This window comes from Halorubrum miltondacostae, assembly GCF_041379815.1.
GTDB lineage: Archaea > Halobacteriota > Halobacteria > Halobacteriales > Haloferacaceae > Halorubrum > Halorubrum miltondacostae.
Genome location: NZ_JBEDNY010000003.1, coordinates 168025 through 223556 on the forward strand (window position 1 = coordinate 168025; position 55532 = coordinate 223556).

55 protein-coding genes and 2 pseudogenes (2 of these 57 only partly in view) are annotated in these 55532 nt (G+C 69.9%); 28 read left to right on the forward strand and 29 right to left on the reverse strand.

Features of this window, described 5'->3' with window-relative positions; all coding sequences use genetic code 11:
- Positions 1 to 962, reverse strand: partial view of a heavy metal translocating P-type ATPase gene (locus ABNG04_RS09865; protein WP_371162242.1) — the start only. It extends 1705 nt beyond the left edge of the window; 962 of the gene's 2667 nt are visible here — the first part of the coding sequence; it begins with the start codon at positions 960 to 962; its stop codon lies off the left edge, out of view.
- Positions 963 to 1141: 179 nt separating this feature from the next.
- Here ABNG04_RS09865 and ABNG04_RS09870 point away from each other — a divergent pair, with 179 nt between their 5' ends.
- Both ABNG04_RS09870 and ABNG04_RS09875 read left to right on the forward strand, forming a co-directional pair.
- Entirely contained in the window at positions 1142 to 1336 is a 195-nt protein-coding gene (locus ABNG04_RS09870; protein ID WP_004045866.1) for a cold-shock protein, read from the forward strand.
- Positions 1337 to 1507: 171 nt separating this feature from the next.
- The gene (locus tag ABNG04_RS09875) at positions 1508 to 2068 is read left to right on the forward strand and encodes a hypothetical protein (RefSeq protein ID WP_371162244.1); all 561 of its coding nucleotides are present in this window, start codon (positions 1508 to 1510) and stop codon (positions 2066 to 2068) included.
- A 25-nt stretch (positions 2069 to 2093) separates the two neighbouring features.
- Here the strand turns inward: ABNG04_RS09875 and ABNG04_RS09880 are convergent, their stop codons facing one another.
- Positions 2094 to 3053, reverse strand: a complete 960-nt coding sequence (locus ABNG04_RS09880) for an oxidoreductase (protein ID WP_371162246.1) — start codon at positions 3051 to 3053, stop codon at positions 2094 to 2096.
- A gap of 143 nt (positions 3054 to 3196) precedes the next feature.
- Complete coding sequence (locus ABNG04_RS09885; protein WP_371162248.1) at positions 3197 to 3424, reverse strand: hypothetical protein; 228 nt, start codon at positions 3422 to 3424, stop codon at positions 3197 to 3199.
- A gap of 211 nt (positions 3425 to 3635) precedes the next feature.
- On the opposite strand from ABNG04_RS09885, the gene ABNG04_RS09890 reads away from it, so the two are divergent.
- A complete protein-coding gene (locus ABNG04_RS09890; RefSeq protein WP_371162250.1) occupies positions 3636 to 6098 on the forward strand; it encodes a DNA topoisomerase VI subunit B in 2463 nt (820 codons plus the stop codon).
- Complete coding sequence (locus ABNG04_RS09895) at positions 6099 to 7184, forward strand: DNA topoisomerase IV subunit A (RefSeq protein ID WP_371162252.1); 1086 nt, start codon at positions 6099 to 6101, stop codon at positions 7182 to 7184.
- Between the two features lie 29 nt (positions 7185 to 7213).
- Here ABNG04_RS09895 and ABNG04_RS09900 read toward each other — a convergent pair whose 3' ends face one another.
- On the reverse strand, positions 7214 to 7450 hold the full coding sequence (locus ABNG04_RS09900) for a CDGSH iron-sulfur domain-containing protein (RefSeq protein WP_371162254.1): 237 nt from the start codon (positions 7448 to 7450) through the stop codon (positions 7214 to 7216).
- A gap of 106 nt (positions 7451 to 7556) precedes the next feature.
- Here ABNG04_RS09900 and msrB point away from each other — a divergent pair, with 106 nt between their 5' ends.
- Positions 7557 to 7967, forward strand: coding sequence for a peptide-methionine (R)-S-oxide reductase MsrB (gene msrB / locus ABNG04_RS09905; RefSeq protein WP_371162255.1), 411 nt, complete (start codon positions 7557 to 7559; stop codon positions 7965 to 7967).
- 27 nt (positions 7968 to 7994) lie between these two features.
- On the opposite strand, the gene ABNG04_RS09910 is transcribed toward msrB, so the two are convergent.
- The 5 genes from ABNG04_RS09910 to ABNG04_RS09930 all read right to left on the reverse strand — a co-directional run bounded on the left by ABNG04_RS09910 (position 7995) and on the right by ABNG04_RS09930 (position 12011).
- Positions 7995 to 8747 (reverse strand): sensor histidine kinase, encoded by a 753-nt coding sequence (locus ABNG04_RS09910; protein WP_371162257.1) that lies wholly within the window; start codon positions 8745 to 8747, stop codon positions 7995 to 7997.
- 68 nt (positions 8748 to 8815) lie between these two features.
- Positions 8816 to 9970, reverse strand: coding sequence for an acyl-CoA dehydrogenase family protein (locus ABNG04_RS09915; protein WP_371162258.1), 1155 nt, complete (start codon positions 9968 to 9970; stop codon positions 8816 to 8818).
- A gap of 79 nt (positions 9971 to 10049) precedes the next feature.
- A complete protein-coding gene (locus ABNG04_RS09920; RefSeq protein WP_371162260.1) occupies positions 10050 to 10367 on the reverse strand; it encodes an antibiotic biosynthesis monooxygenase family protein in 318 nt (105 codons plus the stop codon).
- A gap of 19 nt (positions 10368 to 10386) precedes the next feature.
- Complete coding sequence (locus ABNG04_RS09925) at positions 10387 to 11526, reverse strand: pyridoxal phosphate-dependent aminotransferase (protein ID WP_371162262.1); 1140 nt, start codon at positions 11524 to 11526, stop codon at positions 10387 to 10389.
- Positions 11523 to 12011 (reverse strand): Lrp/AsnC family transcriptional regulator, encoded by a 489-nt coding sequence (locus tag ABNG04_RS09930; RefSeq protein ID WP_371162264.1) that lies wholly within the window; start codon positions 12009 to 12011, stop codon positions 11523 to 11525. The genes ABNG04_RS09925 and ABNG04_RS09930 overlap by 4 nt, the downstream gene beginning before the upstream one ends.
- A gap of 141 nt (positions 12012 to 12152) precedes the next feature.
- Here ABNG04_RS09930 and ABNG04_RS09935 point away from each other — a divergent pair, with 141 nt between their 5' ends.
- Positions 12153 to 13016, forward strand: a complete 864-nt coding sequence (locus ABNG04_RS09935) for an aldo/keto reductase (protein WP_371162266.1) — start codon at positions 12153 to 12155, stop codon at positions 13014 to 13016.
- A 29-nt stretch (positions 13017 to 13045) separates the two neighbouring features.
- Here ABNG04_RS09935 and ABNG04_RS09940 read toward each other — a convergent pair whose 3' ends face one another.
- Both ABNG04_RS09940 and ABNG04_RS09945 read right to left on the reverse strand, forming a co-directional pair.
- Complete coding sequence (locus tag ABNG04_RS09940; protein ID WP_371162268.1) at positions 13046 to 13861, reverse strand: hypothetical protein; 816 nt, start codon at positions 13859 to 13861, stop codon at positions 13046 to 13048.
- A 78-nt stretch (positions 13862 to 13939) separates the two neighbouring features.
- Positions 13940 to 15292 carry an adenylosuccinate synthase gene (locus tag ABNG04_RS09945; protein WP_371162270.1) on the reverse strand — a complete coding sequence of 451 codons (1353 nt, stop codon included), beginning with the start codon at positions 15290 to 15292 and terminating at the stop codon, positions 13940 to 13942.
- A gap of 294 nt (positions 15293 to 15586) precedes the next feature.
- Here ABNG04_RS09945 and ABNG04_RS09950 point away from each other — a divergent pair, with 294 nt between their 5' ends.
- On the forward strand, positions 15587 to 15892 hold the full coding sequence (locus ABNG04_RS09950) for a hypothetical protein (RefSeq protein WP_004045854.1): 306 nt from the start codon (positions 15587 to 15589) through the stop codon (positions 15890 to 15892).
- Positions 15893 to 15963: 71 nt separating this feature from the next.
- Here the strand turns inward: ABNG04_RS09950 and ABNG04_RS09955 are convergent, their stop codons facing one another.
- The 5 genes from ABNG04_RS09955 to ABNG04_RS09975 all read right to left on the reverse strand — a co-directional run bounded on the left by ABNG04_RS09955 (position 15964) and on the right by ABNG04_RS09975 (position 20758).
- Positions 15964 to 18228, reverse strand: coding sequence for a DUF7527 domain-containing protein (locus ABNG04_RS09955; RefSeq protein ID WP_371162271.1), 2265 nt, complete (start codon positions 18226 to 18228; stop codon positions 15964 to 15966).
- 127 nt (positions 18229 to 18355) lie between these two features.
- Positions 18356 to 18829, reverse strand: coding sequence for an NUDIX hydrolase (locus ABNG04_RS09960; RefSeq protein ID WP_371162272.1), 474 nt, complete (start codon positions 18827 to 18829; stop codon positions 18356 to 18358).
- 83 nt (positions 18830 to 18912) lie between these two features.
- Complete coding sequence (locus tag ABNG04_RS09965) at positions 18913 to 19890, reverse strand: transcription initiation factor IIB (RefSeq protein WP_371162273.1); 978 nt, start codon at positions 19888 to 19890, stop codon at positions 18913 to 18915.
- Positions 19891 to 20159: 269 nt separating this feature from the next.
- Positions 20160 to 20405 (reverse strand): hypothetical protein, encoded by a 246-nt coding sequence (locus tag ABNG04_RS09970; protein WP_371162274.1) that lies wholly within the window; start codon positions 20403 to 20405, stop codon positions 20160 to 20162.
- Between the two features lie 5 nt (positions 20406 to 20410).
- The gene (locus tag ABNG04_RS09975; RefSeq protein ID WP_371162275.1) at positions 20411 to 20758 is read right to left on the reverse strand and encodes a hypothetical protein; all 348 of its coding nucleotides are present in this window, start codon (positions 20756 to 20758) and stop codon (positions 20411 to 20413) included.
- Between the two features lie 176 nt (positions 20759 to 20934).
- Here ABNG04_RS09975 and ABNG04_RS09980 point away from each other — a divergent pair, with 176 nt between their 5' ends.
- Both ABNG04_RS09980 and ABNG04_RS09985 read left to right on the forward strand, forming a co-directional pair.
- A complete protein-coding gene (locus tag ABNG04_RS09980) occupies positions 20935 to 22110 on the forward strand; it encodes a M24 family metallopeptidase (RefSeq protein WP_371162276.1) in 1176 nt (391 codons plus the stop codon).
- Positions 22111 to 22170: 60 nt separating this feature from the next.
- Positions 22171 to 23355, forward strand: coding sequence for an MFS transporter (locus tag ABNG04_RS09985; protein ID WP_371162678.1), 1185 nt, complete (start codon positions 22171 to 22173; stop codon positions 23353 to 23355).
- Here the strand turns inward: ABNG04_RS09985 and ABNG04_RS09990 are convergent.
- Both ABNG04_RS09990 and ABNG04_RS09995 read right to left on the reverse strand, forming a co-directional pair.
- Positions 23349 to 23897 carry a GrpB family protein gene (locus ABNG04_RS09990; protein WP_371162277.1) on the reverse strand — a complete coding sequence of 183 codons (549 nt, stop codon included), beginning with the start codon at positions 23895 to 23897 and terminating at the stop codon, positions 23349 to 23351. The two genes, ABNG04_RS09985 and ABNG04_RS09990, sit on opposite strands and share 7 nt — an antisense overlap.
- 219 nt (positions 23898 to 24116) lie before the next feature.
- Positions 24117 to 24353, reverse strand: a complete 237-nt coding sequence (locus ABNG04_RS09995; RefSeq protein ID WP_006113632.1) for a DUF7120 family protein — start codon at positions 24351 to 24353, stop codon at positions 24117 to 24119.
- 271 nt (positions 24354 to 24624) lie between these two features.
- Between ABNG04_RS09995 and ABNG04_RS10000 the strand changes: the two genes are divergently transcribed.
- Both ABNG04_RS10000 and ABNG04_RS10005 read left to right on the forward strand, forming a co-directional pair.
- The gene (locus tag ABNG04_RS10000; RefSeq protein ID WP_371162278.1) at positions 24625 to 25272 is read left to right on the forward strand and encodes a hypothetical protein; all 648 of its coding nucleotides are present in this window, start codon (positions 24625 to 24627) and stop codon (positions 25270 to 25272) included.
- Between the two features lie 52 nt (positions 25273 to 25324).
- The gene (locus ABNG04_RS10005; RefSeq protein WP_371162279.1) at positions 25325 to 25747 is read left to right on the forward strand and encodes a universal stress protein; all 423 of its coding nucleotides are present in this window, start codon (positions 25325 to 25327) and stop codon (positions 25745 to 25747) included.
- Positions 25748 to 25773: 26 nt separating this feature from the next.
- Here the strand turns inward: ABNG04_RS10005 and ABNG04_RS10010 are convergent, their stop codons facing one another.
- The 6 genes from ABNG04_RS10010 to ABNG04_RS10035 all read right to left on the reverse strand — a co-directional run bounded on the left by ABNG04_RS10010 (position 25774) and on the right by ABNG04_RS10035 (position 31740).
- Positions 25774 to 26376, reverse strand: a complete 603-nt coding sequence (locus ABNG04_RS10010) for a CDP-alcohol phosphatidyltransferase family protein (protein ID WP_371162280.1) — start codon at positions 26374 to 26376, stop codon at positions 25774 to 25776.
- A gap of 26 nt (positions 26377 to 26402) precedes the next feature.
- Positions 26403 to 26960, reverse strand: coding sequence for an adenylate kinase family protein (locus ABNG04_RS10015; RefSeq protein WP_371162281.1), 558 nt, complete (start codon positions 26958 to 26960; stop codon positions 26403 to 26405).
- Complete coding sequence (hisC, locus tag ABNG04_RS10020) at positions 26957 to 28051, reverse strand: histidinol-phosphate transaminase (RefSeq protein ID WP_371162282.1); 1095 nt, start codon at positions 28049 to 28051, stop codon at positions 26957 to 26959. Before hisC ends, ABNG04_RS10015 begins: the two co-directional genes overlap by 4 nt.
- An 83-nt stretch (positions 28052 to 28134) precedes the next feature.
- Positions 28135 to 29580, reverse strand: a complete 1446-nt coding sequence (locus ABNG04_RS10025) for an HflX-like GTP-binding protein (protein ID WP_371162283.1) — start codon at positions 29578 to 29580, stop codon at positions 28135 to 28137.
- A 238-nt stretch (positions 29581 to 29818) separates the two neighbouring features.
- Entirely contained in the window at positions 29819 to 30562 is a 744-nt protein-coding gene (locus ABNG04_RS10030) for a fumarylacetoacetate hydrolase family protein (RefSeq protein ID WP_371162284.1), read from the reverse strand.
- Between the two features lie 77 nt (positions 30563 to 30639).
- Positions 30640 to 31740, reverse strand: a complete 1101-nt coding sequence (locus tag ABNG04_RS10035) for a DUF8108 domain-containing protein (RefSeq protein WP_371162285.1) — start codon at positions 31738 to 31740, stop codon at positions 30640 to 30642.
- Between the two features lie 105 nt (positions 31741 to 31845).
- Here ABNG04_RS10035 and ABNG04_RS10040 point away from each other — a divergent pair, with 105 nt between their 5' ends.
- The 3 genes from ABNG04_RS10040 to ABNG04_RS10050 all read left to right on the forward strand — a co-directional run bounded on the left by ABNG04_RS10040 (position 31846) and on the right by ABNG04_RS10050 (position 34772).
- Positions 31846 to 32568 carry a metal-dependent hydrolase gene (locus ABNG04_RS10040; protein WP_371162286.1) on the forward strand — a complete coding sequence of 241 codons (723 nt, stop codon included), beginning with the start codon at positions 31846 to 31848 and terminating at the stop codon, positions 32566 to 32568.
- Positions 32569 to 32881: 313 nt separating this feature from the next.
- Positions 32882 to 34279: a sugar porter family MFS transporter gene (locus tag ABNG04_RS10045; protein WP_371162287.1), complete on the forward strand. Its 1398-nt coding sequence runs from the start codon at positions 32882 to 32884 to the stop codon at positions 34277 to 34279.
- Positions 34280 to 34373: 94 nt separating this feature from the next.
- Positions 34374 to 34772 (forward strand): OsmC family protein, encoded by a 399-nt coding sequence (locus tag ABNG04_RS10050; protein WP_371162288.1) that lies wholly within the window; start codon positions 34374 to 34376, stop codon positions 34770 to 34772.
- Positions 34773 to 34814: 42 nt separating this feature from the next.
- Here the strand turns inward: ABNG04_RS10050 and ABNG04_RS10055 are convergent, their stop codons facing one another.
- Both ABNG04_RS10055 and ABNG04_RS10060 read right to left on the reverse strand, forming a co-directional pair.
- The gene (locus tag ABNG04_RS10055; RefSeq protein ID WP_371162289.1) at positions 34815 to 37403 is read right to left on the reverse strand and encodes a PAS domain S-box protein; all 2589 of its coding nucleotides are present in this window, start codon (positions 37401 to 37403) and stop codon (positions 34815 to 34817) included.
- 47 nt (positions 37404 to 37450) lie between these two features.
- Positions 37451 to 38116, reverse strand: coding sequence for an O-methyltransferase (locus ABNG04_RS10060; protein ID WP_371162290.1), 666 nt, complete (start codon positions 38114 to 38116; stop codon positions 37451 to 37453).
- 129 nt (positions 38117 to 38245) lie between these two features.
- Between ABNG04_RS10060 and ABNG04_RS10065 the strand changes: the two genes are divergently transcribed.
- Positions 38246 to 39919 (forward strand): acyl-CoA mutase large subunit family protein, encoded by a 1674-nt coding sequence (locus ABNG04_RS10065; RefSeq protein WP_371162291.1) that lies wholly within the window; start codon positions 38246 to 38248, stop codon positions 39917 to 39919.
- A 43-nt stretch (positions 39920 to 39962) separates the two neighbouring features.
- On the opposite strand, the gene ABNG04_RS10070 is transcribed toward ABNG04_RS10065, so the two are convergent.
- Positions 39963 to 40766: a formate/nitrite transporter family protein gene (locus tag ABNG04_RS10070; RefSeq protein ID WP_371162292.1), complete on the reverse strand. Its 804-nt coding sequence runs from the start codon at positions 40764 to 40766 to the stop codon at positions 39963 to 39965.
- A 112-nt stretch (positions 40767 to 40878) separates the two neighbouring features.
- On the opposite strand from ABNG04_RS10070, the gene mce reads away from it, so the two are divergent.
- Both mce and ABNG04_RS10080 read left to right on the forward strand, forming a co-directional pair.
- Entirely contained in the window at positions 40879 to 41265 is a 387-nt protein-coding gene (gene mce / locus ABNG04_RS10075) for a methylmalonyl-CoA epimerase (protein ID WP_371162293.1), read from the forward strand.
- 42 nt (positions 41266 to 41307) lie between these two features.
- Positions 41308 to 41865, forward strand: coding sequence for an archaellin/type IV pilin N-terminal domain-containing protein (locus ABNG04_RS10080; RefSeq protein WP_371162294.1), 558 nt, complete (start codon positions 41308 to 41310; stop codon positions 41863 to 41865).
- A 4-nt stretch (positions 41866 to 41869) separates the two neighbouring features.
- On the opposite strand, the gene ABNG04_RS10085 is transcribed toward ABNG04_RS10080, so the two are convergent.
- Entirely contained in the window at positions 41870 to 44032 is a 2163-nt protein-coding gene (locus ABNG04_RS10085; RefSeq protein ID WP_371162295.1) for an alpha/beta hydrolase family protein, read from the reverse strand.
- 132 nt (positions 44033 to 44164) lie between these two features.
- On the opposite strand from ABNG04_RS10085, the gene ABNG04_RS10090 reads away from it, so the two are divergent.
- From ABNG04_RS10090 to ABNG04_RS10130, 9 genes are all read left to right on the forward strand, one after another.
- On the forward strand, positions 44165 to 44851 hold the full coding sequence (locus ABNG04_RS10090) for a cyclase family protein (protein WP_371162296.1): 687 nt from the start codon (positions 44165 to 44167) through the stop codon (positions 44849 to 44851).
- A 112-nt stretch (positions 44852 to 44963) separates the two neighbouring features.
- On the forward strand, positions 44964 to 45245 hold the full coding sequence (locus ABNG04_RS10095; protein ID WP_004595867.1) for a 50S ribosomal protein L44e: 282 nt from the start codon (positions 44964 to 44966) through the stop codon (positions 45243 to 45245).
- A 2-nt stretch (positions 45246 to 45247) separates the two neighbouring features.
- A complete protein-coding gene (locus ABNG04_RS10100) occupies positions 45248 to 45421 on the forward strand; it encodes a 30S ribosomal protein S27e (RefSeq protein WP_371162297.1) in 174 nt (57 codons plus the stop codon).
- An 18-nt stretch (positions 45422 to 45439) separates the two neighbouring features.
- Positions 45440 to 46240 carry a translation initiation factor IF-2 subunit alpha gene (locus ABNG04_RS10105; protein ID WP_371162298.1) on the forward strand — a complete coding sequence of 267 codons (801 nt, stop codon included), beginning with the start codon at positions 45440 to 45442 and terminating at the stop codon, positions 46238 to 46240.
- Positions 46241 to 46278: 38 nt separating this feature from the next.
- Entirely contained in the window at positions 46279 to 46458 is a 180-nt protein-coding gene (locus ABNG04_RS10110) for an RNA-protein complex protein Nop10 (RefSeq protein WP_297888148.1), read from the forward strand.
- 76 nt (positions 46459 to 46534) lie between these two features.
- Positions 46535 to 47287, forward strand: coding sequence for a proteasome assembly chaperone family protein (locus tag ABNG04_RS10115; protein ID WP_371162299.1), 753 nt, complete (start codon positions 46535 to 46537; stop codon positions 47285 to 47287).
- Positions 47288 to 47413: 126 nt separating this feature from the next.
- A complete protein-coding gene (locus tag ABNG04_RS10120; protein ID WP_371162300.1) occupies positions 47414 to 48580 on the forward strand; it encodes a thiolase domain-containing protein in 1167 nt (388 codons plus the stop codon).
- Positions 48577 to 49002 (forward strand): Zn-ribbon domain-containing OB-fold protein, encoded by a 426-nt coding sequence (locus tag ABNG04_RS10125; protein ID WP_371162301.1) that lies wholly within the window; start codon positions 48577 to 48579, stop codon positions 49000 to 49002. Before ABNG04_RS10120 ends, ABNG04_RS10125 begins: the two co-directional genes overlap by 4 nt.
- 102 nt (positions 49003 to 49104) lie before the next feature.
- Positions 49105 to 51816, forward strand: coding sequence for a hybrid sensor histidine kinase/response regulator (locus ABNG04_RS10130; RefSeq protein ID WP_371162302.1), 2712 nt, complete (start codon positions 49105 to 49107; stop codon positions 51814 to 51816).
- Positions 51817 to 51874: 58 nt separating this feature from the next.
- Here ABNG04_RS10130 and ABNG04_RS10135 read toward each other — a convergent pair whose 3' ends face one another.
- Complete coding sequence (locus ABNG04_RS10135; protein WP_371162303.1) at positions 51875 to 52645, reverse strand: VOC family protein; 771 nt, start codon at positions 52643 to 52645, stop codon at positions 51875 to 51877.
- A gap of 179 nt (positions 52646 to 52824) precedes the next feature.
- Between ABNG04_RS10135 and ABNG04_RS10140 the strand changes: the two are divergent.
- Positions 52825 to 53810, forward strand: a pseudogene (locus tag ABNG04_RS10140) (UbiA family prenyltransferase).
- A gap of 100 nt (positions 53811 to 53910) precedes the next feature.
- A pseudogene (locus ABNG04_RS10145) lies at positions 53911 to 55532 on the forward strand (sensor histidine kinase); it runs 79 nt beyond the window's last position.

Genomic DNA, 55532 nt, shown 5'->3' on the forward strand with positions numbered 1-55532 from the left:
GTCCCGTCGTCGTCGATGAGAGTGGCGGTGTCGGCCTCCATCTCCAGCAGCTTCCGGAGCGCGTCACCGGCCTGCCCCTTGGAGCGTGCCTCGAGGTAGTTCCCGAGTGTGATGAAGACGAGGATGAGCGCGGCCGTGTCGAAGTAGACGCTCCCGGCGACCAGATCGAGGAGGACGGCGACGGAGTAGACGTACGCGGTCGTCGAGCCGAGGGCGATCAGCACGTCCATGTTGGCCCGCCCGTTCGTGGCGAGGGCATTGTAGGAGTTCATGTAGAACGGCCGGCCGAGCACGACTTGGACCGGCGTCGCGAACGCGAACGCGACCCAGTGGATCCCGACGCCGAAGAGCCGGTCTGGCACGACCGCGCCCCCGAGCAGGAAGTTGTCGACGAGCATGAAGAGGAGCGGGGCGGACAGCGCCGCGCCGAACAGGGTCAGGCGGAGCTGTTTGCGGATCTCCGCGTTCCGGGCCGCGTCGCGCGCGCTCTCCCCGGCGTCTCCGCCTTCCCTGTCCGCGTCGCCAGCGTCGCCGCCCTCGCTCTCACGGACCGGCGAGTAGCCGGCGTCCTCGACGGCGTCGTACAGCGCCGACCGCGAGGTCTCCGCGGGGTTGTACCGCACCTGCGCCTCGTCGGTCGCGTAGTTCACGTCGGCCTCGACGACGCCGGGCACGGACTCGAGCGCGTCGCGGTTGGCGTCCGCGCAGTTCGCGCAGGACATGTCAGTGATCGCGACGGTCGCCGTCTCCGAGACCGCCCCGTAGCCGGCGCCCTCGATCGCGTCGTAGATCTCGGCGAGCGAGGTCGCCGCCGGGTCGTACTCGACGGTCGCCTCGTCGGTGGCGTAGTTCGCGTCCGCCTGCGCGACGCCGTCGAGCGACGCCACGGCGTCCCCGACGCTCGCCGAGCAGTTGGCGCAGCTCATCCCCGTGATGTCGAGGCGAGTGGATCTGGTACTCATCTTATCTTGTACTACGGGATACTCCCTTAGTGCGTTTTCCCATTCGAAACCAAAGCCAGAGCGCCACCAAATTTTGGGATCGAAACCTATCCGCCGAGGAGAGCTAATTCAGGACGGTCACACCGCCGCGAATGCGGCACACAACACTTATATCCACGTCGGGAGACGCACTAGATGCGATGGCGACAGGCAAGGTCGACTTCTTCAACGACACCGGCGGCTACGGATTCATCGAGACTGACGACGCTGACGAGGACGTGTTCTTCCACATGGAAGACGTCGGCGGCCCGGACCTCGAAGAGGGACAGGAGGTAGAGTTCGAGATCGAGGAGGCGGACAAGGGTCCGCGCGCGACGAACCTCACTCGGCTGTAACTCGTCCGGCGGCATCCGCTACCGGCGAACTCGGACAGCTCTCGAAACGCGTTCCGCGTATATTATACCCGCGAGCGACGACTTCGTCTCGATCCCCGCCCGACGGCCTCCTCGGTCCTTGCTCCCGCCGACGGCGTCGCCGTTTTACTCGCCGAGCGACGAGCCCCCCGCATGGAGGCCGACGACTCTCGAAGCCGCCCCGACGACCTCGACGCGTTCGTCGCCGAGAATCTCGACCGCTACGCCGACACGCAGGGCGTCCTCCCCGCCCGGCTCGACGAGTTCGGCGAGCGGTACCGGTCGCAGGGGCACCTGACGCGCGAGCAGCTGTACGAGATCGCCTACGAGTCGTCCACCCGGAGCGCGTACCACGTCGAGAAGAACCCCGAGGCGCGCTGCCGAGAGGTGACGCGCAACGCCCGCGCGGTCGACGGCGACTTCTCGCCGATCCACCTCCTCACCGGGCTCGCCGGGTTCAAAGCGGCGACCGCGTCGTGCGTGTTAGCCGCCCTCGACGGCGACCGGCACGCCGTCGTCGACACGCGGGTCTGGGCGTCGTTGGAGCGGCTGGGCTACCTCGAGGGGCGCAAGGAGTCGTTCGACGCCGCCGACTACGTGACGATGATCGAGCCGATCCGCACCGTCGCCGACCAGACCGACTACCGACCGGTCGACGTGGGGTACGCGCTGTTCGCCCACGACGCGCACGTCCGGGAGGGAACCCTCCACTGACGCCGCGGGTCGGGGCGAGTTCGCCTTACAGGGGGTACTCGACGCCCGTCGCCTCCGTCGAGTACTCCCAGAGCTTCCGAGCGTCCTCGCGGTCGTAGGAGGCGTCGTTCGACCGCCCGACGGTCGGGTGGCCGCGCATGTTCATCAGGCCGCCCGGCTCGACGTACGCGCCGCCGTCGACGTCGACGGTGGCCGCGTACAGCATCGGCTCGACGCCGATCTCCGGCTCCTGACCGAGGACGGCGTTGGCGGCCTTCATCCCCACCTTCATCAGGGGGTTGCCGCTCTCGGCCGCGGTCCGCATCTGGAGGTTCGTGTCGGTGTAGCCGGGGTGGCAGGCGACGCTGCGGATCCCCGGGTTACCGTCCCCGTCGCCGGCCGCGTCGAGGCGGCGCTGGAGCTCGTAGGCGAACAGCAGGTTGGAGAGCTTGCTGCGCCCGTACGCCTTCCACTTGCCGTAGGACTGCTCCCAGTTGAGGTCGGCGAAGTCCATCTCGCCCTGCTCGTGGGCCCCGGACGACTGGGTGACGACGCGCGCGTCGCCGCCGATCCCCTCGGCGGCGTCGAGGAGGTCGAACAGCCGCCCGGTGAGCGCGAAGTGGCCGAGGTGGTTGACGCCGAACTGCGTCTCGAAGCCGTCCTCCGTCTCGCTGCGCGGGATCGCCATCACGCCGGCGTTGTTACACAGGACGTCGACCGCGTCGTAGTCGGCGGCGAGGCCGTCGGCGAACGACGCCACCGAGTCGAGCGACGCGAGGTCGCACTCCCGGACGTCGAGCTCGTCGTCGACCGCGCCGCCCGCGTCGGCGCGGATCTCGTCGGCCGCCGCCTCGGCGCGCTCGACGCTCCGGCACGCCATCACGACCGTCGCGCCCTTCGCGGCGAACTCCCGGGTCCCCTCGAAGCCGAGCCCGCTGTTCGCCCCGGTGACGACCACCGTCTTCCCGTCCAGCCGCGACATCTCGTCGGCCGTCCATCCTGACATGCTCGGACGGAGGGGCGGCACGGGCAGAAACCTGTCGGCAGGGGAACCCCCGCCCGAGAGGGCCGCTCCGGGGCAGGCCGAAGGGGGCCCCGCGGCCGGGAAGGGGACGAAGAGCCGGAGCGACTGCTCGAAATGGACCCTCCTCACCTGTCCGCCCGGTACTTGTCTGTCTCGGCCCGGTTGTCGGCCGCCGCGAGCTCGCCGGCGCTCGGCAATCTCTCCAGCGCCGCCCGGTCGAACTCCACCCCGTGGAACTTCGATCGCCCCGACGGCGTCTCGCCGGTGAACGGCCTGACCGAGCCGTCTCCGAGGTCGACGCTCCGGCCGTAGGTCGCGATCCCTTTCGGCGGGAACCCGTTCGCGGGAGACACGCCGCCTCGTTCCCCCGCTCCGGTCGGCCGACCACGGTCGACGTTCCCACCTCCGACGATCCGTCGTGATATCGAGGTTCGCGTGCGCGCCGGGGTCTGACGCGCGAGAGAGCCACACGCGCACCGCGCAGACGGCTTCTTCGGCGGGGATACACTTTCACCGCGCCGCCGGTGCGTTTTTAAGTGCCTCGGCGGAAGGAGTGAGTACCGAATGACGTCCTTCCAGTCGACGATCGGCGACGAGGAGGGGATCGCGGAGGAGCTGGCCGAGGGCCAGCGCGAGATCTCCATCGCCGAGTTCTTCGAGAAGAACAAACACATGCTCGGGTTCGACTCGGGCGCCCGGGGCCTCGTCACCGCCGTCAAGGAGGCGGTCGACAACGCCCTTGACGCGACCGAGGAGGCCGGCGTCCTCCCCGACATCTACATTGAGATCGAGGAGGTGGGCGACTACTACCGGCTCGTCATCGAGGACAACGGGCCAGGGATCACGAAAGAACAGCTCCCGAAAGTGTTCGGGAAACTCCTGTACGGCAGCCGGTTCCACGCCCGCGAGCAGTCCCGCGGGCAGCAGGGGATCGGCATCTCGGCGGCCGTGCTGTACTCGCAGCTCACCTCCGGTCAGCCGGCGAAGATCACCTCGCGGCCGAAGGGGCAGTCGCGGGCGCAGTACTTCGAGCTTATCATCGACACGGACACGAACGAGCCGGAGATCAGCGCGGACGAGGAGACGACGTGGGACCGCCCCCACGGCACCCGGATCGAGCTGGAGATGGAGGCGAACATGCGCGCCCGCCAGCAGCTCCACGACTATGTGAAACACACCGCGGTCGTCAACCCCCACGCGCGGCTCGAACTGCGCGAGCCGGGGCTCGACGAGCCGCTGAAGTTCGAGCGCGCCACCGACGAGCTCCCGGCGGAGACCGAGGAGATCCGCCCGCACCCGCACGGCGTCGAGCTCGGCACGCTGATCAAGATGCTGGAGGCGACGGAGTCGTACTCCGTCTCCGGGTTCCTCCAGGAGGAGTTCACGCGGGTCGGCAAGAAGACCGCCGACGGCGTGATCGACAACTTCCGCGACGTGTACTACGGCCGCGAGCTATCGTGGTCGCCGCCGCGCGCACACGACGACGGCGACGTCGCGAGCGCGGTCTCCGAGGCCGTCGCCAACAAGGGCGCGGAAGCGACGACGGCCTTCGCGGAGGGCGTCGCCGAGACGGTCGGGAACAACGACCGAGTCACCCGCTCCGAGCTCGCAGCGATCGTCGACAACGTCGCCGAGACGGTCGAGGGCGACACCGGCAAGACGTTCGGCGGGACCGTCCGCGAGAACGCGGTCGACGCCGGCTGGCGGGCGATTACCGGCCGCGGCGACGCGGACGACGAGGCCGCGGCGTCCGGCGACGACGGCGAGAGTGACGAGCCGGACGAGTCGCCGCTCGTTCCCGACGTCTACGCGCTGGTCGACGAGGCGACGTCGACGCGGAAGGACGACGCCGTGGTCCAGGCGATGGCCGAGGCGCTCGCGCGCCGGTTCGAGAACCTCGACGGCGACGCGTTCAGGGTGACCCGCGACGACTTCGAGCGCCTCGTCGCGGACGCGGCCTCGTTCGTCGCCGAGCAGCGCGACGCGACCTTCGGCGAGACCGCCCGCGAGAACGTCGTCGAGGCGTTCTGGTCGCGGGCGCGAACCGTGCCCGACGACCCGCCGAAGGTGAAGTCGATCGCGGGCGACCGCGACGCCGCCGCCGACCTACTCGAGGCGATGCGGACGACGGATATCCTCGCACCGCCGACCGACTGCCTCGCGCCGATCACGGCGGAGTTGGTGGAGGCCGGCCTGCGGAAAGAGTACGACGCCGATTTCTACGCGGCCGCGACCCGCGACGCCGAGGTCCACGGCGGCGACCCGTTCATCGTCGAGGCCGGCATCGCGTACGGCGGCGAGATCCCCGCCGAGGGGTCGGTCGAACTGCTCCGGTTCGCGAACCGCGTCCCGCTCGTCTACCAGCGCGGCGCCTGCGCGACGACGGACGTCATAAAGCAGATCGGCTGGCGCAACTACGGGCTCGACCAGCCCGGCGGCTCGGGGATGCCGAACGGGCCGGCCGTCATCAGCATCCACGTGGCCTCCACGAACGTCCCGTTCACCAGCGAGTCGAAGGACGCGCTCGCGAACGTCCCCGAGATCGAAGACGAGATCGAGCTCGCGGTCCGGGAGGCCGCCCGCGAGCTGAAGTCGTACCTCAACAAGCGGCGCTCGATGCAGCAGCGCCGGGAGAAGCAGGACGTGCTCGGCCGGATCCTCCCGGAGATGGCCGACAAGGTCTCGGAGGTGACGGGCCGCCCGCGACCGGACATCGACGGGGCCTTGGCGCGGATCATGAACAACGTGAGCGTCGAGCGCGAGGTGAACGGCGAGACGGTGTCGCTCGTCGTCGAGAACCACTCGGACGTGAACGAGCAGTTGGACATCACCGACATCGTCTCGACGGAGCCGACTGACCTCTCCGACGGAACGGTGGTGGACATGGACGGCGAGTGGTTCGTCCAGTGGAAGCCCGAGGTCCCCTCGGGCGACGAGCGGGAACTGACGTACGCGGTCGACGGCGACCCCGAGTTCGAGGTCAGCGTCGGCGGCGTCGAGACCGAGAAACTCACGGTGAACGACTAAATGACGACCGAAAGCGACGCACGAGACGAGCTGATCGACCTGGCCGCCGACTTCTACGACCAGTTCGCGGCGGGGTCGATCCCGGAGATGACGCTCCCCACGCGGACGAAGAGCAACATCGAGTACGACGAGGAGAGCGGCGTCTGGACGTACGGCGACCGCACCTCCACGCGCAACGCGAACTCGGTGCGGGGCGCGCGCAAGCTGCTGAAGGCCGCCTACACGATCGAGTTCCTCGCGAACCAGCTCGACGACGACCGCTCGTCGACGCTGCGTGAGCTGTACTACCTCTCCGAGTCGTGGAACAACGACGAGGCCCAGTTCAACTCCCAGGACGAGTCGAACGACCTCGTGGAGGACTTGGAGATCGTCACGGGCGTCACCCGCGAGGACTTCCACATGCGCCCGGAGGAATCGGGCGCGAAGGTGATGGGGCCCCTGGAGCTCCGCGAGCAGACCAACCGCGGCGACCGCGAGATCCACTGCCAGCTCGACGTCGGGCAGGGCGGCTACCAGATCCCGAACAACCCGGACACCATCGAGTTCCTCGACAACGACGCGGAGTTCGTCCTCTGCGTCGAGACCGGCGGGATGCGCGACCGGCTCGTCGAGAACGGGTTCGACGAGGAGCACGACGCGCTCGTGGTCCACCTCGGCGGCCAGCCCGCCCGCGCCACCCGCCGCCTGACGAAGCGCTTCCGCGACGAACTCGACCTCCCGGTCGTGGTGTTCACCGACGGCGACCCGTGGTCCTACCGGATCTACGGCTCCGTCGCGTACGGCTCGATCAAGTCCGCGCACCTCTCGAAGTACCTCGCGACGCCCGAGGCCCGGTTCATCGGGATCCAGCCCGAGGACATCGTCGAGTACGACCTCCCCTCGGACCCGCTCTCCGACTCGGACGTGAACGCCTTAGAGTCCGAGCTAGAGGACCCGCGGTTCCAGACCGACTACTGGGAAGAGCAGATCGAGCTCCAGCTCGACATCGGCAAGAAGTCCGAGCAGCAGTCGCTCGCGAGCCGCGGGCTCGACTTCGTCACCGACACCTACCTCCCCGAGCGGCTCGGGGAGATGGGCGTGATCTGAGCGGTCGCCGTCGCGTCGGCGGCCCGCGGCTACTCTCCTTCTGCGGCGAGCTCGCCGACCTCGCGGCGCTCGCCGTCTGGGTCGTCGTCCGCGTACTTGTACACGACGCCGTCTTCCTCGTCGGCCGTCGCCTTGTGCGACCCGTCACAGAGCGGCTTCGTGTCCGACAGGCCGCATTGACAGACGAATATCAGGCCGTCGTCGCCCTTGTCGTCGTCATCGAGCACCGCCGGTCCCCGCTCCTCGTGCGTGACTTCGCGCGCCATGGACGCGAGTCGGACCGCCGGCCGAATACCGTTTGGGGCGCGAACCGCGCCAGCGAGGCAGCTCGCTCGCCGCAACCCCCTTGCCCGTGGGGCGCGTATCGGTAGTATGAGCGAAACAGACGAGCGCGACCCGGCGGAGCTGACCGACGAGGAGTGGCGGGAGCGACTCTCCGACGAGGAGTACCGCGTGCTGCGCGAGAGCGGCACGGAGGCGAAGTTCTCCGGCGAGTACGTCGACCACCACCCCGAGGACGGGAAGTACGAGTGTCGCGCCTGCGGCACCGTCCTGTTCGAGGCCGAGACGAAGTTCGAGTCCGGCTGCGGCTGGCCCGCGTTCTACGCCGCCGAGGAGGAGTCGGTGACGACCACGGTGGACACCAGCCACGGGATGCGCCGCACCGAGGTCCGCTGCGCGAACTGCGACTCGCACCTCGGGCACGTGTTCGACGACGGCCCGGAGCCCACGGGGAAGCGGTTCTGTATCAACTCGGTCGCGATGGAGTACGACGACGAGTGAGCCGCCGCGACACGGCGCGTCGCGGGGTCACCCCTCGCAGAGCGGAAGACTGACCACGAAGACCGCACCCTTCGGCTCGTTGTCCTCGACCCACACGTCCCCCCCGTAGATCTCGACGAGCGACCGGACGAGGTACAGCCCGATCCCCGCGCCCGGGCTGTCGAGGCCCTTCTCCCCCTTCCCGAACACCTCGTCGCGCTGGTCTTCGGGGATCCCGGGCCCGTTGTCGGCGACGCGGACCTCGGCGACGCCCGCGTCCTCGTCGACGGTCGCCGACACCGTCACCTTCGGCGGGGCCTCGTCGTTGTGCTGGACCGCGTTCCGCAGGAGGTTGCGGAACACCGAGCTCAGCATCTCGTCGCCGACGACCTCGGCCTCGGGATACGAGCCCTCGACGGTGAAAACGGCCTCAGAGTACGCGGAACGTACCTCCTCGACCTGCTGTGAGAGGACTCGGTCGAGGGCGACGCGACTGGGTTCGGCGTCCTCGCGGAGCATCACCTCCGCGAGGTCGCGGACCGTCGTGGTGAGCGAGACGGCGCTCTGCGTGTTCCGCTTGATCACGTCGAGGTACTCTTTCCCCTCCTCGTCGACGTGTTCGTCGAGCAACTCGGCGTACGCGCCGACCAGCTGGAGGTCGTTGCGGATGTCATGTCGCATCACCTGGTTCAGTAGCTGGAGGTCGTCGCGCTGGCGCTTGAGACGCCCCTCCGGGTCCGCGTCGTCGCCGCCTCCGAACCTCGCTTGGTCCAGCTCCTCGAGAGCCTCCTCCTCGTCCATACCGACGATGTAGGCGCGCCGGGGGTTTTACATGTCGGTTGGGGACGCGCGGCGGTCCGGCCCGGAGTTTACATCCCCTCGTCGAGCAGCTCGCGGGCGACGATGTTCTTCTGGATCTCCGTGGTCCCCTCGTAGATCTGGGTGATCTTCGCGTCGCGGTAGAGCCGCTCGACGTCGTGGTCGTTGACGAAGCCGGCGCCGCCGTGGACCTGGACCGCCTCGTCGGCGACCTCGACCGCGGTCCGCGAGGCGAACTCCTTGGCCATCGACGCGAGCGCGGTCAGGTCGCCGGCCTCGTTGTCGACCGCCCAGGCGGAGCGGTAGGTGAGCCAGCGGGCGGCCTCGGTGTTCGTGTACATCTCCGCGAGCTTGTGCTTGATCGCTTGGAAGTCGGAGATGGAGCGGCCGAACTGCTCGCGCTCCTCGGCGTACTCCAGCGCGCGCTCGGCCGCGCCGCGGGCGATGCCGACGCCCTGTGCGGCGACCGCGGTGCGGGTCTCGTCGAAGAACTGCATCAGCTGGAGGAACCCCATCCCGCGCTGCCCGATGAGGTTCTCCTCCGGCACCCGCACGTCGTCGAAGCGCAGCTCCGCGGTGTCGCTCGCGCGGATGCCGAGCTTCCCGGTGATCTTGTCGCGGGTGAGTCCGTCGCGGTCCCCCTCGACGAGGATCTGCGAGTAGCCCGAATAGCGGTCGTCAACATCGGGATCGGTCTCGCAGACGACGACGAAGTAGTCGGCGACGGTGCCGTTCGTGATCCACATCTTCGAGCCGTTGATCACCCACTCGTCGCCGTCCTTCTCGGCGCGCGTCGCGACCGAGGTCACGTCCGAGCCGGCCTGCGGCTCCGAGATGGCCGATCCCATCACCGCGTCGCCCGCGGTCACCTCGGGCAGGACGTGCTCCTTCTGTGCCTCCGTGCCGAACTCCATCAGCGCCTCCGCGCCGAAGCCGGCACTGGAGATACAGAGGCCGATCCCCGGGTCGGCCGCGAACAGCTCCTCCGTGAGGATCGCGTTCTCCAGCGACGAGTAGCCGATACCGCCGTACTCGACCGGGACGTGCGGCGCGAGCAGCCCCATGTCGGCGGCCTCGTCCATCACCTCGTGCGGGTACGCCTCGTCGACGTCGTACTCCGTGGCGACCGGCCGGACCTCCTCGTCGGCGAACTTCCGCACCTCCTCGCGCAGCTGTCGTTGCTCGTCGGTCAGTTGGAACTCCATACGCGGACGATCAGGATAATACGTGATAGTTGTTAGCGAACGCCGGTGAATTCGCGAGGAGTTGTCCGTTTATCCGCCGCTAGCACTCACGCTCCTCGCGCACCTCGTAGTGGGCGGCACGGTCGTCGTACCGCGAGAGTACCTCGCGGGCGGTCGGCGGCACATGCGCTTCCCGGTACGCCTCGCCCACGAACGCCCGCACCGCGTCTAGGTCGTCGAACCGAAGGACGGTGACGAACTCGACCTCGTCGCCGTCGGAGCGGCGGAGCAGTCGCGCGCCGCGGTAGCCCTCGTTATCCGTGTCGGCGAACGCGGGGAGGATTTCCTCCCGGAGGAGCCGCTCGTACTCGTCCGCATCCTCGGGCGCCGTCCACCCGTGCCAGATCCGCTCGATCATCGCGCGTTTGTGGACTCGGTCATCGGCCCTCAACGAACGCAGCAATCCGGTCGGTCGCCTCCTTCAGCTCGCGCATCGAGGTGGCGTACGAGACGCGGAGGTGGCCCTCGCCGCCCTCGCCGAAGACGGAGCCGGGGACGACCGCGACGCCCTGCGCCTCCAGCAGTTCCTCCGCGAACGCCTCGTCGTCGCCGCCGCACTCGGGGAAGGCGTAGAACGCGCCGCCGGGCTCGAACGTGTCGAGGCCCATCTCGTTGAACCGGGAGACGACCAGCCGCCGCCGCCGGTTGTACTCCTCGACCATCTCTGCGACCTCATCGTCGCACCGGTCGAGGGCCTCGATGGCGGCGTACTGCGGCGTCGTCGGGGCCGATAGCATCGTGTACTGATGGATCCGGTTCATCGCGTCGATGGCCTCGGTCGGCCCCAGCGCGTACCCGAGCCGGAGCCCGGTCATGGCGTACGCCTTCGAGAAGCCGTTGACGACGACCGTGCGCTCGCGCATCCCCGGCTGGGTCGCCACCGACGCGTGGTCTTCGCCGTAGGTGAGCGCGGCGTATATCTCGTCGGCGACCACCCGGAGCTCGTTGTCGCGGCAGAACGCCGCGACCTTGGCGAGCTGGTCGTCGGTCATCGTCGCGCCCGTGGGATTGTTGGGGTAACAGAGGACGAGGAGGTCCGCCTCGGCCGCGCCCGCCGCTTCCAGCGACTCCCGCGTGAGCGCGAAGTCGTCCGCGGCACGCGTGGGGACGGTCAGCCGCTCGCCGCCCGTCAGCTCAATCCCCGGTCCGTAGGAGATGTACGTCGGCTCGTGGACCGCCACGGTGTCACCGGGGTCGACGAGCGCGCGGAACGCGAGGTCGACGGCCTCGCTCGCGCCGGTGGTGACGAGGACCTCCTCGGCCGGGTCGTACGACTGGTCGTAGCGCTCGTGGTGGTCCGCGATCCGTTCGCGGAGTGCCGCCATGCCGCGGTTCGCGGTGTAGGAGGTCTTCCCGCGTTCGAGCGAGTCGATCGCGGCGGTGCGGGCGCTCCACGGCGCGGAGAAGTCGGGCTCGCCGACCCCGAGCGAGATGACGTCGTCGCGCGCCTCCGCGAGCTCGAAGAACTTCCGGATCCCCGACTCGGGGAGAGTGCGCGCGCGGTCCGAGAGCCTCATGGCGACACGGAGAGGCGGTCGTCGTCGTCCCCGTCCTCGAACCGGATTCCGCCGTCCTTGTACGTCTCCATGATGTAGTGGGTCACCGTCTGGGTGACCGCCGGCATCGGCGCGACCTGCTCGGAGATGAACTCGGAGACATCCTGCATGTTCTCGCCGAGCACCTCGACGGCGAAGTCGTAGTCGCCCGAGACGAGGTGTAAGGCGTCGACCGCGGGGAACTTCGCGATGCGGTCGGCCACTTGCTCGTACCCCGTCTCGCGGTCGAGTTCGACGTTGATCTCGACGACGGCGCGGATCTTCCCCTCGTCGGCGCGGCCCCAGTCGACGACCGCCTGGTAGCCGTGGACGACGCCGTCCGCCTCCAGCGCGTCGATCGCGTCCGCTACCGCCCCCGCGTCGAGGCCCGTCTGGGCCGCGATGTCGTCGATGTCCTCGCGGGCGTTCCGCGCCAACACGTCGAGTACCTCGCGCTCGGCGTCCATACCGTACGATCGCCCGGGGGCGGTTTATGAGTAGCGACGGGCGCAAGACGAGCGAGCGGCGGACGACCGCGCGGTCCGCCGCCGACCGCCTCTCCTTCCGCCATCCCCACGGCTTTTGTCGTGGCGCGAGACGGAGCGACCATGGCTTCCGACACCAGCGGCGGACGCGACACGTTCGACATCGGCGGCGAGCTCACCGTCGACCGGCTCGGCTTCGGCGCGATGCGGGTGACCGGCGAGGACATCATCGGTCGCCCGGACGACGAGGCGGCGGCGAAGGCGGTCCTCCGGCGGGCGGTCGACCGCGGCGTCGACTTCGTCGACACCGCCGACTCCTACGGGCCGGGCGTCTCGGAGCGGCTCATCCGGGAGGCGCTCGGCGACCCCGACGACGTGGTGATCGCCTCGAAGGCCGGGCTGCTCCGCAACCGCGAGGGCGAGTGGCTCCCCCACGGCGACCCGGACTTCCTGAAGAACCAGGTGCTGTGTAGCCTCGACCGCCTCGGCACCGACACGATCGATCTCTACCAGTTCCACCGGCCAGACCCGGACACCGACTTCGAGGAGTCCGTCCACGCGTTCGCGGAGATGAAAGACGCCGGCCAGGTCGCCCACGTCGGCCTCTCGAACGTCACCGTCGAGCAGCTAGAGACCGCGATGGAGATCGTCGACATCGCGACGGTCCAGAACCGGTACGACGTCGGCCACCGCGACGACGAGGACGTACTACGTGCCTGTGAGGACTACGACGTGGGCTTCATCCCGTGGGGGCCGATGTACGCGGTCGAGGCGGAGGAGTCCGCCGCGGTCCTCGAGGAGGTCGCCGGGCGACGCGACGCGACGCCACAGCAGGTCGCGCTCGCGTGGCTCCTCGACCACTCGGACGTGACGCTGCCGATCCCGGGAACGTCGAGCGTCGACCACCTCGAGTCCAACCTCGCGGCCGCTGACCTGTCGCTGACCGACGAGGACCGCGCGGCGCTCGACGCCGTCGACCCGCAGTAGAAAGTGCGGGCACCGGTCCGCCCGGGCCGTCACTCGACCGTCTCGACCCCGGCCATCTCGGCGACCTTCAGCGCGGTCGCGGCGTTGAACGCGAGCCCCAGCGGCGCGGCGACGACCGTCGCGAGCAGGGCGCCGACCGGGCTGGTGCGAGCGACGAGACTCAGTGGGACGGAACAGAGCGCCGTGACGACCGCGACGGAGAGGAAGAACCCGATCGGCCGATGCTGATCGACGAGGTCGCGGGCGCGACCGAGGGCAGACTTGATGTCGCGGTCCTCTAAGACAAGAACGTACACCGTCGGGAAGTAGAGGTACGAGAGCACCAGCGCGGCGAGTATCGCCGCCACGAACAGCGGCGGGACGATCACGAGTGGGAGGAAGGCGGCCGCCAGCGCGAGGACGACGAGCGCCTCCAGCATCACCGTTCGGGCGCCGAACCGGCGGATGTTCGCGACGAAGTCGAACTGACCGGTCGTGACGCCGTCGGCGATGCACCCGAAGTACCCGGCGCTCAGGACTCCCGAGACGAGGACGTACGCGCCGATCAGTGGGACGAGGAGCGGGAGCGGCTCCGGTGTCCCGAACGGGAGCGATACGGACAGCCCGCCCTCGCGCGGCGCCTCGAGGAAGTTCCAGACGTCGTATCGGTAGACTGGAAACGACGCGCGGACCGAGAGGCCGTCCGCCCGCGACACCGCGAGGAGGTCACGGACCCGCAGGAGCGCCGTCGCGAGCGGGACTAACGCGAGCGGAAGTAGCCGACCGACGTGGTTTGCCGTCCGTGCGACGAGCGGTTCGGTCCGGGTGCGGTCGCGGTCGGGCGGGTCGCGGGAGGGCTCAGCCATGGCTCCGTATCTCGTGCGGGAGAAAAAAGTGTCCGTGAAGACGGGGCGGTTCGAAGAACCGCCCTCGGCTCTCGCGAGCTACTCCTCGAACGGGTTCGTCAGCTCGACCGTCTCCTCGCGGTCGGGGCCGACACCGACGGCGTAGATCGCGGTGTCGATCTCGTCGGCGAGGAACGCCAGGTAGTCGCGGGCGGCCTCGGGGAGCGCGTCGTAGCCCGCCTCGGCGACCGCCGAGGAGTCGAACGGCTCCCACGTGTCGAGCGTCTCGTACACCGGCTCGCAGCGCTCCCACCGGTCGGTGGTGGTGGGCACGGTGTCCAGTTCCTCCCCGTCGAGTTCGTATCCGGTACACACCTTCAGCTCGTCCAATCCGGCCAGCACGTCGACGTGATTGACCGCGACGCCGGTGAACCCGGAGACGCGGGCGGCGTGGCGGAGCATCGGCAGGTCGAGCCACCCGATTCTCCGTGGCCGGCCGGTGACCGTGCCGAACTCGCCGCCCTTCTCGCGGATCTCGTCGGCGAGCGCCTCCTCGTCGGCGTCCCTGTCGAGTTCGGTCGGGAGCGGTCCCTCGCCGACTCGCGAGAGGTACGCCTTCACGATGCCGACGACCTCGCCGTCGCCGACCCGCGTGACGCCGAGCCCGGAGCCGACGGCCGCGCCGCCCGCGGTCGGGTTCGACGAGGTGACGAACGGGTAGTTCCCGTGATCGACGTCGATGTGCGTCCCCTGTGCGCCCTCGAAGAGTATCTCGTCGCCCGCCTCGAATCGGCGGTGGAGGTAGTCGGAGGAGTTGACGGTCATTCCCTCGTCGGCGAGGCGCTCGCCGATCGCGGCGAACTCCTCGTGGAGCGCGTCGACGTCGAAGGCGGCCGCGCGGTCGTCGTCGTCGAGCTTGAGCCCGTACACGTCCTCGACGAGCGCGCGCTTCTGCGGGACCGCGTACTCTAGCTTCTCGCGGAGCGTGTCGGGGGCGAGCAGGTCAGCGATCCGGATCCCGCGCCGCCCCGCCTTGTCCTCGTAGGTGGGGCCGATACCGCGGCCGGTCGTGCCGACCGCGTCGCCGGCGTCGTCGTCGGCCTTGACCTCCTCTTCAATCCCGTCTAACACGCGGTGGTACGGCATGATGACGTGCGCCCGGCGGGCGACGCGCACGTCGGGGTCGAGCCCGCGCTCGCGCAGGTCGTCGATCTCGGTGAACAGCGTCTTCGGGTTGACGACGCAGCCGTTGCCGAGGATGCCCACGGTCCCCCGGACCGCGCCGCTGGGAACCAGCGAGAGTTTGTACTCCGCGCCGCCTTCGACGACGGTGTGGCCGGCGTTGTCGCCGCCCTGATAACGGACTACGACGTCCGCGTCCCCTCCCCACCGGTCGACGAGCGCGCCCTTGCCCTCGTCGCCGAGCTGGGAGCCGACGATGGTGAGTGTCATACGACCTGCCGATTCCCGGCGGGGGGTAAAACCGATTACGGTCTGCGACGGCGAGACCACCACAGACGTGGATCGGAAAACGCTCCGGAAACTGCGAATACGCTCGTTCGTGTATTCTGCGGCGCGCTCCCCTCGGCCGGTCGCACGCTGCCGGCTCCGTTCTGCTCTGGGCGCGGCCGGACGGCTTGCGATCGAACACGTTAACTACTGCCACGTCAAAGCGAGCGTTCGAGCGATTTTCGGCGGCCGTCGACAGCAACTTTTAAACGGGGGCATGACGAGTTAACATGTGGCATGATAGACCGACTAGAGAAAGAGGTAGACATGCTCGAACGTCACCTCCAAGTCCTGCGGATGGTCATCGAGAACGAGCCGATCGGCATCGTGAAGATGTCGAACGAGACCGGTTACCCCCATCACAAGGTGCGGTACTCCCTGCGCGTCCTCGAGGAGGAGAACCTTATCGAGCCCTCCAGTCAGGGCGCCATCACCACCGAGCGCACCCACGAGTTCGTCGACGAGCTCGACGAGAAGCTCGACGAGACGGTCGACAAGCTCGGTTCCATGCGTATCGACGACGCAGCGGAACTCGAGAACTGACTGGGATTCCGATTTCGCCCGCCGACGTACCTGCCGCGTTTTCCCTCGCCGCCTAGCACTCGTCGTCTCGTTTAGAGGTCGGGGACCGTCATGTGGAACCCGCCGTCGCGCGCCTCGACGAGGCACAGGTGGAACCCTCGCTTGCGCGAGAGCTTCACGAAGCTCGCCCGCTTCGAGCGGCTGAACAGGCCGCCGCCGACCGCGTCGCTCGCGGTCTCTAACGCGCCCGGCTCGAAGAAGCTCTCCGTCACCGCGAACGCTCCGGCGAACGTCTCGTTCGAGCCCGCGATGTCGCGCCCGTTCTCCACGAGCGACTCCAGCGTCCCCTCTGCCGTCGGGTCCCGGCTGTCGTTCAGGTCGGCAACGAACAGAGGGTGGCCCATCCGGTCGCGTAACACGAGGTCGAACGCGCGCTGCTCGCGAACCTCCTCGCCGCCCTCGCGGAGTTCGACGGACACCGTGCCGCCGATCTCAGCGCGGTCGACCTCGGGGAGCACGTCGTAGAGGTCGCGGAGGATCCCCTCGTTGCCGGTGCCGCGGACCTCGAACGGGAGGTCCTCGACGAGCCAGCGCGTGAAGCCGTACTCGATGGTCTCTTCGAGGAACTCATCGAACGACCGGCCCTCCACCGCGAGGCCGTCGGTCTCGAAGCTCGTGTGGTGCTCGACGCAGAGGTTCTCCCGCAGCGCCTCCCGGTCGGTGCTCCCCTCGTGCGCGTCCTCAAGGGTCGCGCCCTCCTTCGAGTCGTACCTGATGAACAGGTTCGTGCCGTTCCGCGCCTCCGCGGGCGTGAGGGTCCGCTCGGCGTCCGGAAGTCGCTCCTTCGCCTCCGAGAGTTCCTGGTGGAGCCGGTCGCGCTCGTCTCTGAGCTCGTCGACCTCCGACTCGAGCCGGTCGACCGCGTCGGCCAGCTCGTCGCGCTCCGTGGCGACCTCGTCGCGCTCGTCCGCCAGACGGTCGCGCTCGTCCGCGAGCGACTGGCGCTCCGTCTCGGCCTCCTCAAGCGCCGCCTCCAGCTTCCGGAGCCGCTCGGGGTCGGCGTCGGTCTCCTGCTCGCGCGTGTCGCGCTTCGAGACCGCCGACGGGTTCGAGGCGGACTGCGCGGTCAAGCGCGGCGACGGCGACCCGCCGTTCGGGGCCGACTCGCCGCCCTCACCACGGCCGCGATCGCTCCCCGGCCGAGACCGCTGCGAGGCTCCGGCTCGTCGATCGTCGCCGCGGGGCTCACCACCCGATTCGGACGGGTCGAGCGCCGGGATCGACTTCTGTTCCCGCCACTCGGCCTCCTCGGAGAAGACGTCCTCCGAGTCCGGTGCGTCGGCGGCCTCGCCCTTCGCGCTCGGCGCGTCCGCGGAGTCCGTCTCCGCGGCGTCCGCGCCGGGCGCTCCGCGGGGTCCGCTCGCAGACCGCTCTCGCCGGTCGGGACTGGTCGGTTCCGCGGTCTCGCCCTCCGCGGCGTCGGCGTCTCCGATCCGAACCGCGTCGGGCGTCGACCCGTTCTCCGGCTCGGCGGCCTCTCCGCTCCGGTCGGCGTCGGCGTGATCGTCCGCGGCCGCCCCGGAACCCACCGCCTGCGGCTCGTCCCGGCCCACCGACCCAGGGGAGCCGTCGTCGCGACCGACGCCTGGCGCGGGGTCGACGGCGTCCGGCGCACCGTCGGCGTCGTCTCCGGCCGGCTCGTCGAGACCGTCCGTCTCGTCACCCGACGCTTCATCACTGGTCGGGTCGTCGTCCGCGTCGGCGACGGCGACCGAGTCGGCCCCTCCGGCCCGGTCTGCGGCGTCGCTCGGACCGTCGCCGTCGGGAAACGGGCGGACGTCGAGGTCGACCTCGTACACCGTGTAGATACCGACCTCGTCGGCCGCGAGCTCAAAGGCGTCGTCGCCGGTCTCCAAGCGGCGCGCGTTGCCCACGTACGCCGCCGCCATCGACTCGCCGCCCGTGTAGGCCACGTAGTAGTCGCCGGAGAGGACGTTCTCCGACAGCTCGATGTAGCCGGTGAACCCGCCCTGCGAGAGCTTCCTGTCGGCCTCGTTCAGCGGCGTGTCGTTGGTGTAGTACTTCGCCCGCGGCTCGCCGCCGAGCTCCTGCATGGCGAACAGCACCGGGAGCGTCTCGTCGGGGGCGCGGTAGACGGTCCCCGAGGCGTCCGCGAAGGCGTCGAGCGTCCCGTCGACGACCCCGACGACGCGTCCGTCGGCGAAGAACAGCCACCCCGTCCCGTCGGTCGCCGCGCCGGAGAACCCGTCGCCGACGACCTGCCGGAGGCCCGCGAACCCGTCGGAGAACGAGCGGTCGTCCCACTCGGCGATCGCTTCCCTTCGCTGTGCGTCCATATTTGGGTGTACTTCGCCAACACCGACTCAAATACCTTCCGGACCGTGAGACAGCCGTCTGACGCTGCGACTCGCGGTTCGGCTCTGCGCTCGCCAGTGCGGTCGGGCGCTCCGGACGGCTTCTCGTTCAGCGGTCGTCGACGGCAGCGATCGCCTCTCGACCGAGGTCGACGACGTCATCCGGGAGGTCGCTCGCCGCGAGCTCGGCCGGGGTGTACCAGCGCCAGCGCGCCGGATCGACCTCGTCGTCGCCGTCGGGGGCAATCTCCCGGGAGTCCACCCGGGCGTAGTAGAGGTGGTCGATATGCTGGTGGCCCACCGACCCGTCCTCGTGGACGTTGATGTCGTGGAGCATGAGGTGGGCGGGCTCGGGGAGCCCGCGGGTGTTCGGGCCCGTGATCGCGGACTCCGCGGCGACGAGGTCGGGGGCGAGCCCCGTCTCCTCGCGGACCTCGCGGCGCGCGGCCTCGTGCGGCAGTTCATCGCGGTCGACGTGTCCGCCGGGCGGCAGCCGGATCCCGAGCCGCTCGTGTTCGTGAAGTGCCGTCGCCCCGTCGTTGACGATGTACGTCGTCGCCGTGAAGTGGCGAGTCGTCTCCATGTCAGCGGGTGGCGACGCGTCGCCTTCGCGGTTTCGGCTCGGGCTGGTACCGAGACGGCACCGGACCGATCAGGAAAAGTGGGTCAGTTCAGCGCGACCGAGTCCTCGGCCTCGAGGAGCTCGTGGTACCGGTTCCGGATGGTGACCTCGCTGATGTTCGCGACCTCGCTGACCTCGCTCTGGGTCACCTTCTCGTTGACCAGCAGCGAGGCGGCGTAGACGGCGGCGGCGGCGAGCCCGACCGGTGACTTGCCGGAGTGGATCCCCTGTTCCTTCGCCGTGTCGAGCAGGCTGCGGGCGCGGCGTTCGGCCTCGTCGGAGAGGCCGAGATCGGAGGCGAACCGCGGGACGTAGCTCTCGGGGTCGGCCGGCTGGATCTCCAGTTTCAGCTCGCGGACGACGTAGCGGTACGTCCGGGCGATCTCGTCCTTCTCGACGCGGGAGACGCCCGCGATCTCGTCGAGGCTGCGCGGCGTGCCGGCCTGCCGGGCGGCGGCGTACAGCGAGGCCGTCGAGACGCCCTCGATGGAGCGACCGGGGAGCAGGTCCTCGTCGAGCGCGCGGCGGTAGATGACGGAGGCGGTCTCGCGGACGTTGTCCGGGAGGCCGAGCGCGCTGGCCATGCGGTCGATCTCGCCGAGGGCTTGCTTCAGGTTGCGCTCCTTGGAGTCGCGGGTGCGGAACCGCTCGTTCCAGGTGCGTAGCCGCTGCATCTTCTCTCGCTGGCGGCTGGACAGCGACTTGCCGTAGGCGTCTTTGTCCTGCCAGCCGATGTTCGTCGAGAGCCCCTTATCGTGCATCATGTTCGTCGTTGGGGCCCCGACCCGCGACTTGTTGTCCTTCTCTTTGGAGTCGAACGCGCGCCACTCCGGCCCGCGGTCGATCTCGTCCTCCTCGACGACGAGCCCGCAGTCGACACAAACGGTCTCGCCGTGTTCCGTGTCGGTCGCGAGCTGGCCGTCGCACTCTGGACACCGCAGCTCTTCCTCTTCGCTCTCCGACTCGGTCTCGCGCTCGTCGTCGACGTTCTCGGTCGTGTACGTTCGAAGGTTCTCGCTCATTGGTTGTGTGCTGGAGTGAAAGACGAAACCGAGGGACGAATCTCGGTGTTCTCCTCACCATCAGGTAAGCGGCCCAAATACTTAAATGTTTGCGTGTTTGGCGTCGCGTTGACACGGCCGATAACGGCGTTTAGAACCCTGTAAGACTCAATATTTCTGAGCGGCAGAGAGAGCCCGCCGTCAGGGCGAGTGTGACGACGGCTGCGCGGCATATGGTATATAGGCGTTTCGCGAAACTCGGGCGGCGTTCGGGACGACCGGTGCCCACGTCAGTCTCCGGCTGCGAAGGTCGCGCCCACACCGGCGAGAAAGCCGACGACAACGCCCAGTTCGGTAATCAAGAACAGGGTCGCGGCGAAGTCGGGACGGGCGGTGACGCCGGCGACCTCCGACACCGGGAGCCCGTCGCCGTCGGAGACCGGAGCCGTCCCGTCGGCCGCGTGGCGCGTCAGCGGCACGCGAGAGACCGCCCGCAACGCGAGCATCGCCGGGAGGTAGCTGAGCGTCGCGCTCACGCCGGTCACGGACCGGCGAGCGGGTCGTCGATACCGAGGTATCGGACGGCGCCCGCGGCGCCGAGACCGAAGGTCAGGGGAACCGCGCGGAGCGGCCACAGCGCGGCATCGGCCTGTATCAGCGGATGCCCGGTGACGACGAGGTTCGACAGCCCGGGGCCCGTCCGGAGCCGGACCCAGTGGGCGTCGGAGAGGAACCAGATCGCCCCTTCGACCGCGGATATCGGTCCGCCGACTATCCACCGGGCGATCTCGGAGTCCCCCGGCGACACGCCGGCCGCCGCGAGCCCGGTCCAAGTGAGCGCCAGTCCGAGCAGCGCCGCGCCGCTCCCGCATGCGACGGCGACCGGCAACCAGCCAGAGAGGGGACACGAGCGAGGGGAGGGTAGTTCGTCGCTCCGTCGACATCTGGGCCGCGTTGTTCCGGCGTGACAAGTATATCCTTTGTCGCGGGTCCCCGGATGGGCACGGCCCGGCCTACCGGTTCCGCGAGGGGAACCGATTTGGGCGTCGCGCGACCACCTCGCGTATGAACCGCACACGGCTCGACGACCGCCTGTCAGACCTCGACACCGACGGCTACCTCCTCGACGCCTCGCAAGAGGACGCGAACCAGCTGTACCTCTCCGGCTTCACCGGGCCCGACCCGTTCCTCACGCTGTACGCCGACGGGGCGGTCCACGTCCTCGTCAGCGGGCTCGAGTACGGCCGCGCGACGACCGAGGCGGCGGCCGACACGGTGGAGCGGCACGCCGACTACGACTACGAGTACGGCGGTCGCGGGGCGCGCAACGACATGTACGCCGAGTTCGTCCGCGACAAGGGCGTCGAGTCCGTCTCGATGCCGCCGCGCGGCCCGGTCGGCACCGCGGACGCCCTCCGGGAGCGCGGTATCGAGGTGGCCGTCGACACCGACGACCGGCTTCAGGAGGTCCGGTCGGTCAAGACCGACGAGGAAATCGACGCGATCCGCGAGGCCCAAGCGGCGAACGAGGCGGCGATGCGCGCCGCGGAGGAGCTGATCGCCGGCGCGGACGTGGCGACCGAGGCCGACGATGCGGAGGCCGGCGTCCTGCTCCGTGACGGTGAGCCGCTCACCAGCGAGCGGGTGACCGAGGAGATCGAGGTCACGCTCCTCCGGCACGGCTGCGCGCTCGACGAGACGATCGTCGCTGGCGGCGCACAGGCGGCGGACCCCCACGACCGGGGCTCGGGTCCGCTCCGCGCGGACGAGGCGATCATCGTCGACATCTTCCCGCGGTCGAAGGCGACGAAGTACAACGCCGACATGACGCGGACGTTCTGCGTCGGCGAGCCCGGCGAGACCCTCCGCGAGTGGTACGACCTCACCGAGCGGGCCCTCGAGGCCGCGCTCGACGCCGTCGAGCCCGGGGCGACGGGCGAGGACGTCCACGCCGCTGCCTGCGAAGTGTACGAGGAGGCCGGCGAGCCCACGTTCCGCACCGACCCCGACACGGAGACCGGCTTCATCCACTCGACCGGACACGGCATCGGCCTCGACGTCCACGAGTCGCCGCGGCTCGCGAACGGCGGCGGAGAGCTGGAGCCGGGACACGTGATCACCGTCGAACCCGGCCTCTACGACCCCGACGTGGGCGGTGTCCGGATAGAGGACCTCGTCGTCGTCACGGCCGACGGGTACGAGAATCTCACCGACTACCCGGTCCGGTTCGCGGCGGAGTGAGTCCCCGGCCCGTCTGACCGCGATCGGAAGCCGCTTTGACCCGTGTCCGGTACGGCGACCGTGAACTGGCGGTACGAACACACGGCGCTCGCGCTCTGTACGCTCGCGTTCACCGGCACGATGGTGGCGCGGCTGGTCGTCAGCCCGCTGGTCCCGGAGATCACCGCGGAGTTCGACGTGACCAACGGGACCGTCGGGCTCGCGCTCAGCGGGATGTGGCTCACCTACGCGCTGGCGCAGTTTCCCTCCGGGGTCCTCGGCGACCGCTTCGGCGAGCGCCGCGTCATCCTCGCCGCGGTGGGCGCGACCGCGGTCGCGTCGGTGCTCCTCGCCGCGTCCCCGTCGATCCTCGCGTTCGGTCTCTTCGCGGCCGCGCTCGGCGTCGGGGCCGGGCTCCACTACTCCGTCGCCACGACGTTCCTGACGCGGCAGTTCGACGACACCGGTCGCGCCATCGGCGTCCACGTCGCCGGCGGGCCGCTGGCCGGGCTCGCCGCGCCGCCGGCGGCCGCGCTGGTCGGGTCGCGCTACGGCTGGCGCGCCGGCGTCCTCTTCGGGGCCGCGGTCGCGGTGCCCGTGTTCGCGCTGTTCGCGTGGCGGGTTCGACCCACCGAGCCGCTCCGGCCCGACCAGCCGATGGGCGAGCGGTTCGCGATCGGCCCGCTCGTCGAGTTGCTGTCGCGGCCGCGGATCCTCTACACGACCGCGCTGGCGACGATGGGCGCGTTCACGTGGCAGGCGACGGCCTCCTTCCTCCCGACGTTCCTCGAGGTCGGCACGGGCCTGTCGAGCGCGCTGTCGGCGCTGCTGTTCTCGGCGTACTTCCTCGTCCACGGCGGCACCCAACCGATCACCGGGTCGATCTCCGACCGGATCGGCCGCGACGCCACCGCGATGGCGACGATGGCCGCCGGCGTCCTCGGCTACGGGGGGCTCGTCGCGGCCGCGGCGCTGGACCTCGGACTGCCGGTCACCGCCGGCGCCGTCGGGCTCGTGGGGCTCGCGATGTCGTGGGGGGCGCCGATCCAGTCGCGGTTCATGGACCTGCTCTCCGACGCCGAGCGCGGTGCCGGCTTCGGGCTCGTCCGGACCGCGTACATGGTGACCGGGGCCTCCGGGAGCGTCGTCGTCGGCAGCGTCTCCGACGCCGCGGGCTGGGCGGTCGCCTTCGGCCTGCTGGCCTGCGTGATGGCGCTCGGGCTGGCGACGCTGACGGCGAACCGACTCCTCGGCCTCGGCTACTGATCTCCCTCCGCGAACGCGGGTAGTCGGTCCGCGTAGCCGGCCTCACGAGCCGCCTCCGTGATGGACCGGACGACGTCGAACTTTGCGTCCGTGTACGCCCACATGTCGTCCGGGTGTTCGGCCGCCGCCTCGCGCTTGACCCGGCCGTACTCCCCGCGGGCGTCGGGGTGGTCGGCGAGGTACTCCCGGAACAGGAGGATCGGTCGCCACTGGTCCGCGTCGACGGTGTGCATCCGGACCGCGACGACGTGGTCCGGCTCCCGCCGCAGCGCGACGACCGTGTCGTCGGCGTCGTGTTCCCGTTGGAACTCCCCGTCGGTGAGCCGGTCCGCGGCGGCACGCATGCCTGCCCCCGTGACGTACACGGGCATCACGTCCAAGACCGGTTTTCCCGGAACGCCCGCGATCGCGGTGCTACCGACGTGGAACACGTCGCACAGCCGGTCGTCCGAGGCGTCAACCACGCGGTCGCGCACGGATGCGAACCGGTCGTCCCACACGGGGTCGGGCTCGAGGGACAGTCCGTCTTCTTTCGGGTCCATGGGTCACCAGCCGATAACCGGCCCACTCGGAAAAATATATCTCTAAATTGAAATTATATTCTCTCTTACTAATTCGGGCGTAACACAAATATATTCTTTGCCGGGGTCGGATCGCCGACCTCGTCCCGCGGATCGGCCGGCGGCGCCGTTCGCTGGGTCGGCGACTCGGCGGGATCGCGGCAAGTTCGGTGGCGAGGTGAGTTCGGCGTCGAGAAGGCGTCAGAGCCGGTCGTCTTCGAGGCTGCCGGGGTCTTCGGCGGTGTCGAACATGTTGTTCTCCGCGCCGTCGAGCATCTCGTCGCGGGGCTCCTCGTCGACGACGGTCACGTTGTACGCCTCGATGCCGGACGCGATGAGGTCCTCAGCGGCCTGCTCCTCGGAGACGAACTCCTGTTCCGCCAGCTGCTGAAACTCCGCGTACACGTCGTCCGAGAGGTTCAGTTCGAACGTGGGCATACCTCTCGTTCCGACCGGACGCTTTTAAATCGTTCCCTCGGGCAGCTCCGGGACGTCCCCTGAGAGCGAGGGCGGCGATTGGGCCCCTCGGTCCGCCGGGGTCGGGTGGCTCGATACGCGGCATCTGTGCCACCGCGGAGGCGCCCGGTGAGTCACTCTGGCAGTGAACCCTGATCATATACGTCTACCGTTCTACGTGCCAGTGTGTACGGTCCGTGTCTCCGAGCGGAGACGAGAGTCGACCATCGCCGACTCGGGAGGGAGCGAATGTATGCCCAGTGAGACGACAGACTGGTCAGACCGGCTACACCGCTCGCGGACCGCGCTGACGCTGTACTTCCGGCGGCTGCTGTCGCCACCGCTCCCGGGAGACGGACTGCTGTTGTTCGGGTTCTTCGAGGGAGTGATCGGGTGGGGGCTCTCCTGGGTGTTCAGCCGCGATCCGAGCCTCGCCCCGTTTGGATTAATCCAGTCGATCGTCGGCGTCTGGGCCGTGTTGACCGTCGGGATCGTCGTCTTCGGCGTGACCTACACCACGCCGACCGTGCGCCGCAACCGCGTCTGGGTAGTCTGGGCGGGGTTGAACCTCGCTGCGACGCTTGTCAACGTCGCCGCCCTCTTCGAGGTCATCCCGTCCGGCGCGGTACGGTACGCGTACTGGCACCCGTGGCTGGCGGTGATCGGAACCGGCTATCTCGTGACGGCGCTGTACAATTGGGAGAGCCCGCAGATACGGCAGCAAGAGCGGATCGTCTACGCCGCGACGGGCGTGGTGACGCTCGGTCTCCTCGCGGGGAGCCTCGGCCCGCTGCGCGCGTTCGTCACGCTACACATCTTCGCGATCGGCGCGGCCGCTCACCTCGTTCCGATCGGCCACGACGTGCTCGCCGACGCGGTGCTCATCGCCCGGCGGCAGTGACGCGACCACCGCGGTTCCGACGACGGAGAACGGACCCCGACGGCTTACGATTATGTACGACACGATCCTCTTTCCGACGGACGGCAGCGAGGCGACGATCGGCGCCGCAGAACACGCCTTCAGTCACGCCGAGCGGTACGACGCGTCGATACACGTCCTCTCTATCGTTGAGGTTGCTGGCGGCCTCGGCACCGCCGGTCGAGAGCGGGCGGCACTCAACGAGCGACGTGACGAGCGCGCCTCGGCCGCCGAGCGAATCGTTTCGGAGACCGAACCAGAGGGAGTCGAGACGACGATCGCAGTCGAGTTCGGTAGTCCCGCGAGGGTGATCACCGAGTACGTCGACCGGAACGCGATCGACCTCGTGGTGATGAGTACGAAGGGGCGAAGCGGAGCGGAACGGATCGTCTTCGGCAGCATCACGGACGAGGTCGTCCGCCGCGCGGACGCACCCGTGCTCGCGGTTCGGCGATGAGGCCGGCCGGTCGCTGACCACGACGCTCAGAGGTCGCTCCACGCGCCGAGGAACCGCTGGACTGCGGTCAGGTGTCCGACGACGGCGAACAGCGCGAGCAGGAGACTCACGACGTTCAGCCCGGCGACGATCGGCGCGGAGTATACCGCGGCGACGACGCCCACGACGCCGATCAGTGCGAGTCGGTCGGCCCGGCCGAGGAGCCCCCCGTACTCGCGGCCGATGCCGACGGCCTGGATCTGGGTGCCGAGGTAGGAGGTGAGGAGGACGCCGGTGACGGCGGCGAAGCCGAGCGCGTACGCCCCCACCCCGGCCGTGAGCCCGGCGATGACCGCCACGTCGGCGTAGCGATCGAGGACGTGGTCAAGGAAGTCGCCGCCGTCGGAGGCGACCCCCTGATGGCGCGCGAGCGCCCCGTCGACGACATCGAGCCAGCCGTTGAGGAGGACGAGCAGCGCGCCGGCCGCGTAGAGGGCCGTCGACCCCGCAGCGAACGCCCCGGCGGCCGCGACCGCGACGAGGAAGGCGATCACGCTCACCTGGTCGGGCGAGAGGCCGAGCCTGTCGGCCGCGGACACCCACGGGCCGAGCAGCCGGTCCGCCACCGAACGGTACTGGTCGAGGGTCATCTATCGTCTCGACCGTCTCGACCGGCTCATATATAATCGATGAAGTCCACGGTGCCGGCGCTCGGCTCGCGCTCCCCCTCCGCCGCCGCCCGGATCGCGTCGGCGACCGCCTCGGGGTCCCGGTCGGTGGCGTCCACCTCGTAGACGTTCTCCGCGCCGTGCCCGGCGACCGCCTCGGAGAGGATCACGTCGAGCGCCTCGCTCTCGGCGTTCTCGGCGGCTGTCTCGGCCGTCTCGCCGCGCGCCTCGAGGCGGGACTCGACCGTCTTGGGGTGACAGCGCAACACGACGACGCGGTCGGCGTCGAACCGGTGCGCGAGGTGGGAGTCCAAGACTCCGGACCAGTCGCCGAGGTCCTCGCGGACCGCGTCGAGGTCGGCGACGAGCGTGTCGCGGTCGTCGTCGCGCTCGGTCCAGAGGTTGTCGTCGGACTTGATCCGGTCGTTGAGGTGGATCACGTCGTACTCGCCCTCGAGCAGCGCAGTCGCGGTCGTCTTCCCGGTCCCGGGCGTGCCCGTGACGGCGACGCGGTTCGCGCGGCCGCGGTCCGGGGCGGCGTCGGCGTGGTCGGTCCCCTCCGTCACGCCCGAACACCGAGTCCGAGGTCGGCCAGCGTCTCGTTGAGCAGGGCGACCGCCTCGCGGGTCTCCTCACGGGTCCCCGTCGAGATTCGGACGTGTTCCGGCAGCCCGAACGAGGTGCAGTCGCGGATGATCACGCCGCGCTCTTGGGCCGCCTCGGCGACGCGCTCGCCGTCGCCGACGGCGGCGAGGACGAAGTTCCCCGCGGAGTCGACGGTGGGCGCGTCGAGCTCGTCCGCGATGTACCCCCGGGCCCAGCGGGCGGACTCGACCGACTGCTCGACGTGGTCCTCGTCGTCGAGCGCGGCGAGCGCGGCCCGGCAGGCGAGCTCGTTGGCCGCGAACGGCGTGTTGACGCGGGCGTACGCCTCGCCCCACGCCTCGGGGACGACGCTGTACCCGATCCGGAGTCCGGCGAGCCCGTACGCCTTCGAGAAGGTGCGCAGGACCGCCACGTCGTCGCGCTCGTCGGCAAGCGGGATCGCGCTGTCGACATCCGAGAACTCCCCGTACGCCTCGTCGACGACGACCAGCGTCTCCGGCGCGGTCGCGTCCGCGATCGCCTCGACCTCGTCGAGCGGCATCGTCGAGCCCGAGGGGTTGTGCGGCGAGGTGACGTAGACGATCCGCTCGCCGCCGTAGGCGGACAACACCGTCTCCGCGTCCTGCGCGAAGCCGTCGGCGGTCGAGAGCTCGTACTCGGTCACCTCGCCGTGGTGGTAGCGCGAGGACATCGCGTAGTACGCGAAGCCGGGACTCGGTACCAGCACCTCGTCGCCCGGCTCCAGCGCGGCCCGGGAGAGGTAGTCGATCGAGCCGTCGGCGCCGGGGGAGACCCACACCTGTTCGTCACCGATCCCCCACTTCTCGGCGATCTTCGCGGTGAGGTCCGTGTGCGAGGACTTCGGGTACTGGTTCACGCGGTCGGCGTGGTCGCGAATGGCCTCGACGGCCGCCGGGCTCGGGCCGTGCGGGTTCTCGTTCGAAGAGAGCTTGATCAGGTCGTCGGGGTCGATCCCGCGCTCGCGGGCGACCTCCTCGACGCCCCGCCCGGGCACGTACGGCGAGTGATCGGAGAGATCCCGTGGTCGCATGCCAGACGGTCGGGGGCGGTCGGGCTTAAGGGTGGTCTTGACGGACGCCGGTCACGGCGCTCCCGGGTCGAAGCCGGGAGCGCTCACGGGGGCGAACCCGCGCCGCGCAGCCGCCGCTCCGCCTCGGCGACCACGTCTGGCCGCCCCGCCAAGTCGACGGCGATGGTCTCGCCGGCGTACTCGACGTCCGTCACGACGCTCCGGTCGTACGCCCACGAGAGCGCGGCCTGCGCGTCGCCGCCGTTCGGTACTTCGACGGTCGCCGTCGCCGTCGGCAGCGCGTCCGCCACCGCGTCCGCGAGGTCGGCGAGCCCCGACTCGTCGCGGGCGCTCACCGGGATCGGCGACCGGAGCGCGTCCGCGACTGGGGCGTCGCGCGGGTCGAGGTCGGCGACGGCGGTCTCGTACGCCTCGACGGCGGCCGCGAGGCCGTCGGCGTCGACCTCGTCCGCCTTCGACAGCACGGGGATCACCGGGCCGTCGGTCGACTCGATCGCCGACAGCGAGGCGCGGAGCTTCCGGCGGAGGCCGCCCGGGTCGTCGCTGGCGTCGACCACGAGCAGCGCGCAGTCCGCGGCGCGGATCGCGTCGATCGTCGCGCGGAACGAGCGCACCGACTCGTGCGGCAGCCCGTCGAGGAACCCGACGGTGTCCGTGAGCAGGGTGCGCCGGCCGCCGACGGTCGCGCGGCGCGTCGTCGACGAGAGCGTCTCGAACGGGCGGTCGGCGACCGCGAGCGCACCGGCGTCGTCCGCCGGGTCCCCCGCGGCCGTGTCGGCACGCTCTGCGGGGGGAGCCGAGGCCTCCCCGTCGAAATTCGGGTCGTCGACCTCGTCCGCGAGCCGGCGGGCCAGCGTCGACTTCCCGGCGTTGGTGTAGCCCGCGAGCGCGACCAGGTCGAAGCCGGCGGCGCGGCGCTCCGCGCGGCGCGCCGCCCGCTCGTCGGCGATCTCGTCGAGGGCGCGCTCGGCCGACTCGATCCGCTTCTCGACGTCGAGGACGCGGCTGTCGCCCTCCGGCTGGAGGCGCACGTCCTCGCTCGCGTCGCGGGCGACCGCCTCGCGGAGCCGCGGCAGCTCGTAGCAGAGCCGGGCCAGCTCCAGCTGTCGGTCGGCGGCTCGCGAGTCGGCGGCGTCGGCGAACAGTTCCAGGGCCAGCCGCGGGCGGTCGACGACCGCGGTCCCGGTCGGCAGCAGGTCGCCGAGGGAGAACGTCTGCCCCGGCGAGAGGCCGCCGTCGTAGATGACGGCCTCGGCGTCCGCGTCGGCCGCGAGGCGCATCAGCTCCTCGGCCTTCCCGCGCCCGAGGTCGTAGGTCGGATCCTCGCGCCGCCGCTGGGTGACTTCGCCGACCACCGCGTAGCCGGCCGCGGCGGCCAGCTCGCGGATCTCCGCCGTGTCCGGCGGGCCCCCGTCAGACCGCGCCGCGACCACGGCTCTGGTCGCGTCGGCGTGCGCGGTCTCTGTCGCTCGTGCGTCTTGTCCGCTCGATGCGTCGCGTTCGTTCGTCGCGTCGTCGTCTCGTGACATTCGGTCGGGCGCTCGCGTCGGCCCGGGGAGGGGAGCGTCTCCGCTCCGCGTGCGGTCTCGGCGGCGCGTCCGATCGGTCGGCCCGATTCGAACCGCGCCGCGACGGTGCCGTCAGCGTTCAACGACGAACGAACTGGTCTCCATACCTCCGACTCCAGGGACTCACACATAAGCGTTCACCGGAAACGAGGTGTGGTACCTAATCGCAGGAAACGATGGAACCGCTCGGTTCGGCGTTTCAGGGCACGCGGACGTCGTGTTCCAGCGTGCCGACGCCCTCGACCTCGACCTCGACGGTGTCGCCGTCGGCGAGCGCGCCGACCCCCTCCGGCGTGCCCGTGGCGATGACATCGCCGGGTTCGAGCGTGAGGTACGTCGTGATCTCCTCGATCAGCGTCGGCACGTCGAAGATCATGTGCTCGCGGTCGCTCGACTGCTTCGTCTCGCCGTTGACGCGGAGCTCGACGCTCGCGTCCGGCGGAACCTCGTCGGGCGTGGCGAGGACCGGGCCCATGGGCGCCGCGCCGTCGAACGCCTTCCCGCGAACCCAGTTCTGCTCCTGGTTCTGGTCGTCACGGTTCGACACGTCGTTCAGACAAGTGAACCCGGCGACGACGTCCATCGCGTCCGCCGCGTCGACCGCCTTACACTGCTCGCCGATCACGACCGCGATCTCCGCCTCCCAGTCGATCCGGTCCTTGCCGGCCGGGACGGTCACGGTGTCGCCGTGACTCGCAACCGCGTTCGGCGGCTTGAGGAAGAGCAGCGGCCGGTCGGGGACGTCGTTGCCGAGCTCGGCGGCGTGGTCGGCGTAGTTGCGCCCGATACAGACGATCTTCGAGGGCTCGGTCGGCGCGAGCACGTCGATCGCGGGGTCCGAGAGCGCGTACGTCTCGCCGCCGAAGGCGACCGTGTCGGTCGCCGGGTCGTACTCGCCCTCGCGGATCGATCCGGCTGGGTCGCGGAACCGTGCGCGATACATACGACAGCGAACGGCGGGCCGCCCGAAAAGCGTTCCCGGTGAGGCAATCGGCGACCGAGGCGGGCGCGCTCCGCGGCTCACTCGGTCGACTCGGTGACCCGGTCGTCGGTCGCGGGGTCGTCCATCTCTCGGTCGTTGTCGGTCGCAGGGTCGTCCGCCTCCGAGTCGGCCTTGACCGCGGTTCCCTCCGCCGAGAGTTCGTCGAGTGAGGGCGCGCCGCCGCGGTCGCCGAACACCTCCGAGCGCGCGCACTCGACGCAGTAGTGGTTGCGCCGGACCGAGTGCGTCCGAACCGGGACGCCGGCGACGACCGTCTCGTCGCGTCGCCGCCTGACGAGACCTCGGTCGAACGACTCGCCGCAGACCACGCAGGGGTCCTCGACGGACTCGGGCGGCCGGACAGTCCGGTGGTCGACGGTCTTCTGACGACCGAACGCGGTGACCCCGTGCCGGCGGTCGAGCCGGCGCCGGACCGGCGGAGCCACGCCCAGTCCGAGGCCGGCGAACGCGAGGCCGATTAGTGCGGCGGGCGCGGAACCGGTCGTCCCCGCGAAAAAGACGATCCACCCGCCGATCAGGAGCAGGAGGGCGGTCAGGACGTACGCGGTGGCCGTCTCCACCCGGCCGGACTCCTGGACGCGCGACGGGGCGCGCACGGTCGTCTCGTCGCCGCGCACGAGCCGCCGGCGCTCCGCAAGCTTGGAGTAGTGCCACCAGCCGTACAGCAGGTTCCCGATGCCGCTGGTGAAAATAAACAGGAGGATGTGGACGCCGACGGCACCGATACCCCTGTCGACGAGGATCACCCGGTCGCCGTCGTCTCGCTCGACGTCCCACCCGGCGTCGAGGTGGTCCTGAACGCGACGGCGAAACGCGCGCGAACTCTCCCGCGGAGCCGGCGAGTGCGAGGGGGATCGGCCCGCCACGCTCGACCGCCCGGCCGCGCCGGTCACCCGCGCGGCGTCGGCCGCGTCGCCGGCCGTCCGCGACGCGCCGCAGTTCGAGCAGAACCGGTCGTCCTCGTCGAACCGCTCGCCGCACTCGGCGCAGTAGCTCGGGTCGGCGGGGTCGCCGACGTCAGCACCGCAGGCGGGGCAGAAGCTCGCCCCGGCCGGCACGGCCTCGCCGCAGGCCGGACACGCGGCCGGGCCGCCTGGGTCGCTAGTCTCGGAGGGCATGCGTTCGGCGTTCGCGCCGGTCCCGGTTAATTGCTTTCGCCGCCGGGCGGCGGCTTCCGCGGCGTCGAGTTTTATTACGCCGCGCCGAGACGTACGGAACGGACTATGGAACTCACCTGGCACGGCCACTCCACGTGGCACGTCGTCGTCGAGGACACGGAGCTGCTCGTCGACCCGTTCTTCGACAACCCGAAGACCGACGTCGACCCTGCCGCCCTCGACCCCGACTACCTGCTCCTGACCCACGGGCACGCCGACCACATCGGTGACGCGGCCGAATTCCCCGACGCGACCGTGGTCGCCACCCCGGAGCTGACCGCGTACGTCCAGGAGAACTTCGGCCTCGAAAACACCGTCCCGGCCGGCGGGATGAACATCGGTGGCACCGTCGAGTGCGGCGACGCGTGGGTGACGATGGTCCGCGCGGACCACTCGAACGGGATCGAGAACGATCCCGACTACTCCGCCGGCATGCCGGCAGGCTTCGTGATCGGCGACAAGAAGCCGACGCAGGAGTCGGACCCCGACTGTACCACCTTCTACCACGCCGGCGACACGGGCCTGATGTCCGAGATGGTCGACGTGATCGCCCCGTACCTTGAGCCGGACGCCGCCGCCCTGCCCGCCGGCGACCACTTCACGATGGGGCCCGCTGGCGCCGGCATCGCCGCCGACTGGGTTGGCGCCGACGTCGTCTTCCCGATGCACTACGACTCGTTCGGACCGATCGAGATCGACACGCGCGAGTTCGTCAGCGAGGTAGAGGCCGCCGGGGCCGCCGCCGAGCCGGTCGTCCTCGACGGCGACGAGACGTACACGCTGGAGTAGCGCGAGGGGCGTCCCGTGCCCACGGCGACGGGGCGCCGACCGGGCTATTTTCGAAACGACGACGCGTCCGCGGAGCGCGAGGGCCGCGCGAGGCACCGTTTCGAGCCCGGATTCGGCGTTCCACTGTCGCGCGGCGAGTCCCGACTTCGGGGCTGACCGGTGATAAGATACTATTCGGATCCGAATAAATATAACCTGTTTCGGTGGTAGATTTCGTCGCGCTCCGCTGACAGAAATATATTGAATGTACGTAAATTAATAATAAATCAGAAGGCTCCTAAATAAAAGATGGTTAGCGCCGGATCGGCACACCATGTCAACCGCCGATATACGGGCCGTGATCCGGGGTGACGGCGGACGCTTCGTGTACGTCGTCTCCGCGCTCGCGGCGCTCAACGGACTCCTGTTCGGGTTCGACACGGGGATCATCTCCGGAGCCATCCTCTTCATCGACACCACCTTCGAGCTGAGTCCCTTGGTGGAGGGGATCGTGGTCAGCGGCGCGATGGTCGGCGCGGCGGCCGGCGCGGCCGTCGGCGGGCAGCTGTCCGACCGGATCGGCCGCAAGCGATTTATCCTGCTGTCGGCCGGGGTGTTCTTCCTCGGCTCGTTCCTCATGGCGGTCGCGCCAACCGTCGAGGTGCTCGTCGCGGGGCGGATGATCGACGGGATCGCCATCGGGTTCGCGTCGATCGTCGGCCCGCTGTACATCTCCGAGATCGCGCCCCCCGCCGTCCGCGGGGGACTCACGTCGCTGAACCAGCTGATGGTCACCGTGGGGATCCTCTCGTCGTACTTCGTCAACTACGCCTTCTCCGGCTCCGGATCGTGGCGGATCATGCTCGGCGCGGGGATGGTCCCTGCCCTCGTGCTCGCCGCGGGGATGTCCCGGATGCCCGAGAGCCCCCGGTGGCTCTACGAGCGGGGTCGGACCGAGGAGGCCCGCGCCGTCCTCCGCCGCACGCGCGACGGCGGGATCGACTCGGAGCTGTCCGAGATCGAAGCGACCGTCGAGGCCCAGTCCGGGAACGGGGTCCGCGACCTGATCAGCCCGTGGATGCGCCCGGCGCTGATCGTCGGCCTCGGGCTCGCGGTCTTCCAACAGATCACCGGGATCAACGCGGTGATGTACTACGCGCCGACGATCCTGGAGTCGACCGCGCTCGGCAGCTCGCAGTCGATCCTCGCCTCGGTCGCAATCGGCACGGTCAACGTCGTCATGACCGTCGTCGCGATCCTCCTCGTCGACCGCGTCGGGCGGCGGCCCCTCCTGCTCGTCGGGACCGGTGGGATGATCGGGTCGCTCACCGTCGCCGGCCTCGTCTTCCAGTTCGCGGACCCGACCGGCGGGATGGGGTGGCTGGCGACGCTGACGCTGGTCTCGTTCGTCGCGTTCTTCGCCATCGGGCTCGGACCGGTGTTCTGGCTGCTGATCTCCGAGATCTATCCGCTCGCCGTCCGGGGGAGCGCGATGGGGCTGGTGACCGTCGCCAACTGGCTCGCGAACCTCGTGGTGGCACTCTCGTTCCCCGTGCTGCTCGACGGGATCGGCACGCCGATGACGTTCTGGCTGTTCGGCGCGTGTAGCCTCGTCGCGCTGCTTTTCACCTACCGCGTCGTGCCCGAGACGAACGGCCGGACGCTGGAGGCGATCGAGGCCGACCTCCGGGGCGCGACGGGACTGGGGGCTGACGCGTCAAACGACGACTGAGGCCGGTCCGCCGCCCCCGGCGACGGATCGCGGCGGAGTCACCGCGCCGATGGCGGTAACTTTTATCGTCGCGAGGCCGAATCGAGAGACGACTATGGCAGACATCGAGACATCCACCGTTTCCGAGGCCGGATACGCCAGCACGAGTCAGGTCGGCGAGTTCGACCTCCAGATCGACGCGACCGACGAGACGGGCCCGAACCCGAACGCCACGCTCGTCGCGACGTACGCCTCCTGTTACCTGCCGGCGTTCCGGGTCGGCGGGAGCCAGCGCGGCGAGGAAGAGCTCGGGCAGATCCAGATCGACGCGAGCGCCGAGCTCGACGACGACGACGACCTCGAGTCGATCGCCTTCGACGTCCACGTCGAGGCCGAGCTCGACGACGAGACCGCAGCCGACATCGCCGAGCGCGCCGAAGGGATCTGCCACGTCCACAGCGCGCTTCGCGAGGGGCTCTACGCCGACATCAGCGTCTACACCGGCGCGTTCTGAACCGGGTCGACGCCGTCGAATTCCTTTTCGCGAGCCGAACGCTCAGTCCTGCGGCTCGACGGTCTCCGCAGGGGACTCCGGCCGACCGACGCCGGTGAACTCGAAGCGAGCGCCGCCGCGATCCCCTTCGGTCACCGCGACCTCCCAGCCGTGCGCCTCGGCGATGCGCTGGACGATGGAGAGCCCGAACCCGGTGCCAGTCTCGGAGGTCGTGTAGCCGCTCTCGAACACCTCGTCCCGGTGGTCCGCGTCGATCCCGGGCCCGTCGTCTTCGACGTAGAACCCGTCCGAGAGGTCGCCGACGACGACGCGCTCGCCGCCGTGCTCGTCGGCGTTGCGGAACAGGTTTCCGAGCAGCTGACCGACCCGCCCGGGGTCGGCGCAGATCTCGCCGTCCGCCTCGACCGCGACCGTGACGCGGGGGTCTCCCTCGGTGTCGTCGCCGCCGAAGGGGTCGTCGTCGTCGACTGACCCGAACGCGTCGTCGCTGTACCGGGCGGCCAGCTCGCCGAGGTGGACCGGCTCGAACGAGCCGACAGCCTCGCCCTGCTTGGCGAGGGCCAGCACGTCCTCGATCAACCGCTCCATCTCGTCGAGCGCGCGCTCGCACCGGTCGAAGTACGAGTCGTCCCCGGTCTCGCGGGCGAGCCGGAGGTACCCCGAGAGGACGTTCAGCGGGTTCCGGAGGTCGTGCGAGACGATGCTCGCGAACTCGTCGAGCCGTTCGTTCTCGCGTTCGATCCGGCGCTCGTACGCCTTGCGCTCCGAGACGTCCCGGCTGCTCGCGAGGAACCGGTCTTCCCCCTGAACGTCGATCCGCCTGACGTGGACCTCGGCGGGGAACGAGCTCCCGTCCGCGCGGTCGAACGTCGTCTCCAGCCGGACCGTCTCGTCCATCTCGAGGCCCTGCCAGAGCCGCTTCCCCTCGTCGGGCTCGAGTTTGGTGTCGACGTCCCAGACGTCCATCCCGACGACCTCGTCGCGGTCGTAGCCGAGCTCCTGGGTCATCGACCGGTTCACGTCGACGATCTCGCCCCCCTCGTCGTGGATGTCGATCATGTCCGGGGAGCGCTCGAACAGCGCCTCCAGCCTGGCCGAGGTCCGTTCGAGCCGACGCTGCCGGCGCCGCTCCTCGGTCACGTCCCGGGCGATACACAGCACGCCGTCGAACTCCCCGTCGATGACGAGTCGGGTGAGGTCGTAGTCGACGATCATGTCGCCGATGGGGAGTTCGAGGTCGACCGTCCCCGTCATCGAGTCGCGGTCCCCCTCGACGAGCGCCGCGAACGGGTCGCCCTCGGACGTCTCGCGGAGCCGCTCGCCGAGGCGGCTCTGTGTTCCGACGAGCCGGTCGGGGGTGGTGTCGTACACCTCGGCGAGGCGGTCGTTGACGAGCGTGAACCGCCCGTCCGCGTCGTACACGCAGACGGAGTCGGGCAGTTCGTTGACCAGCCGTCGATACCGTTCGAGGTCGCGCTCGCGCTCCTTCTCTTCGGTGACGTCGATGTGGATCCCGACCGCCCGGAGCGGGTCGCCGTCCTCGTCCCGCTCGACGACCCGGCCGCGGTCGCGGATCCACCGCCAGCCGCCGGACTTCGTTCGCATCCGGAAGTCGGACTGATAGAGGTCGGTCTCGCCGGCGAAGTGCGCCTCGATGGCCCGCCACGAGTCGTCGAGGTCGTCCGGGTGGACCAGTTCTTCCCACGTCGACAGGTCGAAGGCGAGGTCGTCGGCGTCGTAACCGATCATCCCGGCCCACCGCTCGTCGAACCGCACCTCGCCCGTCTGGACGTTCCAGTCCCAGACGCCGACGTCCGCGCCCTCGACGGCCAACTGGAGCCGCTCGGAGAGCTCGTGGAGCCGCCGCTCGCGCTGTTTCCGCTCGGTCACGTCGCGGAAGTACAGCGCCACGCCCTCGCGGGCGGGGTAGGCGTTCACGACGATGTCCGCGTCGAGGCGCTCGAGGTGTTGCTCGAAGCGGACCGGATCGCCGGTCTCGACGGCCTCCCTGAGGGTCGCCTCGCCGTCGGTGTCGACCGTCCCGGGGAACAGGTCCCAGAGCCGCTCTCCTAAGAGCTCGTCCGTGTCGAGGTCGATCATCTCCGCCGCGCGGTCGTTGAGGTACGTCACCCGCCAGTCGTCGTCGACCTCGCAGAACGCGTCGGACACCCGGTCTAAGTGCTCGGCGACCCGGCGCTCACCCCGCGTCCGCGAGGCGTTCCGGTCGATTGCGGCCGTGAGCTGCGCGTACGGGTCGTCGCCCGCCCACTTACAGACGTACTCGTCGACGCCCGCGGCGACCGCCTCGCTGGCGACCTTCTCGGACCCCGCGCCGGTGAACAGCACGAACGGAAGGTCGCCGTGCCGCTCGCGGACGGTCTCGAGCAGTTCGATCCCGTCGGTCTCGGGCATCTCGTAGTCCGAGACGACGCAGTCGAACGACTCCGCGGAGAGCCTGTCGAGCGCCGTCGCGGCGCTCTCGACCGCGCTCGCGTCGATCCGGTCGTCCCGCGACTCTAGCAGCGAGGCCGCCACCGCCGCGAAGCCCGGCTCGTCGTCGACGACGAGGACGCGAACCCCCATTCGCGGCCCTGACTCCGCCGCCCCGTCGCCTTCGATCCCTCCGTTCATCTGATCACGTGTTTTATATCCGACATGGTAACGGTTTCGCTCGGGAGTCACCGGACGACGGTCGAGACGGCGATTCCGGAGCCGACCGGGAGGATCGCCGTCTCGACGGCGTCGTCGGACCGCACGGTGCCCACGTACTCGCCGATGCCGCGCGTCTCCGCGTCGACCGCGTCGTCCGGGAGCGGTTCGCCCGCCTCGAAGTGCGCCACGAGGGTCTCGAAGTCGATCGGACCGCGGGCGATGTTGTCCGCGACGATCACGCCCCCGGACCGGACCTTCGGCAGGACGGTCCGGTAGGCGTCGGCGTACCGCCCCTTCTGGTGGTCGATAAGGACCACGTCGAATGGGCCGTCGTAGCGGGCGACCGTCTCCATCGCGTCGCCGACCTCGAAGGTGACGCTGTCGGCGTACCCGTGGTCCGCGGCGAACGCGACGCCGCGCTCGGCCTCGTCGGCGTCGAACTCGGTGCAGACGACGCGCTCCGCGCCGCCCCGGAGGAACCACGTCGCGGAGTAGCCGAAGCCGGAGCCGAACTCGAAGACACGGTCCGCCTCCGTCAGCCGCGCGAGCAGCCGGAGGACCGCGCCCGCCTCGGGCCCGATTATCGGGAACCCCCACTCGTCGGCGAGGTCGGCCATCTCCGCCTGGACAGCCGTGTGCTCCGGTGCCGTCGCGGCCAGGAACCGACGCGCGGGGTCTGTGAGCACGTCCATACGGCCGTGTTGAACGCGTGGTACTTAAATCGGGACGGCGGGCGCGACGCCGTCCCGCCGACGGCCGCGCGGGCCGCGTCCGCCCGCCCCTGAAAACTGTTAAGTCCCGTTCGGTCGACCGATTTAGTAATGTACGACCCTGACGAACTCGCCGAGATCCGGGAGGCCAAGGAGTCGTGGGAGGCGGGCACCTACGGCGAGACGGTCGACCGGTTCGGCGAGCGCGAGGAGACGTTCACCACCGACACCGGCGGGCAGGAGGTCGACCCCCTGTACACCCCCGCCGACGTCGAGGTGGACTACCGCGAGGACCTCGGCTACCCCGGCGAGGAGCCGTACACCCGCGGCGTCTACTCGACGATGCACCGCGGGCGGCTGTGGACGATGCGCCAGTACGCCGGGATGGGTACCGCGGCGGAGACGAACGAGCGGTTCCGCTACCTCATCGACGAGGGGTCGTCCGGGCTGTCGATGGCGTTCGACCTTCCGACGCAGATGGGGTACGACTCCGACGCCGCGATGGCCGAGGGAGAAGTCGGGCGGTCGGGCGTCGCCATCGACACCCTCGACGACTTCGAGACGGTGTTCGACGACATCCCGCTCGACGAGGTGTCCACGTCGATGACGATCAACGCCCCGGCCGGAGTGCTGCTCGCGATGTACGTCGCGATGGGCGACAAGCAGGGCGTCCCGCGCGAGCAGCTCCGTGGGACGATCCAGAACGACATCATGAAGGAGTACATCGCGCGGAACCTCTACATCTACCCGCCGACGGAGTCGATGCGACTCATCACGGACATCTTCGAGTTCTGCGCGGCGGAGACACCGAAGTTCAACACCATCTCCATCTCGGGGTACCACATCCGGGAGGCCGGCTCGACCGCGGCCCAGGAGATCGCCTTCACCCTGGGCGACGGCATCGAGTACGTCGAGGCCGCCCTCGACGCCGGGCTCGACGTCGACGAGTTCGCCCCGCAGCTCTCCTTCTTTTTCAACGCCCACAACAACATCTTCGAGGAGGCCGCGAAGTTCCGCGCCGCCCGCCGGATGTGGACGCAGATTATGGACGAGCGGTTCGACGCGGAGAACCCCAAGTCGAAGCAGCTGAAGTTCCACACTCAGACCGGCGGCTCGACGCTCACCGCCCAGCAGATCGAGAACAACGTCGTCCGCGTCTCCTACCAGGCGCTCGCGGCCGTCCTCGGTGGGACACAGAGCCTCCACACCAACGGGAAAGACGAGGCGCTCGCGCTGCCGACCGAAAAGTCCGTCCGGACCGCGCTCCGCACCCAGCAGATCCTCGCCCACGAGTCGGGCGCGGCCGACACGATCGACCCGCTCGCCGGCTCGTACTACGTCGAGGACCTCACGGACGGGATCGAGGAGGAGGCGTTCGAGATCATCGAGGAGGTCGACCGCCGCGGCGGCATGCTGGAAGCGGTCGAGAGCGGCTGGGTCCAGCGACAGATCCAGGACGTCGCCTTCGAGCGGCAACAGGAGATCGAGGAGGGCGAGCGGATCATCGTCGGCGTCAACGAGTTCGAGGTCGACGAGGAGCCGGAGATGGACCTCGAAGAGGTCGACCCCGACCAGGAGCAGAACCAGCGGGAGCGGCTGGAAGCAGTCAAAGCCGAGCGCGACGACGGCGCGGTCGACGAGGCGCTCGCCGGACTACGGGAGGCAGCGCAGGGGACGGAGAACGTGATGCCGCACATCGTCGACGCCGTGAAGGCGTACGCGACGGTCCAAGAGATATCCGACGTGCTCCGCGACGAGTTCGGCGAGTACAAGCCCGGGCGGTGAGCCGAGCCGAGACCGTTTCGCCCCGCCTCCCGTCCGATCTGGCTCAGTCCGCGCCGCGGACGACGTGGCCGTACTTCAACAGCGCGACGAACACCGCACCGCCGAAGGCGTTCCCGACCGTTGCCAGCGCGAGGAACGCGACGTAGTCCATCGGAGAGATCGCCGAGGAGACGATCAGCCCGAACAGCACCTCGACGTTGCCCGCGATCGAGTGCGGGAGGTGGAGGAGGCCGATCGTCCCGGTGACGATCAACACGAGGAGGATCCGCGCGGTCGTGTCCTGCGCCGCCGCGACGAGCCACGCAAGCAGCCCCATGAGCCACCCGGCGAAGACGCCGCCGACGAACAGCCACGGGAGGTCGTGGTCGACCAGCTTCAGCGCGATGGTCTCGAACGAGGTCGGGTCGACGACGCCGAGCTCCGGCATCAGCAGCGTCACGAGCAGCGTGAACAGCAGCCCGCCGACGATGTTCCCCACGTACACCAGTCCCCAGAGCCGGCCGAGCTGACGGACCGAGGCTTGCCGATCGATCACCGGGATGACCGCCAGCGTCGTGTGTTCGGTGAAGAGCTCCGAGCGCCCCAGTATCACGAACATGAAGCCGACGGAGTAGACGGACGCCAACAGGAGCTCCGTCGTCAGATCGCCGAAAGTCCCCGGAGAGAGGGTCAACACGACGGCCATCATCAGCGGCCCGAACCCGATGTCGAGCCCGGCGGACACCCCCGAGAGGAGGAGCCCGGACCGCTCGCGGTTCATCTCGTGGAGCCCGCTCTCGAGCAGCGATCCGAGGATGTTCCGCGAGGTCATCTGCTCGGTCGAGCCGTCTGTCTCTGAGTCGCTCACGGGTTGGAGATAGCGAGGGGTACAGCCGGGACGTACCCAAACCTTGGGATAGGGGCAGGGCGACCGGGAACCGCGCGGTCATTATAAGTCGACGCCGCCGGAACTGAACCGCATGCGCTTCGACCACGTCGGCGTCGCGACCCGCGACGCGACCGACTTAGCCGACCTGTTCGGCGGCCTGCTCGGCGCTCCGGTCGCCCATGAGGAGACGTTCGACGACATGCGGATCGTCTTCCTCGAACTCGACGGCGGCGGATACTTCGAGCTGCTCCAGCCGGACAGCGGGGGGACGATCGCGGAGTACCTCGACAGCGAGGGCCCGGGCACGCACCACGTCGCGCTCGCGGTCGACGACCTCCCGGCGACGCTCGATCACGCGCGGGACCTCGGCATCGACCTCGTCGACGAGGAGCCCCGGCCGGGGGCGTGGGGCCACGAGGTCGCGTTCTGCCACCCGGGGTCCACCGGCGGCGTGCTCGTTGAGTTCGTCGAGCATTGATAAACGCCGGACCTTTGTGAGTGCGTCGCCAACGACGGGACAGTGACCACTCAGTCCCGCGGCGTCTCGTCGGTGGTCTCGACTATCCTCCTCGTCGCTATCGTCGTGATCCTCTCGGCGACACTCCCGGTCTTCACGCTCGGCGTCGCGGACGACCTCCGGAACCCCGGCCCGTACGTCTCGCAGTCCAGCGGGGAGTTCGCGGTACAGGACGGCTACGACGGCGGAATCGCCCGTATCGCCCACGTCGCCGGCGACCCCGTTCTGGTCGAAGAGATGGATATCGCCATCGACGCGACGGACGCCTGCGGCGAGCGAGAGCGACTGATCGACCTCCCCGAGGGCGGGAACAGTTCAGGAAGTTTCCCCGATTCGAACGTCGCGTCCGGCTCGATCGACGAGGGCATCGTCTCCGGCGGGAACCGAGTCGATCTCGGCGTCTTGGACTCGCGGACGACGAACCGCCTCGCCGCCGGCTCGTTCCTTCAGTTCCGTCTCACTAACGAGAGCTGTTCGCTGACCGAGGGCGACCGACTCGTGGTCAGGGTCGTCCACGTCCCGTCCGGATCGGTCGCGATCCGACAGGAACTGACGGTCTGACGCCCTACTCGCCGTCGGTTCCGTCGGCGTCCTCGACCGCCGGGTCGTGCGTCTCGTACCAGCTGAGGATCTTCTCTAACCGGTGGATCGCGCGGTCCGGGTCGCCGATGTTGTGGTGTTCGTCCGGGTAGACGACCAGTTCGGCGTCGACGCCCTGCTTGCGGGCGGCGACGTACAGCTGCTCCGACTGCGAGGGCGGACACCGCCAGTCCTCGCCGCCGGCCATCACGAGCAGCGGCGTCTCGATGTTCCCGGCGTCGAGGATCGCCGTCGACGCGTCGAACGCCTCCGGGTTCTCCCACGGGAGGCCGAACTCCGCCTCTATCCAGATCTGCGTGTCGTCCGTACCGAACGCCGACCGGATGTCGTAGATGCCGTGTTCCGGCGCCGCAGCGGTGAACAGGTCCGGCTCCTGCGTGACGAGGAAGCCCTGCGCGATGCCACCGTACGAGAAGCCGTGGCCGAACACGCGGCCCGGGTCGACCCACCCGCGCTCGGCGAGCGACTCGACGCCGGCGGCGATGTCGACGACCTCGGCGGTCCCCCACTTCCCGGTCAGCTCCGCGGTGAACTCCCGGCCACGGGAGGTACCCCCGCGGTAGTTCGGCCGGAAGACGAGGTATCCCCGGCTCGTCAGGGCGGCGTGCCCGAAGCTGAACACCGGTTCGTCGTACGACATCGGACCGCCGTGGATCGCCACGACGAGCGGGTGATCGCCGTCCTCCGGGTCGATGTCGGGGTCATGGTAGAGGACGCCGTCGAGCGTCCACCCGTCGGACTCCCATTCGACGCGGCGGGCCTCCGGCATCGGGAACTCGTCGGTCAGCGACTCGTTGACGCTCGTGAGGCGTCGGAGGGAGTCGGGCTCGGCAGCCGCGTCGAGATCGGCGACTTCGACCGCGTGAACGTCGGTCCCGTCGGACGGGTGCGAGAAGACGACCGTCGCGGTCGACCCGTCATCGGCGACGTCGAACCCGGCCATCGCGCGGTCGCGGCCCTGCGCCTCGAAGATCCGCTCGACGTCGCCGTCGGGGTCGACGCGGACCAGCCGCGTGCGACTCTCGTCGGCGATTCGAGTGTAGATCGACCCGTCGACCCAATCGACCCCGCTGCCGCGGGCGATCGTCCGGTCGAGGGCCGCGGTGAGCGAGGTCGGGGCGTCGCGGTCGTCAGCGTCTCCATCCGCGGCGTCGACGAGGAAGACCTCCGACGGCGCGGGCGGGTCATCTGGGTCGCTCCCGACCGTGGCGATCGCCTCGCCGTCCGGGCGCCAGGCGGCCGCCCCGTGGGTGAGGTCGCCGTCGGTGAGCCGCTCTGCGTCGCCGCCCTCCGCCGGCACCGCGTAGAGGTCGCGGACGGTGGTGTCATCGGGGCGGTCGAGCCGGCAAGAGGTGAACGCGATCCGGTCGTCGGGCCCCCACGTCGGCTGCATCCCGGAGATGTCCTCGAACGCACCGCCGCCGTACGCGTCGTCCAGGCGGCGGGGGTCGCTCTCGGGGTCGTCGAGGTCGACGACGAACAGGTACCGCGTCACGTCGTCGGTCCAGCCCGCGCCGTTCACCTTGTGCTGGAGGCGGGTGGTTTCGATGGGGCTGCCCTCCTCGCGGACCTGGTCGAGGTACGCGGACTCCTCGTCGGTCGGGTCGCGCGACTCGATCACCAGTCGGTCGCCGTCCGGCGACCAGTCGAACCCGGCGACGCCTTCGTCGCGCTCCGTGACCTGTCGGGCGTCGCCGCCGAGCGCGAGGTCGAACACCCACACCTGCGGCTTGGGTTCACCGTCGTCGCCGAGGGGTTCCTCGCCGTCACTGTCGGTCGGTTCGTCGTCCTCCGGGCCCACGCTCGCTTCGCCCTCCGCGTCCTCCGCGTCCTCGTCGTCGCGGTCCCGCCAGCCGACCCGCTTCTCGGCGTCGCGGTCCCGGGCGGCCACGAACGCGAGGCGGTCGCCGTCAGGTCCCCACGTCGGTGCGGACGCACCCGACGCGCTCGTCAGCCGGTGCGGTTCGCGGGAGCCGTCGGTCGGCGCGACGAACAGCGAGGAGACCGCCTCGTCGGCGGCCTGGTCGTACTCGGTCGCGGCGAAGGCGACGCGGTCGCCGGTCGGGGAGACGGCGACCTCGCCGATCTGGGTCAGGTCGTAGTACGCGTCGAACGGCAGTTCCGACATGGAGCGATCCAGCAGCGGGCGCAGGAAATACGTTCGGGCCGCGGAACCGCACGGACGGCGTGCGACTCCGGGTCGCGAGCGGGACCGACGACGGACGACCGACTTAACCGCGCCGCGGTCCGATCGGCGGCCGTGTTCCGCGACCTCTCGCGCCCGATCGAGACGGGGATGCCGACCTACCCCGGCGACCCCGACGTGACGCTCGCGCCCGACGCGACCCACGAGACCGACAGCTACGGGACGAGCGAACTGCGGCTCGGCACCCACGCGGGGACCCACGTCGACGCGCCACAGCACAAGCTCCCGGACGGAGAGACGATCGACGAGCGAGGGGTCGGTCGATTCGCGTTCGACGCCCGACTCGTAGACCTCCGGCCGCTGGAGCCGCGAGAGCCGATCCCGCCCGAGGCCTTGCCCGATGTGGACGACTTCGGCGCCGATGTCGACCTCCTCGTCATCCGGACCGGCTGGGAGTCCCACTGGGGCGACGATCGGTACCACGATCACCCGTACCTCACCGCGGCGGCGGCCGAGCGCTGCCGGGCGGCCGGCGTCGGAATCGGCCTCGACACGTTCGGACCGGATCCGACGCCGAGCGCGGCAGCTGACACGGACGACACCGGTCCGACTACGGCGACCGACGACGAGCCCGCCGGCACGCCCGCTCACGACGTGCTCTTGGGCGATTCACTGCCGATCGTCGAGAACCTCTGCGGGCTCGACGGTCTCCCGTCACGATTCCGCCTGTACGCCTTCCCGCTGCGGCTTCGGGACGCCGACGGCTCGCCGGTGCGCGCGGTCGCGGAATGGAGGGAATGAGATCGCGTCGCACGGCCGCCGACGGGCCGTCGCGCGCACGCCGGCTCGCGGGCGGTCCAGACCAAACCCGTTTTAAGCGTCGGCGACGAACCGCGTTTCAAGGTCGATATCCATGGAAATGCCACGCCGCTTCAACACGTACTGTCCCCACTGTGACTCCCATCACGAGCACGAGGTGGAGAAGGTTCGATCGGGTCGGGCGACCGGAATGAAGCGCGACGCGCGGCAGCGACGCCGCGCGCTCGCGACCATCGGCAACGCCGGCGGGTACTCGAAGGTGCCCGGTGGCGACAAGCCGACCAAGAAGACCCACCTGAAGTACCGCTGCGGCGACTGCGGGAAGGCACACATGCGCGAGGGATGGCGCGCCGGCCGTCTCACGTTCCAGGAGTAATCATGGCGGGAGACTTCCACCGCGTCGCCTGCGGCGACTGCGAGAACGAACAGGTCGTCTTCGGCAACGCCTCCTCGACGGTGTCGTGCGCGGTCTGCGGCACGACGCTCGCGACCCCGACCGGGGGAGAGGCCGAGCTCCACGGCGAGATCGTCGAAACCGTTGAGGCGCGGTAACAGCCTCACCGCTCCGTCATGAAGTACAGCGGCTGGCCCGAACCCGGCGAGTTGGTGGTCGGCGACGTCGACGAGATCGCCGACTTCGGCGTGTTCGTCGATCTGGACGAGTACGAGGAGAAGCGCGGCCTCTGTCACATCAGCGAGGTCGCCTCCGGCTGGATCAAGAACGTCCGCGACCACGTCCGCGAGGGACAGACGGTCGTCGCGAAGGTGCTGGAGGTCGATACGTCGTCGAACCAGATCGACCTGTCGATCAAAGACGTCAACGAGCACCAGCGCAAGGAGACGATCCAGGACTGGAAGAACGCGCAGAAGGCCGACAACTGGATGCTCATCGCGCTCGGCGAGGACGTCGACGACGACCGCTACACCTCGGTCGCCAACGCCCTCCTCGCGGAGTACGAGAGCCTCTACGACGCCTTCGAGGCCGCCGCCATCAGCGGCGACGAGGCCCTTGAGGACGTCGACGTCGACGCCGACACCGTCGACGTGGTCGTCACGGCCGCCCGCGACAACGTCTCCGTGCCGTACGTCGACGTGACCGGCTACGTCGACCTCGAATCGGCGGCTCCCGACGGCGTCGACGACGTGCGCGACGCGCTCGCCGCCGCCGAAGGGAACGGCGAGGTCCCGGACGGCGTCGAGCTCGACGTCGGCTACGTGGGCTCGCCCGAGTACCGCATCAAGGTCCGCGCCCCGGACTACAAGACGGCGGAGTCGCAGCTGGAGTCCGCCGCAGAGCGCGCCCGCGAATCGATCGAGGCCGCCGGCGGCGCCGGCGAGTTCCACCGCGAGCGCCGCGAAGACGACGAGTAACCGCGGCCGACTCGACCGCACACGACCCCTTTTCAACCGTGAAATCAGATATCCGCGTCTGCGCGAACTGGGAGGCCGCCCACGATCGACCGGTGTACGCGCTCGGCGACCGCTGTCCCGAGTGTGACGGACCGACCGAGAACAGCGCGCCGGCCCCGTTCGGCCCGGAGGACCCGTACGGCGAGTATCGACGGCGGGCGCGGCGACGGTCGGAGTAGCCGCACGCTCGGCGGCGCGGGCGATCCGACGCGGGAATAGCCACGCTCTTGTGACCGCCGACCCGACGGACAGGGTATGGAGGACATCGAGATCGACGAGGTGGCGACGCCGGAGCTGGAGGACCCGGTGTTGATCGAGGGGCTGCCGGGCGTCGGCCACGTGGGGAAGCTCGCGGCCGAACACCTGTTAGAGGAGTTCGACAGGGAGCTGGTCCGCCGCGTGTACGCGACGGAGTTCCCGCCGCAGGTGAACGTCGACGACGAGGGGGTCGCGGCGCTCACCTGCGCCGAGTTCCACGCCGTCGAGACCGACGGGACGGACCTGCTCGTGTTGACCGGCGACCACCAGGCCGGGTCGAACGAGGGTCACTACCGACTCACGTCGACGTTCCTGGACGTCGCCGAGGAGTTCGGCGCCGAGCGGGCGTTCGCGCTCGGCGGCGTCCCCACCGGCGAACTCGTCGAGGAGTACACCGTCCTCGGCGCGGTCTCCGACGGCGACCTCACCGCCGACTTGGAGGACGCGGGCGTGGAGTTCCGCGCGGACGAGCCGGCCGGCGGCATCGTCGGCGTCTCCGGGCTGGTGCTCGGGCTCGGCGGCCGCCGCGGGTTCGACGCCGCCTGCCTCATGGGCGAGACGAGCGGCTACCTCGTCGACCCGAAGAGCGCGCGCGCCGTGCTGGAGACGCTGGAGGCCGTCCTCGGGATGTCCGTCGACTACGAGAGCTTGGAGGACCGCGCCGAGGAGATGGAGGAGGTCGTCGGCAAGATCCGCGAGATGCAGGAGGGCCCCGCCGTGCCGGACGACGACCTGCGCTACATCGGCTGAGCGCGCACGGACCGCCGACGCAGTCGGGCGATTCGCTCTTCCTCGCGGACGCGCCGCGCGCTCGTCGACCGACCGGGACCCCGGCTTTCGGCAGAGATAAACCGCATCCCCGATCATCGTTCGTGTATGACAGACGTACGCGTCGCCGGGGTCGGGCTCACTCCCTTCGGCAGCCACCCGGAGCGCACCGGCCGCGACCTGTTCGCGGAGGCCGCGCTCCGGGCGTTCGAGGACGCCGCCGTGGACCGGTCCGACGTCGAGGAGCTGAACTACGGGAACTTCATGGGCGCGCTCGCCGAGCACCAGGGCCACCAGGCGCCCCTGATGGCCGAGGCCGCCGGCGTCCGCTGTCCGGCGACGCGCTACGAGTCGGCGTGCGCGTCGGCCGGGGTCGCGGTCCGGGAGGCGGTCCGGACGGTGGCGGCGGGCGACGCCGACGTGGTCCTCGCGGGCGGCATGGAGCGCATGACGAACCTCCCGACCGACGAGGTGACAGAGGGGCTCTCCATCGCCGCAGACGACCTCTTCGAGGCCCGGGCCGGGGTCACGTTCCCGGGGGCCTACGCGCTCATGACGAACGCTTACTTCGACGCGTACGGCGGGACGCGGGCCGACCTCGCGCACGTCGCGTCGAAGAACCACGCCAACGCCGTCCCGAACGAGTACGCCCAGTACCGGAAGGAGGTGTCCGTCGACGAGGCGCTGGACGCGCCGCCGGTCGCGGAGCCGCTCCACCTCTACGACGCCTGCCCGATAACCGACGGTGCGAGCGCGCTCGTGTTAGTCTCCGAGGAGTATGCGGCCGAACGCGACCTCGACGCCCCGGTCGCGGTGACCGGGACCGGGCAGGGGACCGACCGGATGGCGTTGGGCGACCGCGAGCACCTCGCGCGGACGCCTGCCGCGGACGACGCGGCCGACGCGGCATACGCCGACGCGGAGGTCGAGCCGAGCGACGTCGACGTCGCCGAGGTCCACGACTGCTTCACCATCGCCGAGGTGCTGGCGCTCGAGTCGCTGGGGCTGTTCGAGCCGGGAGAGGGGATCGCCGCGGCCCGCGAGGGGGTCACGACCGCCGACGGCGACCTCCCGGTGAACCTCTCCGGCGGCCTGAAGGCGAAGGGCCACCCGGTCGGCGCGACCGGGGGGTCCCAGATCGCGGAGCTGACGCGCCTACTCCGGGGCGACCACCCCAACAGCGGCCACGTCTCCGACGCCGAGGTCGGCGTCACCCACAACGCGGGCGGCACCGTCGCCAGCGCCGTGGTCCACGTCCTGGAGGTGGCCGAATGAGCGACGGCGGCGCGGACGCGGCGCCGGCGCCGGACCGCGACCACGCCGAGTGGCTCGACGCGCTGGCCGACGGCGAGGGGTTCGCGCTCGTCTGTCCGCGCGGCCACGGCTCGCTCCCGCCGCGACGCGTGTGTCCGGAGTGCGGGTCGCCCGACCTTTCGCGGGAAGCGCTCGACGAGACCGGGACCGTCGAGACGTACAGCGTGGTTCACGTCCCGTCGCCGCGGTTCGCCGACGACGCGCCGTACGCGACCGCGGTGGTCGACTTCGGGCCAGCGCGGCTGACGGGGATCGTCCGCGGCGGCGACGAGACGGACGGACGGCCGGCCGTCGCCGTCGGGGACGCGGTCGTGGTCGCCGTCGGCGAGCGCGCCACCGACGGCGAGCGGCTCGTCGTCTTCCGACCCGCGGGCGGCGACTGAGGGTCCAGACCAAAGGGTCGGGCGTCAACGGGCCCATTGGCACCCCGGAACGCCCGACGAACGCCGCAACCATTATAGTCAGTTCGTTGGTACTCGACACGTATGCCCGACCGCATTCCGGTCCTGCTCGTCGACGACGATCCGGATCTCCGCGCGGTCACCGCCTCGTACCTGGAACGCGAGGTCGACCGGATTGCGGTCGAGACGGCGGCCGAGCCGGCGGACGGCCTCGACGTCCTCTCCGAGCGCGACGTCGAGTGCGTCGTCTCCGACTACGAGATGCCCGAACGCGACGGCCTCAAGTTCCTCGACGAGGTCCGCGAGCGGCGCCCCGATCTCCCATTCATTCTCTACACCGGCCGGGGGAGCGAGGAGGTCGCGAGCGAGGCGATCTCCGCCGGCGTCACCGACTACCTCCAGAAGCGCGGCGGCACGGAGCGGTACGAGCGGCTGGCGAACCGGATCGTCGAGGCCGTCGAGAAGCGCCGCGCCGAGCGCGAGGCGGAGCAGGCGGTCGAACAGTTCCGCGCGGTCGCCAACGGCGCCTCCGACGCGATCCTGTCGGTCGACACCGACGGGGTGATCCGGTTCGCGAACCCGGCGGTCGAGTCGGTCTTCGGGTACGATCCCGCCGAGCTCGAAGGTGAGCCGCTGACGAGGCTGATCCCCGAGCGACGGCGGACGGAGCACAACGAGGCGGTCGAGCGCTACCTCGCCACGGGCGAGCGCGGCATCGATTGGTCCAACGTCCGGTTCAACGCGCTCCACCGCGACGGCCACGAGGTCCCCGTCTCGCTGTCGTACGGCGAGTTCGTCGCCGACGGGGAGCGCCAGTTCGTCGGCGTGGTCCGCGACGACAGCGAGCGCGACCGCCACCGGGCGTTCATCGAACACGCCAGCGACGTGGTCGCGGTGCTGTCTCAGGACTGGCGCCTCCGGTATCTGAGCCCCTCATGCGAGCGCGTGACCGGCTACACTCCGTCAGACCTGCTCGGCGACCGGGCGCTGGACTACGTCCACCCGGAGGACCGAGCGGCGGTCGAGGCGCTGTTCAGCGACATCGACGAGGCCGACGGGCCGCCGTCCGTCGAGTACCGGTTCCGGACGGCCGACGGCGACTACCGGTGGCTCGAGTCCGTCGGCAGCGACGAGCTGGAGACGGACGGCATCGAGGGGTACGTCGTCACCACGCGCGACGTCTCCGAGCGGAAGGAGCGCGAGCGGACGCTCTCCCAGCTCCGGGAGTGGACCCGGGAGCTCAACTACACCCGGACCACCGACGAGGCGGCCGACCTCGCGGTCGAGGCGGTCGATGACCTCATTGACGCCGGACTGAGCGGGATTCACCTGCTGTCGGCGGACGGCGAGAGCCTCCAGCCGGCCGCGCTCGGCGACTCCGTGCCGATGATGTTCGAGGAGCAGCCGTCGTACGACCGCGGCGCGCCGCCCGGCTCCCGCGCGGCGCTGGCGTGGGACGCCTTCCGGAACGAGGAGTCGGTCGTCATCGACGAGCTCTCGTCGTCCGGCCGGCTCGACGAGTCCTCGCCCGCGGAGAGCCTGGTGTTGCGCCCCATCGGCGACCATGGGCTGTTCGTCGTCTCCTCCCCGAACCCGCACGAGTTCACCGACACGGACGTCCTCGTGGCGGAGATCCTCTCCGGCCACCTCGAGGCGGCGCTCGACCGGATCGAGCGGGAGAGTCGCGTCGAGCGGCTCCACGGCGCGACGCGGACCCTCGTCCGCGCGGAGTCGCGAGAAGCGATCGCCGACCGGGCGGTCGAGGCCGCCACTGACGTCTTGGAGTTCTCGATCGTCTCAGTCCGGCTCTACGACGAGGCTGCCGGCGGGCTGGTCCCGGTCGCGATCTCCGACACCGCGGCCGAGATGCTGCCGGAGCGCCCGACGTTCACGCCGGACGGCGGGAGTCTCAACTGGGCAGCGTTCGAGTCGGGCGAGACGCGGAAGTTCGACGACATCCAGACGACGGACGCGTTCGACGCCGACACGGCGCTCCGGAGCGTGCTCGTCGTTCCGATCGGCGAGTACGGGGCGATATCGATCGGCGAGACGGAGCCCGGGGTGTTCGACGGCGTCGACGAGTACCTCGCCGGGATCCTCGCGACCGCGGCCGAGACGGCGTTTCAGGCCGAGGCGCGAACCCGCCGGCTCGCCGAGCGGACCGCCGAGTTGGAGCGGCAGAACGACCGGTTAGAGGAGTTCGCCGGCGTGGTGTCACACGACCTCCGAAACCCCTTGGAGGTCGCCCGCGGTCGGACTGAGCTCGCTCTCGAAGAGTGCGACAGCGAGCACCTGGCTGCGGTCGGGCGGGCCCACGACCGGATGGCGGCGCTGATAGACGACCTGCTCACCCTCGCCCGCGAGGGTGACCCCGTGACCGACGCCGAGCCGGTCGACCTGGGTCAGGTCGTCGGCTCCTGTTGGCGGACGGTCGACACGCGGGACGCGACGCTCCGCGCCGAGGCCGAGGAGATGATCGTCGCGGACAAGGGGCGGCTCAGGCAACTGCTGGAGAACCTGATCCGGAACGCGGTCGAGCACGGGGGCGACGACGTGACGGTCACGGTCGGGAGCCTCCCGGACGGCTTCTACGTGGCCGATAACGGCCTGGGGATCGACCCGGACCGCCGCGAGGACGCGTTCGACGCCGGCTACTCGACCACGCAGTCTGGCACCGGGTTCGGGCTGCGGATCGTCGAGCAGGTGGCCGACGCCCACGGGTGGTCGGTGCGCGCGGTCGAGAGCGACGCCGGCGGCGCTCGCTTCGAGGTCACGGGCGTCGAGTCGACGGACTGATCGGGTCGAGCGCGAGCGAAAAGGCGGTCACAGTCGGCATCCGGTCCGGGCCGGTCGATCAGTCCCGCGTGACGAGTTCGACTTCGTGACCGTCCTGGTCCTTCGTGAACGCGTAGTTGTGGTCGCAGGACTCGGGGTCGCGGTAATCGGGCGCCTCGCGGGTCAGCAGGTCGTCCCAGGCGTCGTCGAGGTCGTCGACGCGCACCGCGACGTGGCCCCAGCCGTCGCCCATCGTGTACTCGCGGCCGTCGTAGTTGTAGGTGAGCTCGAGCTTCATCGCCTCTTCCGGCGCATCCTCGGGAGCCACGAAGTAGTTCGAGAAGGTGTCGGCCTCCCAGCGTCCGCTCGGCTGCTCCGTGTACTCGAACTTCCGGGTCCAGTAGCCGAGCGCCTCGTCGGCGTCTTCGACGCGGATCATCGTGTGGTCGATGCTCCACTTCGCGCCCTGGTCGCGCTTGACAATCTCGATCTCGTGGCCGTCGGGGTCCTTCACGAACGCGTAGCGGTTCCCGCACGACTCGGGGTCGCGGTAGTCGTCGACGCCCTCCGCCATCAGCTGGTCGTACGACTCCTGGAGCGCGTCCTCGGGGACGCGGACCGCGATGTGGCCCCACGCGTCGCCGAGCTCGTAGCTCCGGCCGTCGTGGTTGTACGTGAGCTCGAGGAGCGCGCCGTCCTCGTGAACGTCCTCGGGGCCGAGGAAGACGTTGGTGAACGTGTCGGCCTCCCAGCGGCCCTTCTCCTCGTAGTTCAGGTGCGTCTGGTACCAGTCGAGGCTCTCTTCGAGGTCCTCGACGCGGATCATCACGTGATCAAACGTTCCGTCCATACGCGAGAGATCGGCCGCTCGGGTCAAAAGCGTACTGAACCCCGAAGGGGTATCTCGTCGGCGTCCCGTGCTGGATGATACTCCGCCCGTTCGCGTTTTATTAACACTCCATGGCGTGGACAGATACAGGTCGATCCCCCATGATGGACGTCAGTCGCCGATTGGCGGCGGACGTCACCATGGCAAACGAACCGATCAGGCCGTCGACGTCAGACGGCACGGTAGAGCAGTCTCGTTCATACGCAACCACCGCCGCCGCGGGATCCCTCAGACGGGTCGGCGCGTTCGCGGCGGCGGCCCCGTTCACCGCGGTCGTCGCGGCCGTCGAGTCGCGATCGCGACGGCCGCGCTCGGCGTCCCGCTGTCGCCCGCGCCGATCGCGGTCGGGCTCGTCGCGTTCTCGGTGTACGCCGCGGACCACGTCGCGGACGCCGAGGGCGACGTGGGGTCGACCGCGGCCCGTGCGGGATTCGCGCTACGCTACGGCGATCAGCTCATGCTCGCCGCCGCCCTGAGCTATGGGGTCGCGGTCGCGCTCGCGGTCGGAGCCGGTCCCGCGGCGCTCGCGCTTGTCCTCGTTCCGGGCGCGGTGTGGGTCGGCTACGCGACCGACTGGCCGCCGGCCGTCGGCGGCCTCGTCGCGCCGCTCGGCGAGCGCGTCCCGCGGCTCGGCGGCGTCTCGGTCCCGCGGCTGAAGGACGTGTTCCTCCTCAACTCCGCGGCTGTCGCGCTCGCGTGGGCGGTCGCGGTCGTCGCCGCGCCGCTGGCGTTCACCGGCGTCCCCGTCGAACCGGCGAACGCGCCGACCGTCGCGCTGCTGTTCGCATACGTCACCGCCCGCTCGTTCGTCGACGTCGAGGTGCCGAACGTCAGGGACGTCGCGGCCGACGCCGCGCGGGGCGTGTCGACGCTCCCCGTCGTGTACGGAATCCCCGAGGCGCGTCGGATCCTGATCGGCGTCGACGCGGTCGCCGGTGGCCTCCTCGTCGCGCTCGTCGCGACCGGCGCTGCGTCGTCCGGCGTGGTTGCCGCGCTCGTCGCCGGTCTCGGCGTCTCCGTGGCCGTCACCGCGCTCGCGGATCGACTCGACGGATCGATGCTCGGGGTCGCGCCAGACTGTAGCTACCTCGTGGCCGGCGCGGTGCTCCTTGCGCTCGGCACCTGAGACGGCGGCGATCCCGGATCCGCGTCGCTCAGCGGCCAGTTTTTTACATGGGATAATTCGACTAGATGAGTTATAAATCGAATGCGCGTAAAAAACCACAATGGCCGCGCTGAGTCCGCTGTCCACCGCCCTCCTCGTCGCGGTGACCGTCGGGTTGGCGGCGGCGATACTCGTGTGGCGCGAGCGTCCGGAACCGGGCGCGACGTGGCTCTCCGTGCTGCTCGTCGGGCAGGTGTGGTGGGCGACGTTCCTCGTCTTCGAACTCGAGGCGGCGACGCTGCCGGCGAAGGCGTTGTGGTACGACGTCCAGCGGGTCGGGGTCGTCGCCGTCCCGGTCGGTTGGCTCTTCTTCGCGCTTGCGCACACCGGCTACGACCGCTACGTGACCCCCTTCTTCGTCGCCGCGGTCTCCATCGTCCCCGCGGCCACCGTCGCGGTCGTCGCCGCCGGCGACCCCGGGAACCTCCTCGCGACCGAACAGGTCGTGCGCGAGACCGCCGTCAGGACGTTCCTCGACGTCGTTCCCGGCCCGCTGTACTACATCATCGCCGGCTATACGTACCCCCTCGGCGCGATCGGGTCGGTCCCGCTGCTCTAGCTGATCCGCGACGACGCGCGGCCGTTCCGGGGGCAGAGCGCGGCCTTGCTCGTCGGGACCGCGGCCCCGTGGGCCGGCAGCGTCGCCTACATCACCGGCGCGATCCCGATCGCCGGGCTCGACCCCACGCCGCTGGTGTTCGTGGTCTCCGGGGTGGCGTACCTCCTCGCGCTCTCCCGGTTCCGCCTGCTCACGCTCGCGCCGGCGCCCCGACGGCGCGCCCGCCGACTCGTCTTCGAGCAGCTCCACGATCCGGTCTTCGTCGTCGGGACGGAGGGGCTCCTCGTCGACCTGAACGAGAGCGCGGCCGAGACGTTCGGCATCGACCGCCGCGAGGCCATCGGGCGACCCGCGGCGTCGACCGTCCCGCGCTACGACGCGGTCAGGGACCTCGCCGACGGCGACGACAAGCCCCGGGCGATCCCGATCGTCGGCCGCGACGGGCGGCGGCCGTACGAGGCGACGGTTCGGGACGTGGTCGACGACCACGACCGCACCAGCGCCCGCGTCATCACCTTCCACGACGTCGGCGCGTACCTCGGCCAACAGCAGCGGCTCAACGTGCTCAACCGCGTGTTCCGCCACGACGTCCGGACGGAGACGAACCTCATCCAGTGGTACGCCGAACAGCTGCGTCCGGGGTCGAGCGACGAGCGCGCCGTGTCGGTGATCGAACAGAGCGCGGGACGGATACTCGAGCTCAGCGAACGCACCCGGAGCGCCGGGGAGCTGTTCGATCCGACACAGGAGTACGCGTCGTCGCCGCTTCCGGACGTTGTCGGCGAGGCGGTCGCCGACGCCCGCGAGATCGACCCCGACGCCCGGGTCGAGGTCGGCCGAGTGCCGGAAGTCACGGTCTCCGTCGTGTTACGCGTCGTGCTGGAGAACCTCTGTTCGAACGCAATCCGCCACAACGACCGGGCGTCGCCGTGGGTGGAGATCGACGCGAGAGTCGCGGACGACTGGGTCGACGTCACCGTCGCGGACGACGGTCCCGGGATCGACCCGGCCGAGTACGACGTGTTGGACCGCGGGACGGAGACGCCGCTGCGCCACGGCAGCGGGATCGGCCTGTGGATCGTCAAGTGGGGCGTCGACCACCTCGGCGGGCGGATCGCTTTCGA

Bases quoted from the DNA above. Each gene is read 5' to 3' on its own strand.
- ABNG04_RS10005 (WP_371162279.1), top strand. From the start codon at position 25,325: ATGTACGACACGATCCTCTTTCCGACGGACGGCAGCGAGGCGACGATC.
- mce (WP_371162293.1), top strand. From the start codon at position 40,879: ATGCGCTTCGACCACGTCGGCGTCGCGACCCGCGACGCGACCGACTTA.
- ABNG04_RS09910 (WP_371162257.1), bottom strand. From the start codon at position 8,747: ATGGACGAGGAGGAGGCTCTCGAGGAGCTGGACCAAGCGAGGTTCGGA.
- ABNG04_RS10050 (WP_371162288.1), top strand. From the start codon at position 34,374: ATGGCAGACATCGAGACATCCACCGTTTCCGAGGCCGGATACGCCAGC.
- ABNG04_RS09880 (WP_371162246.1), bottom strand. From the start codon at position 3,053: ATGTCAGGATGGACGGCCGACGAGATGTCGCGGCTGGACGGGAAGACG.
- ABNG04_RS09915 (WP_371162258.1), bottom strand. From the start codon at position 9,970: ATGGAGTTCCAACTGACCGACGAGCAACGACAGCTGCGCGAGGAGGTG.
- ABNG04_RS10115 (WP_371162299.1), top strand. From the start codon at position 46,535: ATGGAGGACATCGAGATCGACGAGGTGGCGACGCCGGAGCTGGAGGAC.
- ABNG04_RS10085 (WP_371162295.1), bottom strand. From the start codon at position 44,032: ATGTCGGAACTGCCGTTCGACGCGTACTACGACCTGACCCAGATCGGC.
- ABNG04_RS10125 (WP_371162301.1), top strand. From the start codon at position 48,577: ATGAGCGACGGCGGCGCGGACGCGGCGCCGGCGCCGGACCGCGACCAC.
- hisC (WP_371162282.1), bottom strand. From the start codon at position 28,051: ATGCGACCACGGGATCTCTCCGATCACTCGCCGTACGTGCCCGGGCGG.
- ABNG04_RS09965 (WP_371162273.1), bottom strand. From the start codon at position 19,890: ATGAGCGAGAACCTTCGAACGTACACGACCGAGAACGTCGACGACGAG.
- ABNG04_RS09995 (WP_006113632.1), bottom strand. From the start codon at position 24,353: ATGCCCACGTTCGAACTGAACCTCTCGGACGACGTGTACGCGGAGTTT.
- ABNG04_RS10105 (WP_371162298.1), top strand. From the start codon at position 45,440: ATGAAGTACAGCGGCTGGCCCGAACCCGGCGAGTTGGTGGTCGGCGAC.
- ABNG04_RS10030 (WP_371162284.1), bottom strand. From the start codon at position 30,562: ATGTATCGCGCACGGTTCCGCGACCCAGCCGGATCGATCCGCGAGGGC.
- ABNG04_RS10065 (WP_371162291.1), top strand. From the start codon at position 38,246: ATGTACGACCCTGACGAACTCGCCGAGATCCGGGAGGCCAAGGAGTCG.
- ABNG04_RS09935 (WP_371162266.1), top strand. From the start codon at position 12,153: ATGGCTTCCGACACCAGCGGCGGACGCGACACGTTCGACATCGGCGGC.
- ABNG04_RS10095 (WP_004595867.1), top strand. From the start codon at position 44,964: ATGGAAATGCCACGCCGCTTCAACACGTACTGTCCCCACTGTGACTCC.
- ABNG04_RS09925 (WP_371162262.1), bottom strand. From the start codon at position 11,526: ATGAGGCTCTCGGACCGCGCGCGCACTCTCCCCGAGTCGGGGATCCGG.
- ABNG04_RS10135 (WP_371162303.1), bottom strand. From the start codon at position 52,645: ATGGACGGAACGTTTGATCACGTGATGATCCGCGTCGAGGACCTCGAA.
- ABNG04_RS10045 (WP_371162287.1), top strand. From the start codon at position 32,882: ATGTCAACCGCCGATATACGGGCCGTGATCCGGGGTGACGGCGGACGC.
- ABNG04_RS10025 (WP_371162283.1), bottom strand. From the start codon at position 29,580: ATGTCACGAGACGACGACGCGACGAACGAACGCGACGCATCGAGCGGA.
- ABNG04_RS09875 (WP_371162244.1), top strand. From the start codon at position 1,508: ATGGAGGCCGACGACTCTCGAAGCCGCCCCGACGACCTCGACGCGTTC.
- ABNG04_RS10100 (WP_371162297.1), top strand. From the start codon at position 45,248: ATGGCGGGAGACTTCCACCGCGTCGCCTGCGGCGACTGCGAGAACGAA.
- ABNG04_RS10035 (WP_371162285.1), bottom strand. From the start codon at position 31,740: ATGCCCTCCGAGACTAGCGACCCAGGCGGCCCGGCCGCGTGTCCGGCC.
- ABNG04_RS10060 (WP_371162290.1), bottom strand. From the start codon at position 38,116: ATGGACGTGCTCACAGACCCCGCGCGTCGGTTCCTGGCCGCGACGGCA.
- msrB (WP_371162255.1), top strand. From the start codon at position 7,557: ATGAGCGAAACAGACGAGCGCGACCCGGCGGAGCTGACCGACGAGGAG.
- ABNG04_RS09950 (WP_004045854.1), top strand. From the start codon at position 15,587: ATGATAGACCGACTAGAGAAAGAGGTAGACATGCTCGAACGTCACCTC.
- ABNG04_RS09980 (WP_371162276.1), top strand. From the start codon at position 20,935: ATGAACCGCACACGGCTCGACGACCGCCTGTCAGACCTCGACACCGAC.
- ABNG04_RS09955 (WP_371162271.1), bottom strand. From the start codon at position 18,228: ATGGACGCACAGCGAAGGGAAGCGATCGCCGAGTGGGACGACCGCTCG.
- ABNG04_RS10040 (WP_371162286.1), top strand. From the start codon at position 31,846: ATGGAACTCACCTGGCACGGCCACTCCACGTGGCACGTCGTCGTCGAG.
- ABNG04_RS09940 (WP_371162268.1), bottom strand. From the start codon at position 13,861: ATGGCTGAGCCCTCCCGCGACCCGCCCGACCGCGACCGCACCCGGACC.
- ABNG04_RS09890 (WP_371162250.1), top strand. From the start codon at position 3,636: ATGACGTCCTTCCAGTCGACGATCGGCGACGAGGAGGGGATCGCGGAG.
- ABNG04_RS10130 (WP_371162302.1), top strand. From the start codon at position 49,105: ATGCCCGACCGCATTCCGGTCCTGCTCGTCGACGACGATCCGGATCTC.
- ABNG04_RS09930 (WP_371162264.1), bottom strand. From the start codon at position 12,011: ATGGACGCCGAGCGCGAGGTACTCGACGTGTTGGCGCGGAACGCCCGC.
- ABNG04_RS09895 (WP_371162252.1), top strand. From the start codon at position 6,099: ATGACGACCGAAAGCGACGCACGAGACGAGCTGATCGACCTGGCCGCC.
- ABNG04_RS10055 (WP_371162289.1), bottom strand. From the start codon at position 37,403: ATGAACGGAGGGATCGAAGGCGACGGGGCGGCGGAGTCAGGGCCGCGA.
- ABNG04_RS09990 (WP_371162277.1), bottom strand. From the start codon at position 23,897: ATGGACCCGAAAGAAGACGGACTGTCCCTCGAGCCCGACCCCGTGTGG.
- ABNG04_RS10000 (WP_371162278.1), top strand. From the start codon at position 24,625: ATGCCCAGTGAGACGACAGACTGGTCAGACCGGCTACACCGCTCGCGG.
- ABNG04_RS09870 (WP_004045866.1), top strand. From the start codon at position 1,142: ATGGCGACAGGCAAGGTCGACTTCTTCAACGACACCGGCGGCTACGGA.
- ABNG04_RS10120 (WP_371162300.1), top strand. From the start codon at position 47,414: ATGACAGACGTACGCGTCGCCGGGGTCGGGCTCACTCCCTTCGGCAGC.
- ABNG04_RS09945 (WP_371162270.1), bottom strand. From the start codon at position 15,292: ATGACACTCACCATCGTCGGCTCCCAGCTCGGCGACGAGGGCAAGGGC.
- ABNG04_RS09900 (WP_371162254.1), bottom strand. From the start codon at position 7,450: ATGGCGCGCGAAGTCACGCACGAGGAGCGGGGACCGGCGGTGCTCGAT.
- ABNG04_RS10010 (WP_371162280.1), bottom strand. From the start codon at position 26,376: ATGACCCTCGACCAGTACCGTTCGGTGGCGGACCGGCTGCTCGGCCCG.
- ABNG04_RS09920 (WP_371162260.1), bottom strand. From the start codon at position 10,367: ATGATCGAGCGGATCTGGCACGGGTGGACGGCGCCCGAGGATGCGGAC.
- ABNG04_RS09960 (WP_371162272.1), bottom strand. From the start codon at position 18,829: ATGGAGACGACTCGCCACTTCACGGCGACGACGTACATCGTCAACGAC.